The following is a 53,807-nucleotide window of genomic DNA, read 5'->3' as shown; positions in this document are numbered from 1 at the left end:
AGCTCTCGAACTGCTTGATCGAGGCGGCATTGGACAGCGCGAAGCCCGGCGCCACGGAATTCACGGTGATGCCGAAGGGGCCGAATTCGCGCGAGAGCTGCCGCGTCAGGCCCACCAGCGCGTGCTTGGAGGAACAATAGGCCTGGATGCCGGTGAGGCTCGCCTTCAGCCCGGCGCCGCTGCTGATGGTGACGATGCGGCCGGTCTTCGCCTTCTTCATCCCCGGCGCAACGGCCTTGGCCAAGTTGAAGGCGGCGTGGGTGTTGATGTCGAAGATCGCGTGCCAGTCTTCCTCCGGCACGTCCTCGATCGGCCGCATCACCTGGCCGCGTACGCCGCCGGCATTGCAGACCAGCACGCCGATGGGTTGGCCGGTGGCCTGTTCGACATCGCGGATCCAGCCCGCGGCGGCGCCCTTGGCCGTCAGGTCGAAGGCGGCGGTGGTGATGCTGCCCTCGGTTTTCGCGGTTTCCTTCAGTTCCTCGGCCGAGAGATCGCAGGCGAAAACCTTGGCGCCGACCCGGGCGAATTCGCGGGCGATGGCGCGGCCATAGCCGTGGCCGGCGCCTGTCACGGCCACCACGACGCCGTCATATCGAATGTTCATGCCATCAGCTCCGTGAGATTTGCGTCGGACATCGGGCGCTCGCCGCGCTCGCATTGGTGGATCATGGCGATCAGCCGTTCCAGCGTCGGGCAGGCCAGGCCATGGGTGCGGCCGATCGGCGGCACCGCGCCGATCTGGGCATCGGCGGGCGTCGCGCGATGGCGCACCCACAGATCGCGCCAGACGCCGGAATGGGTTTTTGCGTTGGGGCGGTTGAAGGCCTCCATCGCCGCCATCGAGGCGCGCGCGGCGTCCTCCGTACCGCCCGGCCCGAAGGCGTTCGGGTCGAAGCCATTGAAGCCCAGCGGCGTCACACCCTCCGCCCGCGCCACCGCGATCACCTCCCCGCACAGAGCGCGCACCAACGGCAGCAATTCGGTGCGGGCGAGCGTGTCGGCGATGCCCTTCTCCGCCAGGCCCTGCGCGTAGAGCAGGCTGGAATAGGCCAGCTTGCCCCACAGATAGCCCCAGATGTTGGGCGTCAGAACCGCATCCGGCTCGAAGGTCTCGGCCAGCAGCTTGTGCAGCGCCTGCACGCGCGGCGTGGTGGCACCATCCAGCTCGCCCACCACGACGGCGCCGCGATTGCCGTAGAGGATGCGGCCCGGCTCGATCCAGTCGGCGCCGAAATTGACGAAGGCGCCCAGGGTGCGCTGCGCGCCGCAGACCTCCGCGATCACCCGCTCGCACAGCCCGTTCTGCAAGGACAGCACATAGCCGTCCTCGGCCAAATGCGGCAGCAACTGGCGGCAGGCGGCTTCCGTGTCATGCGTCTTCACGGCCAGGAAGATGCGGCGAAACACCCCCTTCACCTGGCCGGGCAGCACCGCCGGCGCGCTGATGCGGGGGCGGGAGACGGGGCCCTCGATCGTCAGGCCGCGCATCGGGTCGACGATGGCGGCGACATGGTCGGCGACGACATCGCAGAACACCACGGCGTGCCGCGCGCGCACCAGATGCGCGCCGATGGTGCCACCGATGGCCCCCGCGCCCCAGATCAGGATCGGACCATGGTCCACCGCCTCCCGCGCCCCATCCCTGCCTGCCAAGCCTCAATCCCCTTCTGCCGATGACGGCCATGCGTGCGGCGCCCTTGCGCGGCGCGGGGCCGCCAGACCACCCTGCGTCCCAGGCTAGACAGGACCAGCGCCGCGTCAATGCGTCCCGAAACACGGCGCCCGGATCGAAGTGGCAATCTGAAGGGCGCGGCGCTGATGTCGGCGGCCGCCGTGCTGTTCGCGGCGGAGGTGCTGATGATCCGCTGGATGACCGCGCGCGGCATCCCGATCGAGGTGCAGCTTTTCGCCCGCGCCCTCGGCCAGCTTCTGTGGGTCTCGCCGCGCATCGCGACCAGCGGGCTGGCCGTGTTCCGCACCAAGCGACTGCCGATGCACCTGCTGCGGGGCATGTCCTCCCTCATCTGCTGGGGGCTTTACTATTACTCCTTTACCCGGCTCGACATGGCGACGGGCACGGTGCTGTCCTTCACCAATGTCATGTTCACCACACTGCTCGCCGCACCGATCCTGGGCGAACGGGTGGATCGCTGGCGCTGGTTCGGCACCATCGCCGGGCTGCTCGGCGTGGCCGTGATGCTGCGGCCGGGGGCGGAGGTGGATGCGCTGGGGGCCGCGGCCGCCATCGCCGCGGCCATCGCCTGGTGCGGCATCACGCTGTCGTCCCGCAGCCTGACGCGCACGGACAGCACGCTGACCGTGCTGGCCTGGGTTGGCGTGTTCACCAGCCTCGGCGTGCTGCCGCTGGCTGTGGCGGCCTGGGTGCCGCCCGGCCTGTTCGAACTGGGCCTGCTGCTGGTGGTCGCCACCGTGATGCCCGGCATCATCTTCCTGGTGACGGAGGCGCTGCGCCATGGCGAGGCCAGCGCCATCGCCCCCTTCCAGTATCTGCGCCTGGTGGTGGTGACCGCCGCCGGCTGGATTTTGTTCAACGAGGTGCCGGATCTGTTCGGCTGGATCGGCGCCGCCATCATCCTGTCCGGCGCCCTGGTCATCACCGTGGCGGAAGCGCGCCGCCGATGAGCCCATTCGCCAAGGCCGCACTGCTCTCCGTTGCCGCGGGCTTCGTCTTCAACCTGGAGACGACGCTGGTGAAGGCCATCGAGGGTGTGCCGCTCGCGACCCTGGTGCTGGCGCGCGCGCTGGGGCAGCTGGGCTGGACGCTGCCGGCGCTGCTGCGCGACCCGACCCTGCCGCGGACCCGCGCGCTGCCGATGCAGATCTTTCGCGGCCTGCTCTCCATCGTGTCCTGGTACACCTACTACCTCGCCTTCACCGGCCTGCCGCTGGCCACCGCCACCGTGCTGTCCTTCACCTCCGTTCTGTTCGTCACGGCGTTGGCCGGGCCGGTGCTGGGGGAGAAGGTGCGCTGGCGGCGCTGGAGCGCGACGCTGGTGGGGTTTGCCGGCGTCATCGCGATCGTGCGGCCCGGCGAGGCCGGGGCGGTGGCGCTGGATTGGCCGCTGGCGGCGGCGCTGGCCTCGGCGCTGATGGGCGCGGTGATCGTGCTGACCACCAAGACCCTGGCGCGGACGGAGCGCACCGGCACCATCATGTTCTGGATCGGCGTGGTGGCGGTTTCCGTCGCGCTGCCGGTGGCGCTGCCGGGGCTGGCCTGGCCGGGCTGGGGAAACTTTTTCCTATTGCTGCTCTGCGCGATCTGCGGGCCGTTTGCCATGCATCTGTGGATCAATGCGCTGCGGATGGTGGATGCCAGCGTGGTGGCGCCGATCTCCTATGTCCGGCTGATCTTCGCCGCGGCGACGGGTGTGCTGTTGTTCGATGAGGTGCCAGATGCCTGGCTCGGCTTCGGCGCCGCGCTGATCGTGGGCTCCGCGCTGTACATCACGCGGCGGGAGGCGCAGGTGACGCGCCGCCGGGCGGCGCCGCTGGCCGCCAATGCGCAGGCGGCCTTGCCGATTCAGTCGCCGAAGCCGCAGGCGGACAGCGCCGCATCCAGCGGCCCGGACTCCAACCCGAACGCCCGGTAGCCGAGGCGCAGATGCCCCACATACCACCCCTCCGGCGGCCCGGCCCGCAGCCGCCGCCCGGCATAGATCCAGGCCTCACCGCCTTCCGGAAGCGCCACCTTCAGGCGTTCATAGATGCCGAGCGCCGTACCCTCGAACTTGTCGAGGCTGCGGAGATGCCTGGGGCGGATGCGCCACAGGCCGATGGGCAGAAGGCTCGCCCCATCCAGCTCGATATCCGCATAGCGCCGCAGCACCAGGCGCCAGCCGGGCAGCAGCGCGGTGCCCGCCGGCTCGGCGCCTTCGCAGCGTTCGCGCATGCGGGCGTGGTCGAGGTTGCTGCCATAGGCGGCGTAGAGAAGCGGCATGGCGCGCAGGATTGGCGTGGCGCCGCCGGGCTGGCAAGGCGTCGCGGCGCCGCGGGGCTGATGCCATGATGCTTGCCCTGCAGGCGGCGCCACTGCTGCTGCTGGTGGCGCTGCTGCTGTCCGGCCGCGCCGGGCCGGTGCCCGCGGTCCTCGCCGCCCTGGTGGCCGCGCTGCCCGCCGTGGTGGCCACGCTGGATGCGCCGACGCTGCCCTTCCTGGTGGAGGAAACGCAGCGCGGCGCCTTCCTGGCCTCCAAGCCGATTGCCGTGGTGGTGGGCGGGCTGCTGTTTCACGCCGCCGTTGCCGGCCCAAGCGCCGCGTCCGCCGACACGCCGCCAGAACCGCGCCGCATCTTCGTCGCCTGCCTGCTGATGGGCGGCTTCATGGAAAGCGTCACCGGCTTCGCCGTCGGCGCCGTCTTTGCGCTCTCCGCACTCCGCGGCATGGGGCTGCGCGGGGCGCCGGCCGGCGCCATGGCATTGCTGTCGCTGACCCTGGTGCCCTGGGGCGGGCTGGGGCCGGGCACCTCGCTGGGTGCGGCGCTGACAGGGCTGCCAGCGCAGGATGTCGCGGCGCTGACCGCCTGGCCGAATGCCGCCTGGCTGCTGCTGATGGGGCCGGTGCTGTGGCGCCTCTGCGCCGCCGCCGGGGTTGCGGTGCCGCGGCGGGAGAAGGCGGCGCAGATGGGCTTTCTGCTGGTGGTGTCGGGCCTCCTGCTCGCCTCCCACGCGCTGTTCCCCTTCGAGGTCGCGGGCATCCTCGCCACCGGCATCCCGCTGCTGTTCGCCCTGTGGCGGCTGGACCCGCCGCGGGGGGCGCAGGGCTGGCAGCGGGCCGGGCGGTCCCTGGCCCCCTACCTGCTGCTGACGGCGGCGCTGCTGCTGGCGCGGTCCTGGTCCGGCGCGCCGGCCTGGACGCCCTATGCCGATCTGCCCGGCTTCCCCATCACCCATGTGTCCATCGTGCTGTGGCTGGTGGCCGGCGCCTTGCTGCTGCGCCGCGCCGAGCCCGGGCCGCGCGCGCAGGCGGCCCTGCTGCGCGCGCTGCGGCCGGCGCAGGCGATGCTGCTGTATGTGGTGCTGGCGCGCTGGATGGCCGGCGCGGGCATTGCCGGTGCGCTCGCCACCGCGGCGGCGGAGGGGCTGGGGCCGGCCGCACCCTATGCCGTGCCGGTTCTGGGGCTGGCCTCGGGCATCGTCACCGGCAGCAATGTCGGGTCCAACGCCGCGCTGATGCCGGTACAGGCCGCACTCGGCGAGGCCTCGGGCCTGGCGCCGCTGCTGGCCCCTGCCCTGCACAACTTCGCCGGCGCGGCCGGGGCGGGCATGTCCTTTGCCGTCTGCGCGATGATCTGCGGCCTGGCGGGCGATGGCGCGCGGCCGGCGCAGGTCTGGCGACTGCTGGCGCCGTCCCTGGCCGGGGTGGTGCTGGTCGGCTGGGCTATGGTGGCGCTGCTGGGCTGAGCGCGGCGCGCCCGGCCGGTGTCGCCTCAACCAGCAGGGCGCCGTCCCGCGCCGTGCAGGTCACCAGCCCGCGCTCCACCGCATCCTCCCAGACTGTCAGCCGCGGGCAGTTGGTGCGCCAGCTTTCCATAACCTCCGCATAGGGGCGCGGCGCGGCGGCGATCCACGCCACCAAGTCGCGGATCAGCGGCTCCTTCGGGTCGGTCATCGACGACTCCTGTCACGGACGCCGGGCCGGGAGTGTAGGATGCGACGGGCTGAAAGCCAGCACCATTCGGCGCGGCCGAGCCACCTTTGCGGCACTGCTTGAAGCTCAGCGGTCGCTTCACTTATACCCGGGGCCACCAAGGGGCGCCGCCAAGGGCGCCCCGATCCCTGGGGAGAGACGCCTTTGATCACCATGTCCCGCCGGCTGGCCCTTGCCGCCGCGCTCGCGCTGCCACTGTCCGCGCCCGCCCTCGCGCAGACCCAGATCACCATCCAGCACCCGCTGCCGCTGAACAGCCATTACGGCGCCGGCGCCACCGCGCTGAAGGAAGCCTTCGAACGCGCCAGCGCCGGCCGCTACAGCGTGGTGATTCAGCGCAACGACAATGAGCGCGAGGCGATCGAGAGCGTGCAGATCGGCACCATCGAATGCGTCATCACCTCCACCGGCCCGGTCGGCAATTTCGTGCCGGAAACCCGCAACCTGGACGTGCCCTTCCTGTTCCGCGACACCGCCCATGCCCGCGGCGTGCTGGACAGTGAAATCGGCCAGACCATGCTCGGCCGCTTCTCCGCCCGCGGCCTGACCGGCGTGGTCTGGATGGAGAACGGCTTCCGCCACCTGACCAATTCGCGGCGCGAAGTGAACAACCCCGCCGATGTGCGCGGCCTGAAGGTCCGCACGATGGAGAACCAGGTGCATATGCGCGCCTTCTCGACGCTCGGCGCGCTGCCGACCCCGATGGCGTTCTCCGAATTGGTGCCGGCCTTGCAGCAGGGCACCGTGGACGGGCAGGAGAACCCGATTCCGGTCATCGTGGCGAACAACCTGAACCAGGTGCAGCGCTTCCTGACGCTGACCGGCCACGTCTATTCCCCGGCCATCCTGATCTGCAACCCGGCGATGCTGGCACGCATGTCGGCGGCCGATCGCGCCGCCTTCATGGAAGCCGCCAAGGCCGGCGCCGCCGCCAACCGCGCGCGCGTCACCTCCGACGAGCAGTCCGGCGTCGAGGAGTTGCGCCGCCGTGGCATGACGGTGGTGACGCAGGTGGATTCCGCCGCCTTCCAGACCGCGCTGGCCCCGGCCTTCGCGGAGTATGAGCGCACGCTGGACGGCGCGCTGCTGCGCCGCATCCGTGAGTGGCGCGCCAACTGAGCCAGGCCTGACCGGGGGCGCGGGCCTGGCCCGCGCCCCGAACCCGGGATTGATGCCCCCACCGCAATGCATCTATACGCATATAGCATGCAGCGCCGATCCAACGGGGCTCATCACAGGGATAGGCCGTCCATGAAAACAACCCGCCGCGTTGCCCTTGCCGCCGCGCTTCTGCTGCCCTTCGCCCTGTCGCCCGTACAGGCGCAGACCCAGCTGACCGTGCAGCACGCCCTGCCGCTGGACAGCCATACCGGCGTCGGCGCCCACACCTTCAAGACGGCGCTGGAGCGGCTGACCGGCGGGCGCTACAGCGTCGCCACCCAGCGCAACGACAATGAGCGCGAGATGGTCGAGAGCGTGCAGATCGGCACCATCGACTGCACCTTCACCTCCACCGGGCCGGTCGGCAATTTCGTGCCGGAAGTCCGCATCTTCGACGTGCCGTTCCTGTTCCGCGACGCCACCCATGCGCGCGGCGTGCTGGACAGCGAGATCGGCCAGCAGGTGCTGAGCCGCTTCAACGCGCGCGGCCTGGTCGGCGTGGTCTGGATCGAGAACGGCTTCCGCAACCTGACCAATTCGCGGCGCGAGGTGAACACCCCCGCCGATCTGCGCGGCCTGAAGATCCGCACCATGGAAAACCAGGTGCATATGCGCGCCTTCACGACGCTCGGCGCGCTGCCGACGCCGATGGCCTTCTCCGAGCTCATCCCCGCCTTGCAGCAGGGCACGGTGGATGGCCAGGAGAACCCGATCTCGGTCATCGTGGCGAACAATATCAACCAGGTGCAGCGCTACATGACGATGACGCGCCACGTCTATTCGCCACAGGTGATGATCTGCAACCCGGCGATGGTGGCACGCTTCAACGCGGCCGACCGCGCGCATTTCCAGCAGGCAGCGCGTGAGGCGCAGACCGCCAACCGCAACCGCGTCACCGCGGATGAGGAAGCCGGCGTGGCCGAGCTGCGTCGCCGGGGCATGACGGTGATCACGGAGGTGGACACCGCGGCCTTCCAGACGGCGCTGGCCCCGGCCTTCGCGGAATGGGAGCGGACGCTTGATTCCGCCACGCTGCGCCGCATCCGTGAGTGGCGCGCCAACTGAGCGGAAACGCTCCGCCCTGCCTGACCCGCATCCGAGAGCAACGCGATGAACATGATGAACGTGGTGCCATTGCAGGTCACGGGGGCGGCCACGCTCATCGTGGTGCTGCTGGCGCTCTGGGCGGGTACCGGCGGCGGAGCCAGGGGGGCGGTGCGCACGGCGGTGCTGCGGCTGGACCGTGTCGCCACCGGCATCGCCGCCATCCTCGCCTGCCTGGCGCTGGCCGTCGCGGTGGCGGCGGGGCTGTGGCAGGTGTTCGCACGCTTCGCCACGGAAACTCCCTCCATCTGGTCGGAGGCGCTGGTGCGAACCGCGTTGATCTGGATGGCCTATCTCGGCGTCGCACTGGCGCTGCGCGCTGGCGCGCTGGTCTCCATCGACGTGGCGCATCGCGTGACCTCCGGCGCCCTGCGGCGATCCGTGGAGGCGGCGGCGCTGGCCTGTTCGCTTTCCTTCACGGGGGTCATGTTCTGGTTCGGCTGGACCATGGCGCAGCGCGTGCAGTTCCAGGAAATGGCCGGGCTCGAGGTCTCGATGTCCTGGGGTTATGCCGCCATTCCCGTCGGTGCGGTCTTCGCCATGATCGGCGCAGTCGCCCATTTCCTCGACCGTCGTGACGCCGAACTGGATTACGCCGCATGAGTGGCCATCATAAGGATGACTCGCCATGAGTGGCGCGATGCTCAAGGATAACGCGCCATGAGTGGCGCGGTGTTCAAGGATAACGCGCCATGAGTGGCGCGGTGTTCAAGGATAACGCGCCATGAGTGGCGCGGTGTTCAAGGATAACGCGCCATGAGTGGCGCGATGCTCACCGTCATGCTGGTGCTGTTCGCCATCAGCGTGCCGGTTGCCGTGGCCATCGGGCTTGCCGCCATCGTCGGCATCCATGGCTTCACCAATTTCCCGCTGATCGTCGCCGCGCAACAGCTGTTCGTGGCGCTCGACAAGTTTCCGCTGGCGGCGATTCCCTTCTTCATTCTGGCCGGCAATCTGATGGATGTGGGTGGCATCTCCCGCCGCCTGGTCGCCTTCGCGCAATCCATCGTCGGCGGCATCCAGGGCGGCTTGCCGGCCACCTGCGTCGTCACCTGCATGATCTTCGCTGCCATCAGCGGCAGTTCCGTCGCCACCACCTTCGCGGTCGGCGCCATCATGATTCCGGCCCTGGTGCGCGCCGGCTATCCGGTGGCCTTCGCCGCCGCCCTGCAGGCCACCGCGGCGGAGCTCGGCGTGGTGATCCCGCCCTCGATTCCGATGATCCTGTATGGCGTGACCACGCAGACCAGCATCCCGGAGCTGTTCATCGCCGGCGTCGTCCCGGGCATCCTGATCGCCGCCGCGCTGGTCGTGACGGTGCTGATCTGGTGCCGCCTCAAGGGCTGGGGCAAGCAGGATGGCGAGGGCCGCCTGCCCTTCCTGACCGCGACGCGCCAGGCGGGCTTCGCGCTGTTCATGCCGGTGGTGGTGCTGGGCGGCATCTATGGCGGCATCACCACGCCGACCGAGGCCAGCGTCGTCGCCGTCGCCTATGCCATCCTGGTCGGCATGTTCCTGCACCGGGAAATCGGCTGGCGGGATCTGTTCCCGATCTTCCGCAAGTCGGTGATCAGCAGCGCGGTGATCCTGTTCATCATCGCCTGCGCGGCGGTGTTCTCCTGGCTGCTGAACCGGCAGGGCGTGCCGGATGCGGCGGCCGCCTGGCTGGTCGCCACCTTCGACAGCCCGGCGCTGTACCTGCTCGGCGTCAACCTGTTCCTGTTCGTGATCGGCATGTTCGTGGAGACCAGCGCCAGCATCATCGTGCTGGCCCCGGTGCTGCAGGAAGCGGCTTCGCGCTTCGGCATCGATGGCGTGCATTTCGGTACGATCATGGTGGTGAACCTGGCGATGGGCATGATCACGCCGCCCTTCGGCGTGAACCTGTTCGCCGCCGCCCAGGTGGCCGGCACCAGCGTGGACAAGATGATGCGCTATCTGCCGGTGTTCATCGGCGTCATCTTCGCCTGCCTGATGCTGATCACCTATGTGCCAGCGATCGCACTCGCGCTGCCGACGCTGGTGTTCCGATGAGGCGCCGGGGATGAATGCGGCACCCCGCCCCTTCGCCGGCCCCTCCGCGCTGCGCCATCTGCGGCGGGACCCGGTGTTGAAGGCGGTGATCCGCCGCATCGGCCCCTGCACCTTGCTGCCCGCTTCGCGCGAGCCTTACGAAGCCCTGGTCCGCGCCATTACCCACCAGCAGGTGCATGGCCGGGCGGCGGAGGCGATTCTCGGCCGCTTCATCGCGCTGTATCCGGGCTACGCCTTCCCCCCCGCCCCGCTGGTGCTGGGCACGACCGCGGAGGCGATGCGCGGCTGCGGCCTTTCCGCCAACAAGGCCGCTGCCATCCGCGACATCGCGGAGAAGGCGGTCGGCGGCCTGGTGCCGACCAGCGCCGTCGCGCAGCGCCTGCCGGACGAAGCGCTGATCGAGCGCCTGGTCGCCATCCGCGGCGTCGGCCGCTGGACGGTGGAGATGTTCCTGATCTTCTCCCTCGGCCGGCGTGACGTCCTGCCGATCGACGATTTCGGCGTGCGGGAGGGGTGGAAGGTCGCCGCCGGGCTGGAAACGCAGCCGAAGCCGAAGGAACTCGCCGTGATCGGAGAGGCCTGGGCGCCCTTCCGCTCCATAGCGGCCTGGTATCTGTGGCGTGCTGCGGATGCGGACAGGGCAGCGCGGATCAAGCCGAAGGCGGCGAAGGTGCCAATTCCCGGAGCCATGCCGGGATCCGCTCTTTGAAGGCGAAGTAGCCCTTGGTGGCGGCGGGCCAGCAGGCCGCATCCCAATCCCGGCGCACCACATGCAGCTCCACGCCGAGCCCCTCCAGCGCCGTTGCCGTCCAGCCCACCGGCGCCTGCGGCGTCACCACCGGCAGCCCATGCGCCTGCGCCCAGCCGGCCACCGCCTCTGGCGCCAGCGCCGAGGCGGGCGATTTGAAATGGGCGCCGGCCCGCACCAGCCCATCCGCCAGCACCTGCCAGGCGTGGCGCTCGGCCATCGGCGCGCAGCCGAGCGGGGACCGCGCGCGGGGTACCGCGAGGCCGGCGATGGCGCCGACCGCCAGGCCGGGCGGCAACAGGCTTTCGGGGTGCAGATCATCCTCATGCAGCAGCAGCGCCACCGGGCCTGCGGGCAGCGGCGCCACGGGCCGAAGCGGTTGCAGCGGGGTGGGTGCCGGGGGCGCAGGCGGCAGCGGATTCTCCTCCAGCCCCACCGGATTGAAGCGGCCGCCGGTGAAGCGGCGGATGTTCTCGGCCCGCGCGACATAGGTCTTGCCGGCGGTGTGCAGCCCGGCCACCCAGCGCCAGGACAGGGTGTTGCTGGCCGCATCCGCGTCCAGCAGATGGCGCAGGAACAGATCAGCGCCCAGCGTCCAGGGCAGGCGCAGCGTGAAGATCCAGATGCTGGCGAACCACATGCGGGCATGGTTGTGCAGCCAGCCGCTGTCGCGCAGCTCCACCGCCCAGGCGTCGAAGGCATCGATCCCGGTGCTGCCCTCCGCCGCGCGAGCATAGGCCGCCTGGAGATCCGGCTCCGCCTCCAGCCGCGCCAGATCCTGCGCGAGTTCGGCGCGGTAGGCGGCCCACAGCGCTGGGCGCAGTTGCAGAAAGCCCTTCCAGTAGCTGCGCCAGAACACCTCCTCGATGAATTTCTGCGCGCGTTCCGGCCCGTGCAGCGCCAGCGCGGTGCCGACCGCCTCGGCCTCCGTCACCAGCCGGTGGCGGATGGCGGGCGAAAGGCGGGAGACGTCGTGGCGCTGCCCTGGCCCGAGGTCGGTGTTGCGGCCGCGCTCGTAATGATGCCCCATGCGGGGGCCGAAGGATTCAAGCCGCTGCAAGGCTGTGGCGCGGTCGGCCGGGAAGTTTTCAATCATTCCATCTAGATCGTCCCACGCGGCGATCGCGCAACCGAGGCTTTCGCATGACCACCCGCCGCGCCCTGCTGACGACCCTGGGTGGGCTTACGCTGGCCGGCGGGGCGGGCGGTCTGTATGGCTTCTGGATCGAGCCGGCCTCGCGGCTGGCGGTCGCCGAATACCGGCTGAACCCGCCGAACTGGCCTGCGCGCCGGCCGCTGACCATCGCCGCACTCGCCGACATTCATGCCAGCGAACCGCATATGCCGCTGCGGCGCGTGGCGGAGATCGTGGCGGCGACCAATGCGTTGCGGCCGGACCTGGTGGTGCTGCTGGGCGATTACCGGGGCTATGGCCGTTATGTGCGGCACGGCATTCCGGTGGCGGAAACGGCGGCGGTGCTGCGTGGGCTGCGCGCGCCGCATGGCGTGCACGCCATCCTCGGCAACCATGATTGGTGGGACGACCCGCAGGTGCAGCGGCTACGGCGCGGCGTGCCGCGGACGGCGCATGTGTTGGCGGAGGCCGGGATTTCGGTGCTGCACAATGCGGCGGTGAAGACCGGCTTCCGTGACCAGGGCTTCTGGTTGGCGGGCAGCGGCAGCCTCTGGGCCTTCAGCCAGGGCCGCGGCCACTTCCTCGGCGCCAACGACCTGTCGCGCACGCTCGGCGCCGTGCAGGACCGGGACCCGGTGATCCTGCTGTGCCATGAGCCGGATATCTTCCCCGATGTGCCGGCGGATCGCGTGGCGCTGACCCTGTGCGGGCATACCCATGGCGGGCAGCTGCGGGTGGCGGGGTTCTCGGCCTATGTGCCCTCCGCCTTCGGCAATCGCTACGCCTATGGGCATGTGGTGGAGGCAGGGAAGCATCTGGTGGTCTCGGGCGGGTTGGGTACCTCGATCCTGCCGGTGCGGGTCGGGGTGCCGCCGGAAATCACGCTGGTGCGGCTGGGCTACGGGGCTGCCTGAGCGGCCAGGAAATCCCGCACCACAGTCAGGAAAGCCTGCGGATTTTCCGCATGCAGCCAGTGCCCGGCGGGGATGCTGGCGTGGCGGGCGGCGGGGAACAGGCTTTGGAACAGCGGGTGATGCGCCGGCTGGATGTAGTCGGACCGGTCGCCGGCCAGCACCAACACGGGGCCATCGTAGCGGCCCGGCAGATCCGGCCAGCCGGCAATCTCCGGCATGCCGGCGCCAATCTCCTCCAGCCCGATGCGCCAGGCGGGCGGCACCTGGGCAAAATCCAGGTTCTGCAACAGGAAGGCGCGCAGCGGCGCCGCGGGTACGGCGGGTGCCAGCGCCGCATCGGCCTCCCGCCGCGCCAGGCCGGGGCGCAGTTCCAGGCCGCGCATGGCGGCGAGATAGGCGTTGAACAGCGGCGCCGGGTAATGCACCGGCGCGATATCCGCCACCAGCAGCCGCGTCACCCCCTCCGGCCGCATCAGCGCCAGCGCCATCGCCACCTTGCCGCCCATGGAATGGCCGATGATGGTGGCGGGCCAGGCGCCCTCCGCCTGCAGCGTCTCCGCCACATCTTCCGCCATGTCGGCATAGGCCATGCCCTCCGCATGGGGCGACCCGCCGTGGTTGCGCAGGTCGAGCGCCAGCACCCGGAACCCCTCCGCCGCCAGCGCCTTCTGCACCGTGCCGAAATTCTGCCCGGCGCCGAACAGCCCGTGCAGCAGCACGACCGGCGGGCCATCGCCCAGGCTGGTGACCACGAGCTTCATCCGCGCGCCGCCATGACAACGGAGGCAAAGATCAGCGCGCCGCCGATGATCACATCCCAGCCCAGCGGCTCCCCCAGCCAAAGTGTCGAGACCAGCACGCCGAAGGCCGGCACCATCAGGAAACCGACGGAGGCGACGGCGCCCGGCAGCTTGCGCCCGGCCTCGATCACGCACCAGGTGCCGATCGGCGCGGCGAACAGCCCGATATACAGAAGATGCGGCCAGGAGCTCAGCCCGACGCCGCCATCCGGCTCCAGCAGCAGCGTCAGCGGCACCAGGACCAGCGCGCCGATGCCGAAGCACCAGGGCAGCAGCTCGAACATCGGCGTGCGTGGCGGCCATTTGCGCGACGCAATGATGGCGATGGTCCAGAGCAGCCCGGCCAGCACCAGCATGAGATGTCCAAGCAGCGAATCCATGTGCGACCAATCGACCGACCACGGCCCGATCAGCACCCCAGCGCCTGCCAGCCCCAGCCCGGCCGCGAACCAGCGCGTCCTGGAAACTTGCTCCCCCAGCACCAGCACCGAAAGCGGGATCAGCCAGTAGGTCACGACATTGGACAGCACCGCCGTGCGCCCGGCCGGCACCAGCGCCACCGCCAGATGCGTCAGCGCGAAAAAGCCGCCGAGCTGGAACAGGCCGAGGAAAAGCACCGCACGGCGATCCTCCGCCACCGGAAAGCGCAGCCGCCCCATCGCCGCGAGCAGGATGGCCGCACCAAGCGCGGCGAGCGCCGACCTCCCGAGGCCGAACCACAGGGGGGACGCATCCGCGAGCGCAGCCTTGGTGATGGGCCAGGCACCGCCAAACAGGATGACGGCTGCGAAAAGCAGCCGGAAAGCGGAAGCCATGGGCATTGGCGGTAACCTAGCCGCGCGCTCCGTGTCGCGAAAAGCCTGGTTTTGTGCAAATGCGCTTACAATTCGACACTGATTGCCGGTTGCAGGTCCAACAGGGCCGCCCGCATCTCCCGCGCCGCCTGCCCGGCGCCGCCCGGCGCCCGCTTCTGCAGATCCGCCTCCGTCACCATCGCGCCCTGCGGCACGGCACGCGCCAGCACGGGCCGGCTCTCCGCTTGGCGCTACAGCAGCATTCGATGCAGGTTCATCGGGCTTCCCTCACGGCGAATACCAGGGCCGCGGGCGCGACCCGGGCAGCGGTAGCGCGCTGCCCGGCCGCCGCGCGAGCAGGATGGTGGCCACCAATGCCAGCAGCACCGCCAGCCCCTGCCCTGCCCGGCGCAGCGTGCGGTCCCGCAGCCGCATCGTCAGCGCCAGCAGCAGCAGCGCGGCGGCGAAGGCCAGCCAGGGCGTCACGGCACGGTCAGCATGATCTTGCCGATATGCGCGCTGCTTTCCATCAGCCGATGCGCCTCCGCCGCCTGGATCAGCGGGAAGGTCTTGAAGATGCGCGGCGCCGCCTTGCCTTCGGCCAGCATCGGCCAGACCTTGGCTTCCAGCGCCTGCGCGATCTCCGCCTTCTGCGCCGTCGTGCGCGGCCGCATGGTGCTGCCGGTGACGGTCAGGCGCTTCACCATGATGGGCCGCAGATCCACCTGCTCCGCCACATGGCCATTCAGGAAGGCGATCATCACCAGGCGGCCATCCAGCTTCAGGCAGCGGATATTCTTGGTGAAATACGGCGCGCCGACCATGTCGAGCACCACATCGACCCCCTTGCCGCCGGTCAGCGCCTTGATGCGCTCCTGGAAATCCTCGGCCTTGTAGTCGATGGCCGCATCGGCGCCGAGTTCCAGGCAGGCCGCCACCTTCTCCGCGCTGCCGGCCGTCGCATAGACCGTGGCGCCGAAGGCTTTTGCCAGTTGGATGGCGGTGACGCCGATGCCGGAAGTCCCGCCATGGATCAGGATGGATTCGCCGGGCGCCAGCCGCCCATGGCCGAAGACATTGGCCCAGACGGTGAAATAGGTCTCCGGCAGCGCCGCGGCGCGCAGCGCGTCGAAACCAGCCGGCCAGGGCAGCGTCTGCGCCTCCGGCGCCGTGCAGTATTCGGCATAGGCGCCGCCATTGGCCAGCGCGCAGACCTTGTCGCCGATCTTCCAGCGGGTGACCGCGGCGCCCACGGCCACCACTTCGCCTGCGCATTCCAGGCCGATGACGGGGCTGGCGCCGGGGGGCGGCGGATAGCTGCCGGTGCGCTGCGCCACATCGGGGCGGTTCACGCCCACCGCCTCCGTCCGGATCAGCACCTCATCCGCCGCGGGGCTGGGCAGCTTGCCGCGCACCGGCACCAGCACCTCCGGCCCACCACCCTTGCCCGTGCCGCCCTGGGTGTGGTCGATCAGGGTCATCTCTGCTGGCAGGTTGGACATGGTGCGCTCCTATCCTCGGTCGGAGGAGGAGGGACCATGCGGCGCCGCGACACGTCAAGGCAGCACGCCGGGACGTGCCGGGCTTGTGCGGCGCCGGCCGGACGTGGAAAACTCCCCCGTCGCCGGGAGGGTTGGAGGGATGCAGGGCTTCAGCCGCCGGAGTCTCGGCGGGCTGGCCGGCGCGGTATGGGGCGCCTTCGCGCCGCCCAGCCACGCGCAGGCCCCCGCCACCAGCAGCGGCGCCGCCCCGGCGCCACCGGCCGGGCCCGTCCTGCGGCTCGGCGCATTGTTCCCGCTCAGCGGGCCCTCCGCGCTGTTCGGCGATGAATGCTATCGCGGCCTGGATCTGGCGGTGGAGGACCGCAACGCGGCCGGCGGCGTCTTCGGCCGCGGCATCGCCCTGGTGCGTGCCGATGCGCCGGACGAGGGCGCCGCGGCGGAGGAGGCGCGTCGCCTTGTGCAGGGCCCGGAGCGGGTCGCCGCCATCTTCGGCAGTTTCAGCACCACCATCGCGCTGCCCGCCTCCCAGGTTGCGGAGCTGGCCAATGTGCCGTTCTTCGAGCTGTGCGCGCTGGGCGATGCCCTGGTCGGGCGCGGCTTTCGATGGGTGTTCCGCGCCTCCCCCCAGGCGACGCATTTCGCCGCTACGGCGCTGAAGGGGGTGAGCATCGTGGCCAACGGCCTCAACCGGCCGGACACCGCCTTGCGCCTGGCCATCGCGCAGGAGGATGCGCTCGGCGCCCAATCCATCGGCGCGTCGCAGGAAGCGCTGATACAGGAACGCGGACTGACCCTGATCGAGCGCGCCAGCTACGCCGCGCGCCCCACCGACCTCACCGGCCTGGTGCAGCGTCTGCGCGGGCTGGAGGCGGAGGTGGTGCTGCATGTCGGCGCGCCGGGGGACGAGGTGCTGCTGTTCCGCGCCATGCGGGATGCGAATTGGCGCCCGCGCATGGTGATCGGCACCGCCGGCGGCTATGGGCTGGCGGAGACGGCGCGCAGCATCGGCGCCGATTTCACCGGCACGATGAGCGCGGATTTCACCCCCTTCGCGGTGCATGAACGCATCGCCCCCGGCGCCCGCGCCTTTGCCGAGCTGTATCTGCGCCGCTACGGGGCGGAGCCGCGTTCCGGCCACGGGCTGGCTTGCTACACCGGGGCGCACATCTTCCTCGATGTGCTGCACCGGGCCGGCAGCGCGGAACGGGACCGCATCCGCGCCGCGCTGATGGCGACCGACATCGCCGAGGGCAGCACCGCCTGCGGCTGGGGCGCGCGCTTCGATGAGCGCGGCCAGAACCTGCGGGCACGCCCGGTGCTGTGCCAGTGGCAGCCCAGCCCGGCCACGCCGGGCAACCAGCCCGGGCTGCGCCAGGTGGCGATCGCCCCGGCGGCGGCTGCGATCGCCCCGGCGCAGACGCGGCTGGGGCCGTGATCGCTCAGTTAGCGCGGATGCCCGCGACTCAGTTGGCGCGGATGCCCGCGACTCAGTTCGCGCGGATGCCCGCGGCGCGCACCAGCGGTTCCCACACCGCCATTTCGCTGCGGAGATAGGCGGCGGCCGATTCGGGCGTGCTGTCGCTGACCACCTGCATCGTGAAGCTCAGCAGCCGTTCCTTTACCGCCGGGACGTTCACCGCCCGGTTCACCGCCTGGTTGACCTGCTGGATGATGGCCGGCGGCGTGCCGCTGCGGGCCAGGACCATGTGCCAGGTGTAGGCCTCATACCCCGCGACACCCTGCTCGATCATGGTCGGGATATTGGGCGCGAGGGGGGAGCGTTCCTTGGTGCTGATCCCCAGAGCCCGCAACTGGCCAGACCGGGCGTAGGGCAGCGCGGAAGCCGCGATGTCGAAGATCATCGGCACGCGGCCGGACAGCACATCCGGCAGCGCGGCGGAGCTGCCGCGATAGGGGATGTGGTTCACCCGCAGCCCGCCGGCCGCATGCAGGAACAGCTCCGTCGCCAGATGCACGGCGCCGCCATTGCCGGAGGAGGCATAGTCGTACTTGCCCGGATTGGCGCGCAGCACGGCGATGAACTCCGCCAGATTCTGCGCCGGGAAATCGTTGTTCACCAGCAGCACGACCGGCACCTGGCCGACCAGCGCGCAGGGCGTGAAATCCGCGATCGGGTCGAAGGGCAGCGTCGGGAACATCGCCCGGGTCACCGCATGGGCCACGGTCGTGTACAGCAGCATGGAGCCATCCTGCGGCCCCTTCGCCACGGCATCCGTGCCGATCACCACGCCCGATCCGGTGCGGTTCTCGACCACGATGCGGTTCGGCAGCCCCTTCGACATCTCCTCCGCAATCAGGCGTCCGGGCACATCGGTCGGGCCGCCGGCGGCAAAGGGAACGACCATGCGGACTGGCTGGGTCGGCCAGTTCCCCTGCGCCGCGGCGCCGCGCGGCAGCAGGAATGGCGTGGCCAGAGCACCGGTGCCGAGCGCCAGCGCGTGGCGACGGCCGAATTTCAGTTCTGTCATGGACATGTTCTCCCCTGGGGCGAAATTACCGCCCCTTCATGCATGGGCGGAACAGTCGGGGAGAGTATGGCCCGGCGTCAACCTTGGATCGCCGGGCCGTCGGGGGGCGGGTGCCCCTCAGTTGATGGTGATGTTGGCCTCGCGCACCACCGCGGACCATTTCTGGGTCTCCGCCCGCAGCCAGGCGGCGGCGGATTCGGGCGTGCTGTCGGTGACCAGGCGCATCGCCAGGTCGGACAGGCGCTGCTGCACCGCAGCCTCCGCCGCCACCTGCATGAAGGCGCGGTTCACCTGCTGCACCACATTGGCCGGCGTGCCCTTGGGCGCCATCACCATGTGCCAGGTATAGGCCTCAAGCCCCGGGAAACCGGCTTCCGCCGTGGTCGGCACGTCGGGAAGCTGCGGCAGGCGGGTGCGGTCCATCACCGCCAGGGCGCGGGTTTCGCCGCCGCGCGCATAGGCGAGCGCGGAGGTCGCGACATCGACGATCAACGGGATGGTGCCGTTCAGCACATCCGGCATGGCCGCCGCGGTGCCGCGATAGGGCACGTGCAGCGCGCGGGCATCCATCGAACGCAGCAACAGCTCCGTCGCCAGATGCAGCGCGCCGCCATTGCCGGAGGAGGCATAGGTCATGCCGCCCGGATCGGCCTTCATCGCCGCCTGCAACCCGGCCAGGTCGCGGATCTGCGAATCCTTGCCAACGGTGATCAGCATCGGGATCACGCCGACCAGCGCCACCGGCACGAAATCCGCCTCCGGGTCGAAGGGCAGGCGCTGGAACAGCGCGCGCAGCACGGCATGCGCCACGGTGGTGTAGAGGAAGCTGTGGCCGTCCGTCGCCTTGGCCACCGCCTCCGTCCCCACCAGCACGCCGGCGCCGGTGCGGTTTTCCACGATGATTCGCTGCGACAGGTTGGCGCCAATACGCTCCGCGAACAGCCGGGCCGGGATGTCGGTCGGGCCGCCGGCGGCGAAAGGGACCACCAGGCGGATCGGCTGGCTCGGCCAATTGCCCTGCGCCTGGGCGGATGTCGTGAAGCTGGGGCCGGCCAGTGTGGCCAGGCCCGCGCCGACTAGATGGCGGCGATTCATGCGGCGGTTCTCCGAAGGATCAGTCGGGCAGCGCCGGGGCGCCGCCTTGGTTCCCGCATGTCGCGCTGCAGCAATTCCGCGTCAATCCGCGGGGTTGATCAACCTTGTGTACAGTTCCGGGTCCGTCGCGCCCTCGGTTCCGAACAGCAGCACGCGGCTATCCGGCCCGAGCCCGAGCAGCATCCGCGTCATCGGCTCCCGCACCGCCAGCAGCAGGGCGGCGAGGCCGGCCACCGCACTCTCCCCGGCGACGATCTTTGGCGTGCGATGGGCCAGCAGCCGCATGCAGTCCACCGCGCTTTCGTCGGAGACGGTCATGAAGGCGAAGGCGCTGCGCTCCAGCTCCTGCCAGGCCAGCAGGCTCGGCTCGCCACAGGCGAGGCCCGCCATCAGCGTATCCAGCTCCCCCGCCACCGTCGAAGGCTCCCCGGCCTCGGCGCTGGCCAGCAGGCAGGCGGCCTTGTCCGGCTCCACCACGATGACCTTCACATCCGGGCCGAAACGCGAACGGAGCTGGATGGCGACCGCCGCGGCCACGCCGCCGACGCCGCCCTGGATGAAGGCATGCGTGGGCGCCTGGCCCTCCATCTGGTCCGCCGCCTCATCTACCATGACGCGGTAGCCCTGCATCACGTCGCGCGGGATTTCGGTATAGCCCTCGTACGACGTGTCGGAGACGACGAACCAGTTCTCCGCCTCCGCCGTGCGCGCCGCTTCCCGCACCGCGTCGTCGTAATTGCCGGGGACCACGCGGATTTCCGCGCCATACTTCGCGATGGCGTCGCGGCGGCCCTGGCTGACCGTCTCATGCACGAAGATCACGCAGCGGCAGCCGAAGCGCTCGGCGCCCCAGGCGACGGAGCGGCCATGATTGCCATCCGTCGCGCAGGTCACGGTAATGCCGCGCAGCGCATCCCGGTGCGCGCCGCCGGCCAGTTCCGCCGTGGTCGCGGCATTGGCGACGCCGCGCCGGGCGAGCTCGGACACCAGCAGCCGCGCCACCGCATAGGCGCCACCCAGCGCCTTGAAGCTGCCGAGGCCGAAGCGCCCGCCCTCATCCTTGTAGAGCACCGCCGCGACGCGCGCTTCGGCCGCCACATCCTCCAGCTTCAGCAGCGGCGTCGGCGCATAGCCGGGCCAGGAGGTGATTTCCGCCTTCGCGCGGCGAAAGCTTGAATCGGGCAGCACCACCACGCCGGGGGTGCCATGGCGGCGATTGAGGAGGAGGCGGGCGGGGCGATCTGGGATCATGCGGCGGAGAGTGGCGCGCCAGCCCCTGTCCCGGCAAGTTGGCACGAGGCGAGTCGCGCCACCGAATGGAAAAGGGGGAGAATTCAGATGCAGGTCACGATCCTGGGCGGCGGCGGTTTCCTGGGCCGCAGGCTGGCGGCGCGGCTGGCCGCGGATGCGGCGGTGGGGGGGAAGCGCATCACCGGCCTTACCTTGTTCGACCTGCACCAGCCGGCGCCGCTGGAGGCCCCCTTCCCCGTCCGCTGCTTGGCCGGCGACGTGGCCGATGCGGCGGTACTGGCGCAGGCGATCCCGCCCGGCACCGGGCTTGTGGTGCACCTGGCGGCCGTGGTCTCCGCCGCGGCGGAGGCGGATTACGACCTTGGCATCCGCGTGAACATCGCCGGCACCCAGGCGCTGATCGATGTCTGCCGCAAGCTTCCGGCGCCGCCGCGCGTGGTCTTTACCTCCTCCGTCGCCTCCTTCGATGGCGGCCAGTCCGCGATGGTGCCGGATGAGGCGCGGCAGCTGCCCACCAACAGCTACGGCGCGCAGAAGGCGATCGGCGAGCTGCTGCTGGCGGATGCGACGCGGCGCGGCTTTCTCGATGTGGTCTCGATCCGGCTGCCGACGGTGATGGTGCGCCCGGGCCGGCCGAACCGCGCGGCCAGTTCCTTCGTCTCCGCCGTGCTGCGCGAACCGCTGCTGGGTCTGCCGGCGCAGTATCCGATGGCGGAGGATTTCCGGGTCTGGGTCTGTTCCCCGCGCCGCGCGGTGGATTGGCTGGCGTATGCGGCGGGGATGGACAGCGCGAAGCTCGGCCGTGACCGCGGCATCAACCCGCCCGGCCTGTCCGCCAGCATCGCCGAGATGCTGGTGGCGCTGGAGGAAGTGGCGGGGCCGGAGGCACGGGCGCTCGCCAGGCATGTGCCGGATGCGGAGGTGGAGGCGATCGTCGCCGGCTGGCCCGCCGCCTTCGCCGCCACCCGCGCCCCCGGCCTCGGCTTCGTCCGGTCAGAGCCCCTGGCGGATATCCTGCGCGCCTTCATCGCGGATGACCTGGAGGCCATGCGCCAGGATCGCGCCACCGGCTGAGGGCGACGCACCACGCGAGACCGGGCTGGGCTCCAGCACCTGGCAGAAGGGGATGGTCATCGCGGCGCGCACCGCCTCCACCGAGGGGGGCGCCATGCGGCCGCGGGACATGTCATGCGGGAACCAGCCGATCAGCACAGGGGCCGCCTGGTGCGGCGGCAGCGTCACCGGCTCGGCGGGGGCTGGCACGATGCCGGGCAGGTCGATCGCGGCCAGCACGGCGGCGGGCCAGGGGTGCGGGTTGTGGACCAGCATCCGGTATTCGGTGCGGCCAGTCCGCTGTGGCCCGGCCAGCACCACCATCTCGACAGGGGCGGCGTGCAGATGCGTGTCCTGGGCATCGGGGCCGAGGCGGCAGGGCAAGGGCGTCTCCGCCACGGCGGGAAGCGCGACCAGAAGCAGCGCGGCGGCCAAGACGGTGGCGAGACGGGACATCGGGGTTCCTCCGGCTTTGGCCGCAGAATGCGGCGCCGGGCGCAGCGCCGCCAGCACGTGCTGCCTGTTGCCGCGATCGGCTGCGCCTTGGGGTGGACGTTGCGTCCTGCAGAACGGATTATGGTTCCGGATCAGGCTGTTGCATGCCGCGCGCGGCCGCGCCATGTTGTCGGAAATCGTCCCCGGGAGGACCCACCATGACCACCCGCCGCACCCTGCTGGGTGTTGCCGCCACATCCGTGGCCACCCTTGCCGCGCCGCGCCTGGCCAAGGCCGCGTGGCCGGCCGACCGTGCGATCGAGGTGATCGTCCCCTTCCCGCCCGGCGGCGGCGTGGACAACATGGTGCGCCCCATCGTGCATTACGTAACGCCGCGCCTGGCCGGCGCGCGCTTCGCCGTGGTCAACCGCCCCGGCGCCGCCGGCCAGCTCGGCTTCGAGGCGTTGTTCAACGCGGCACCGGATGGCTACACGCTCGGCGCCCTGACCAACACGGCCATGCATGCGGTCGCGATCGAGCGCACGCCGCGCTATCGGCCGGAAGACTACACCTACATCGCCAATATCGTGGACGATCCGGGTGGCTTCTGGGTGCGCGCCGACAGCCCCTGGCGCACGTTGGACGACCTCAAGGACGCCGCGAAGAAGGACCCGGAGGGCATCGGCGTCGGCACCGCCGGCATCGGCTCCGACGACCACATGCTGCAGCTGAGCTTCGAGGAAGCGGCGGATGTGCGCCTGCTGCACATCCCCTACAACGGCACCGCGCCGGTGCAGCGGGACGTGCTGGGCGGCAGCCTGCCGGTGGGCAGCTTCAACATGAGCGAGGGCCTGGGCCTGATGCGGGAGGGCCGCATCCGCTGCCTGGCCCAGGGCGGGCCGGTGCGCTGGGCGCCGACCGGTGACGTGCCGACCTTCAAGGACCAGGGCTATGACGTGCTCGGCGGTTCCGCCCGCGGCATCGGCGCGCCGCCCGGCCTGCCGGACGAGATCCGCATCCGGCTGGAGGCGGCGTTCCGGGAGGCGCTGGCCGACCCGGCGCTGATCGCGGATGCGGAACGCACCGGGCTGCCGCTGCGGCCGCTGATCGGCAAGGATTACCGGGACATGATGCGCGCCGACCATGCGGTGCTGCAGGGGCTGTGGCAACGGCGGCCCTGGCGGCGCTGAATTTACGCCGCCTCCGCGCCCTGCGCTTCCAGCAGGGCGCGCCATTCGGGCGTCAGCGGCACCTTCTCGCCGCTATCCTGCCGCGTGATGACGCAGACGGCGCGGGCCGTGCAACAGGCCTCGCCATCCTTCAGCAGCGCGTAGTCCTGCACATAGGAGCTGCGGCGGAAGGAGACGGTGCGGCAGGTCAGCGTCACCGCGTCGTTGAACCGCACGCCGCGCAGGTAACGCACATCGAGCTGCGCCACGACCGGACCCGGCCGGTCCGGCGCCAGCGCTGCGCCGGTCAGCGCCTGCCAATGTGCCACGCGCAGATCCTCGAACAGCACCAGATAGGCCGCATGGTTGACGTGGCCGTAGAGGTCGCATTCGGACCAGCGAATCACATGGTCGCGGATGAGGCTGGAGGGCTGACCCAGCTGTCCGGGCCATTCGGCCCTCCCATCATCGGACCGCGTCATGCGGCGGGCACCGCACGCGGCTTACGGTTCTCGTCGATGGCGACGAAGGTGAAGACGCCCTCCGTCACCAGGCACATCTCCTCCGCCGAGCGTTCCCGTCGCCAGGCTTCGACCTCGATCCGCATGGAGGTACGTCCGACGGAGACGACCTCCGCGAAGATGCTGACCTCGTCGCCGACCAGCACCGGCATGTGGAATTTCATGCCCTCCACCGCGATGGTCGCCACCCGGCCGCGGCCACGGCGCCCGGCGGCATTGCCAGCGGCCAGGTCCATCAGCCCCATCAGCCAGCCACCAAAAATGTCGCCGGAGGGATTGGCATCGGCGGGCATGGCGATGGTGCGTAGCTTGGGTGCATCGCTGGGCGGGGTGCGGGTGGCCGGGTTGGGCAAGCGGATCTCCGTGGTAGGGTCGCGGCGAAACGCATCCTTACGGCAGCCATGGCGCAAGTCCACTTCCTGACGCATCCCGAGGTCGCCATCGACCCCTCCGTGCCGGTCCCCGACTGGCCGCTTTCGCCGCGCGGGCTGGAACGGTCCCGCGCCATGCTGGCGCAGCCTTGGATCCCGGGCATTCGCGCGGTGTTCAGCAGCACGGAGCGCAAGGCGCGCGACATGGCCGAAATCCTGGCCGTGCATCTCGGCCTCGGCTTCACGCCGGTCGAGGCGCTGGGGGAGAATGACCGCAGCGCCACGGGCTACCTGCCGCCAGCGGAATTCGAGGCGACGGCGGATGCCTTCTTCGCCGAACCGGAGCGCAGCGTGCGCGGATGGGAACGGGCGGCGGATGCGCAGGCCCGCATCGTCGGCGCGGTGCGTGCCGTGCTGGCACAGGCGCCGCCCGGCGATGTGGCGATCGTGGCGCATGGCGGGGTGGGCGCGCTGCTGCTGTGCCACATCAAGGGCGTGGAAATCAGCCGGGCGGAAGACCAGCCTGGCGCAGGCGGCGGGAACGTATTCCGGTTTACGCGAGTGGGGTGGGGATTGGTGGAGGGGTGGCGGCCGATCGACCGCTGACCCTCCCCTTCAGGCCGGCCCCCTTCAGGCCGGCCCCTTTCAGGCCGGGCCGAGCTTCAGGATGGCGCGGGCCACCGCCTGCGCCCGCGGCACCAGGCTGCTGAGCTCCAGATATTCCTCCGGCGTATGTGCCTTGCCGCCCACGGGACCGACGGCGCACAGCGTCGGCGCGCCCATCGCCGCGGTGAAGCCGCTATCGGCGCAGCCACCGCTGAACTCGCCGCTCGGGTCGAAGCCGGATTCGGTGGCCGCCGCACGGTAGGTGGCGAACAGCTTCGCGGCCTCCGGCGATTGCGTCAGCGGCAGGAATTCGCCCTTGATGGTCAGCTTCGCGCGGGTGCCCGGCACGAAGGATTTGTCGATGATGGCGTGGATCTTGGCCATCACCTCCTCCCGGTCCGCGGGCTCCACATAGCGCAGGTCGATCTGGCCCTGGGCGTGCGGGGCCACCGTGTTCACGCTCTGCCCGCCGGTCACCAGGCCGACATTCAGCGTGATGCCGCGCGCCAGATCCGTCAGCGCATGGATCGCGGTGATCTTCGCGGCCAATTCGCCGATGGCGCTGATGCCGGCCTCGAAATTACCGCCGGAATGGGCAGCCTTGCCCTCGATATCGAAGACGGAAAACACGCCGCCCTTGCGGCCGGTGACGATGCCGCCGCTCGGCCGCCCGGGTTCGGAGTTGAACACCACGCGCGCCGCCTTGGCCTCCGCCTCGATCACCGGGCGGCCCTCCGGCGAGCCGATTTCCTCATCGCCGGTGAACAGCGCGACCAGCGGGCCGGGGGCGCCGCCGAATTTCTTGAAGGCGGCGAGGACGAACATGTTCATCACCAGCCCCGCCTTCATGTCGGCGACGCCGGGGCCGAAGGCGCGGTCACCCTCGATGGTAAAGGGGCGGCGCTGCGGCTCGCCCTTCGGAAAGACGGTGTCGCGATGGCCCATCAGCAGGATGTTCTCGCGGGCATTGCCGCCGCGTGTGGCATCGCCGCCTTCGACCGTGGCACGGACGCAGTCGCCATGCTTCTGCTGCGGCATCACCTCCACCGGGATGCCCTGCGCTTCCATGAAGCGCGCGACCTGGGCGCCGACGCGGTCGACGCCTTCCTTGTCGTAGCTGCCGCCATCGGTATCGACCATCTCGCGCAGCGCCTCGGTCATGGCGGCCTGCTGGGTGGCGAGCCAGGCGAGTGCGGGATGGTCCATCGGGCGTTGCTCCTTCATGCCGGTGCAGGCTGGCACCGGCAGACGGGCCTGTGAAGCCGTGCGGCGCTACTCCACCTTGCCGATGCGGGCGACGGCGCGCAGCAGGCGGGCACTGTCTTCCTCGAAGAAGGTCTTGAACTCCGGCGCGTCGAGATAGGCCACCGGGGCGCCGGCGGCGGTGTAGGCGTTCACCACCACCGGGTCCTGCACCGCCTGCCGCATGGCATCGCGCAGCCGCTGCACCACCGGCGCCGGCGTCGCGGCGGGGGCGAACAGCCCGGCCCAGATGTAGAACTCCACGTCGGAATACCCCTTCTCGATGAAGGTCGGCACATCCGGGAAGGCGGCCACACGGTCCTTGCCCCAGCAGCCCAGCACCCGCACGCGGCCCTGCGCCACATGCTGCGCCAGCGGGCCGGGGGCGGAGGACAGCGCGTTCACCTGGCCGCCGAGAAGCGCCGTCAGCGCCGGCCCGCCACCGGCGAAGGGCACATGCAGCATGCGGATGCCCGCCGCCGCCGCCAGCATCTCCATCGCCACATGCAACGTGCCGTAGGTGCCGGAGGAGGAATAGGTCAGGTCACCCGGCTTCGCCTTCGCCGCCTCGATGAATTCCTCCATCGTCCGCCAGGGCGCATTGCCGGCGACCGCCAGCATGGTCGGGTCCGCATTCACCCGCGCGATCGGCGTGAACTGGTCCACGGTGTATTGCGGCGTTCGGTCGAACAGGCGCTCCGCCGCCGGGATCACGGCCAGCGAGGACAGCGCCATCAGCGTGGTGTAGCCATCCGGCGCGCTGCGGGCGACATGCGCGTTGCCGATGGCACCCGCCGCACCGCCGCGATTCTGCACCACCACCGGCTGGCTGAAGATTTTCTCGAGTGCCGCGGCAACCGGCCGTGCCGCCAGATCGGCTTGCCCGCCCGGCGGGAAGGCGACCACCATATTGAGCGCACGCGAGGGAAATGGGGCCTGCGCGAGAGCCTGGCTGGCGAAGGGCAGTGCCGCGGCGGCGCCCAGAAGTGTGCGACGATCCATGGTTGTTGTTTCCTCCCGTTGGTTCACGCGTCAGGCGACGGCATTTTCCAGCACGCCGATGCCCGAAATCTCGATCTTCACCACATCGCCGGACTTCAGAAAGACCGGCGGGTTGAAGCCAATGCCAACTCCGGCCGGCGTCCCGGTGGCGATCACATCGCCCGGCTCCAGCGTGATGACGGCGCTGATCGCCTCGATCAGGGTCGGGATGTCGAAGATCAGGTCGGAAACCGGCGCGTGCTGGCGCTGTTCGCCATTCACCCAGGTGGTCAGCACCAGCTTCGTCGGGTCCGGCACCTCATCCGCCGTCAGGATGGCCGGGCCCATCGGGCAGAAGCTGTCGAGGCCCTTGCCCAGAATCCACTGGCTGTGCCGCTTCTGCAGATGGCGCGCGGTGACATCATTGATGATGGTGTAGCCGAAGACGTGGCGGAGCGCGTCCGCCTTGGTGATGCCGCGGCCACCGGCGCCGATCACAACACCCAGCTCGCCCTCATAATCCAGCCCGCCGGTGGTATCGAGATGGCCGAGGATTTTCTCGCCATTGGCGATGATGCTGGTATGCGGCTTGGAGAACACCACAGGGAAGGGCGGCACCACATCCTTGGCGCCCCCATCGAAGCCCGACCCGGCGAACTCCTTGGCGTGCTCATGGTAATTCTTGCCGACGCAGAACACGTTCTTCGGCGGGCGCGGGATGGGCGCGCAGAGCTTGGCGCCCTCCACGACCGGCGCCTTCGCCATGGCGGCGCGCGCCTTGGCCAACAGGGCGGGTTCGGCGGCGGCCAGGTCCAGCATGCTCTGTCCGCGCAGCAGCGGCTCGGCGGCGGCCAGGTCGAGCACCGCATTGCCCGCGCCGAGCGCACCGACTTCCTGCTGCAGCTTGCCCGGACGCGTGAATGTCACCAGCCGCATGAATGAATCCCCCTAGTTCCACTTTGCGGGCCGATTCAGACCTCCGGGCCATGCGGCCCTTCGGCCATCGGGCCGCTAATTCAGCTTCGCCCGCATCTGCCCGGTTTCCGCCGGATTGGCCAGGGGCAAGCTGGCGGCGCGTTCGAGGGCGCGGGCGGCGCGGAAGGCCAGGTCGTCCCGGTACATCGCGGCCGCCACCTGCACGCCGCGCGGCATGCCGGCCTCGTCCAGCCCGATCGGCACGGCGATGGCGGGTTGGCGGGTCAGGTTGAAGGCGAAGGTCCAGGGCGCCCAATCGCGCCAGAGTGATTCCACCGGCTTGATGGTGGGGGCATCGGCGTCGAAGGCGGCGGTCGGCGTGGCCGCCGTCAGGATCAGGTCGTAGCGCTGGTGGAAGCGCGCCATCGCGTGCCCGCATTCCACCCGCAACAGGTCCGCGCCGAGGAAATCGGCGGCGGACATGTCGCCCATCCTGCGCGCAACCTCCTCGATCCCGGAATCGAGCTGGGTGCGTTTTTCCTCGGAAGCCCCGTGCCAGATGCGGGCGATGGCGACGCCCCAGACGCGGGAGAAGATGGCGCGGGTGTCGGGCAGTTCCGGGTCCGCTTCCTCGACGATGGCGCCCTGTTCGGCCAGCAGCTTGGCCGCGACTTGCAAGGCGGCCTCCCCTTCCGCATCCAGCGGCGGCTCAAAGCCCAGGCGGCGCACCACGGCCACCCGCAGCCCGGCCACGCCCTGGTCCATGCCGACCCGCCAGTCGCGCGGGTCATCCGGCAGGCTGACCGGGTCGCGCAGGTCGAAGCGGGCCATGGCGGACATCATCAGCGCGGCATCGCCCACGCTGCGCGTCATCGGCCCGGCGCAGGCGACGTTGGAGAAGGCGCCATGCGGCCATTGCGGGATGCGGCCGTAGCTCGGCTTGACGCCGACCAGCCCGCAATAGGCGGCCGGAATACGGATGGACCCGCCGGCATCGGTACCGATATGCAGCGGCCCGAAGCAGGCCGCCCCCGCGGCACCCGCGCCGGCCGAACTGCCGCCGGCGGAGCGCTGCGGATTCCACGGGTTGCGCGTCACGCCATGCAGCGGGCAGTCGCTCGGCGTTTTCCAGCCGAACTCCGTGGTGGTGGTCTTGCCGATGATGACAGCGCCTTCCGCCAGCAGCCCCACAACGGCCGGCGCGTTTTCGGTGGCCGGCGTCGCATCGGTCGTCAGGCTGCCGCGGCGGGTCGGCAGGCCGGCGATGTTCAGCAGGTCCTTCACCGTGCAGGGCACGCCGTCCAGCATCCCCATCGGCCGGCCCGCCGCCCAGCGCGCCTCCGACTCGCCAGCATGGCGCAGCGCCTGCGGGTTCATGGTGGCGAAGGCGTTCACCCAGGGATTGTAACGCGCCACCCGCTCCATCACCGCCTTCAGCGCCTCCACCGGGGACAGGGCGCGGGCGGCGTAGAGCGCCAGAAGCTGCTCCGCGGTCATCTGCGCGGGGTCGGTCGGCGTGTTCATGCGGGGCTTCCGGATCGGGGCATCGGCGTGCAGCATGGCGTCTCACCAGGGCCAGGGAAACCCCGCAGCATGACCAGCAGCAATCCGTGGGAATGGAGCGAGGCCGAATGGCGCAACATCGTCGGCCGGGCGCGCGCCGGGCGCAGCATGCGGCCGACGCATTGGCCGGATGGCGCGCGCTGCTGCGTGACCCTGAGCTTCGACGCGGATCATGAGACGATCCCGCTGCGCGACAATGACGAAAGCCCGATGCGGATCAGCCAGGGCCAATACGGCAACCGCCAGGGCGTGCCGCGCATCCGCGCCCTGCTGGCCAGGCACGGCATCCCCGCCACCTTCTTCTATCCCGCCGTCTCCGCCCTGCTGCACCCGGAGGAGGTCCGCGCCGTGGCCCAGGAAGGCCATGAGATCGGCGTGCATAGCTGGATTCACGAGGCCAACACCAAGCTGCCCCCCGGCGTTGAGCGCGAACTCACCCTCCGCGCGGCGGAAACACTGGAAAAAGTCAGCGGCCAGCGCCCGGTCGGCATCCGCACCGCATCCTGGGATTTCTCGGTCGATACGCTCTCCATCATCAAGGAGATGGGCCTGCTGTACGACAGCTCCCTCATGGCCGACGACGATGCGTATGAGCTGCTGGATCAGGGCGAGCCCACCGGCATTGTCGAACTGCCGCCGGAGTGGATCCGCGACGACGCCGTCTATTTCAACATGCTGCGCTTCTCCGGCCTGCGCCCCTACACGCCGCCCTCCGCGGTGGAGGAGATTTTCGCCGCCGAATTCGATGGGGCCTATGAGGAAGGCGGCATGTTCCTGCTGACCATGCACCCCCATGTCATCGGCCACCGCAGCCGCATCGCGCTGCTGGACCGGCTGGTGACGCGGATCAAGAAGTTCGAGGGCGTCTGGTTCGCGACCCACGCCCAGGTGGCGCAATGGTGCAAGGACCATGCGGCGCCCTGAGCTGCGCTGGCTGCTGCTGCTGCTGGCGCTGCTGTCGGGGCCGCTTCCGGTCCTGGCGCAGACGCGGCCGGAACAGCCGCTGCGGGCCGGCTGGTATGCCTCCGAGCCGCAGCAATATCTGCGGCAGGGAGAGCTGACCGGCCTCGACATCGAGATGGTGCGCGCCATCGCCCGCCGCGCCGGGCAGGACCTGCGCTGGACGCCGATGGCCTACCTGCCGCTGCTGGAGGAGGTGGCGGCAGGGCGGATGGACCTGATCCCCGGCATCGCCGCCACCGAGGCGCGGGCGGCGCGCTATGCCCTGTCCCGCCCCTATCGCCACGACACCAATGTGCTGATCATGCGACGCGGGGAAGCGGCGGCGCTGCGCTTCACGGATGCGGCGGGGCTTGCCGCCCATCTCACCGGCAGCGCCCGGTTCCGGCTCGGCGTGCGGTCCGGCTACAGCTATTTCGACGCGGCGCTGGATGCCTTCATCGCCAACCCACCCGATCCGGCACGGGTGCGGGCGGCGGGGGATGACGCCACCAATATTCGCCGGCTGTTGGCCGGCGAGATCGACGGCTTCCTGGCCGAACGCCTCTCGGTGGCGCTTGCCATCACCGCCGCCGGCGCGGGCCAGGCGGTGGAGGAACAGGCGATGCGCCACCGCATCCCGCTGCACCTCGCCTTCAGCCGCGCCACCACCTCCGCCGAAACCCTCGCCGCCTTCGATGCGGCCATCGCCTCGCTGCGCGCCGATGGCACGCTGGCGGCGATCGGCACCCATTTCCGCTTCCCGCTGCTGCTGTCGCAGACCATCGACAGCGCCTGGTTCCTGTCCCTCCAGATTATCGGCGTGCTGGCGGCGGCGCTGGCCGGCGCGCTGGCGGCGCGGCAGAGCGGCTGGAGCCTGTTCGGCGCCTTCGTCCTGGCCGGCGTCACCGCCACCGCCGGCGGGGTGCTGCGGGACCTGCTGGTCGGCCGCTTCCCCATCGGCATCGCCCGGGACCCGATGTTCCTGATCCTGATCTTCGGCACGGTGATCGGCTTCTGGGCGGTGGCCCACCTCTGGGCGCTGCTGCGCGGGCGGTTGATCCTGGCCTTCTGGGTGGCGCAGGCGACAGTGGCGATGCGCCGGCGGCAGATCGACCGCTGGCTGTTCGACACGGCCGATGCGCTCGGCCTGGGCGCCAGCACGGTGCTCGGCGTCGCGGTGGCCTTCGGCATGCGGGCGGAGCCGTTCTGGCTATGGGGGCCGCTGCTCGGCACCATCACCGGGGCCGGGGGCGGCATCCTCCGCGACGTGCTGCGCGGCGGCGGCGACATCCCCAACCTTAAAACCGGCTTCTATGGCGAGGTCGCGCTGATCTGGAGCCTGGCACTCTCGGCCTATCTGATGCTGCGCGGGGCGGAGATCGAGATCGATGAGGTAGTGGTGGTGGTGATCGCCGCGGTGGCCGGCGCGGTGGCCACACGTCTGGCCGCGGTGGCGTTCCGGTGGCGGCCGCCGCGGCTGACCTGACGGGCTGTCAATGCATCGCGCCCTGGCGGAGCAGCGCGGCATAGACATCCCGCGTCGCGGCAGACAGGGAGCGGGACAGTTCCTCCAGCCCCGCCACCTGCTCCACCCGCGCCGCGGCCCGCGCATGCTCATCCTCCGACAGCACCAGCGCCACCAGGCCGGTGGATTTCGCCAGGCCAATCAGCAGCGCATCCCGCGGGTCGGGGATGTCATCCTCCAGCAGCACGCCGCGCAGGCGGCGCCGCACCTCCGCCGTTTCGGCGCGGCCGGTGGCCTTTGGGTAGCGGCGTTCGGGGAAGACCCACAGGAACCGATCCTCGATCCGCCGCAGCACCCCGCCATCCACCAGGCGCTCCAGCACCTGCGCCCGCAGCGCCGGGGCGGATTTGGCGATGTCCTGGATCCACCAGCGGCTGGTGCGCTCCACCGCGCCGGCCGCCTCGCCAGCGGCCAGCCGCGCCAGCACGCCATCCAGCAGCGCATCGCCCGTGGGCCGCTTCTGCACCAGCACCAGGCGGTCCAAGTCCGTGTCGATGCGCCCGGCCAGCGCCAGCTCCATCAGGATGGCGCCGGCAAGTGCCAGGTCGCCGGCGGGGCCGGGCAGCCCCACCGGCTTGCCGGTTTCGTCATCGAGGAGAAGCAGCAGGATCTCCTCCGGCATGGTCAGCGACATGGTGGCCCCCAGGGCTTTTGCGGGAGCCTGACACGAAAGGCGGCTGGCCGTCAGGCCGGCCTGCCCCAGGGCTGCTAACCCACCACGATGTTGAACTGCCGTGCCACAGCGGTCCACGCCGTGATCTCCTCGCGGATGACCGACACGAAGGCATCGCCGATGGGCTGGGGGATGCGCGGCAGCGTCTGCAGGTCGGTCAGGCGGGTCATCAGATCCGGCCGCGCCAGGATGGGCGGAACGATCGCCGCCAGCCGTTCCACCACCGGCGCCGGCAGGCCCTTCGGCCCAGACAGGCCGAGCCATTGGGCGGAGGTCAGCTTCGGAAAGCCCAGCTCGGCGAAGGTCGGCAGGTCGGGGAACATCGTCAGCCGCTGCGGCGTGGAGACCGCCAGCGCCCGCAGCGAACCATCCCGCATCTGTGCCGTGTTGGTGGTGATGGGGTCCACCATGCATTCGATGTTGCCGGCCAGCACATCCTGCATGGCCGGCGCGCTGCCGGCATAGGGGATATGGTCCAGGTTGGGCGCCCGCGCCTCCGAGGACAGCATGGCGCCCAGCAGATGCGGGGCGGAGCCGATGCCGGAGGAACCGAAGCGCACCGGCTGCGTGCGCGCCGTGGCCAGCAGTTGCTCCAGCGACTGGAACGGCGAATTTGCGCGCACCAGGATGATGTTGGGCGCCTCCACCATATGCATGATGTGGGTAAAGTCGTTGATCGGGTGGAAGGGCAGCGCCGGCCGCGTGGCGGTGGAGAAGACATGCACGGAGGCATGGCTGACCAGCAGCGTGTGGCCATCCGCCGGCGCCTTCGCCACAACGTCGGTGCCGATGATGCCACCCGCGCCGGCGCGGTTTTCCACCACCACGGATTGGCCCAGCGCCTGCGCCATGACCGGCGCCATCAGCCGCGCCACCGTATCCACCAGCCCACCTGGTGGGAATTGCGCGACCAGGCGGATCGAACGGTTCGGCCAGGCCGGCTGCGCCTGGACGATGGAGGGGGCGGCGAGGCCCCCGAGGCTCGCGGCGGTCAGCCCGAGCAGAGTACGACGCGTCTGCATTGATTGCGCTCCCAGCGATCAGAAACCGAGGGGTGGCGCTCATCCCTTGGGCATCCGCCCAGGGCCGTGGCACGCCTTGCACCCTCTGCCGGGGTACAGGGCAAATTGTATGCCGCGCTTCAGCCTTCGCGCTGGCTGGTGCCGAGACCGGCGCCGCGCAGATCGGCCACGGCCACGGCAAGCGACCGATTCAGGCTCTCGATCCGCGTCACCACACCGAGCCAGGGCTGCACGGCCTCCAGCTCCGTCTGCGTGAAGATCAGCGGCAGCAGCCCGGCGGCACGCGCCAGGCCGAGCAGCAGCGCGTCATGCGGCGCCGGGATCTCGCCCTCCAGCAGCAGGGCGCGCAGCCGGGCGCGGGCTTCCGTCACCTCCGGCCGGCCGGGAGTTTTCGGGTGGCGACGGTCGGGCAAAATCCACAGCACCCGGTCCTCCACCCGCCGCAGGATGCCGCGCGCCACCAGCCGGTCCAGGATGGCGGCGCGGGCGGCGGGCGCGTCGCGCGCCAGCAGCGGGATGGCGCCGCGCGCATCGGCGGGGGCGCCGGGGGCGGCCAGCCGTGCCAGCGCGGCGTCCAGCGCCGCATCGCCCAGCGGCGTGGCGTCCAGTACGAACAGCCGGTCCCGGTCCGTGTCCACGCGCCCGGCGAGGGCCAATTGCATTAGCAGCGCGCCGGCCAGCGCCCGGTCCGGCGCCATGCCGCCACGGCCGACCGGGCGCCCCGTTTCGTCATCCAGGGCGAGGAGGACGATTTCCTCCGCCAGGGTCAGCGCTTCCGTCATGCCTCGGCGAGGGCAGCCGACCAGGGGGACATGACATCGGTGATACCCACCCGTTCGCCACCCGCCCGGATCTGGATCAGGTTCGGACAAGCAAAATTCACCGGCAGCACGGCGTGTTCCACCACCTCCAGCGGGCCGGCAGCGGCCAGGCCGTCCAGGGTGGCCTGCGGCAGGCTGCGATCGGCGGTGGCGCCTTCGGGGCCGCTGACATCGATGCGCGGGAAATGCGCCGCCGCCTCCGGGTCCATGCCGAAGCCGTTGACCAGCGCCAGGGTCTGGAACACCGCGGCCAGGATGCGCCGGCCACCGGAGGCCCCCAGGGCCATCGAGGGGTTGCCAGATTCATCGGCCACGATGACCGGGGACATGTTGGTCAGCGGCCGCTTGTTCGGCCCGATCTCATTGGCGCTGCCCGGGCGCGGGTCGAACCACATGACGCCATTGTTCATCAGCACGCCCGATCGGGGCAGCACGACGCGGGAGCCCATGGAGGACAGCAGCGTGGTTGTCATGGACACCATCATGCCATCCGCGTCGCAGACGTTGAGGTGGGTGGTGCAGGTCTCAGCGCCCTTCGGTTCGGCATCGCCGAGGCCCGCCAGACGCTCGGCATAGGCGGCCTGCATGGCCTTCGCGAAGGCCAAATGCCAGGCGGTGCCGGGCGCGCTGCCGGTCCAGTCCGCGGCTTCCATCAATTCCATCACGCGCCGGAAGGTCGGCGTCGCGGTCAGGCCGTTGGACAGATGCAGCGTATGGCCGCGCCAGGGCACGGAGACCGCGGGCAGCACCCGCGCCTGGCAGCCGGCGAGGTCGGTGGCGGAGAGGATGCCGCCCGCCTCCTTCACGTCGGCCGCGATGGCAGCCGCCACATCACCCTCATAGAAGTCGCGGAAGCCGGCCTGCTGCAGGCGCTCCAGCGTCTCCGGCAGGCGGCCGAGGCGGAAGAAGCCGGGCTTGCCCTGGTAGGGCGTGACCGGTGGCAGGCCGTTCGGCAGATAGATGCGCGCCGATTCCGGGTAGAGCTTCAGTGTGGAAGCCGCATTGGCGATCTTCAGTGTGGTGAACCAATCCTGCGGCAGCCCGCGCTGCGCCAGCGCCACGGCAGGGGCCAGCACATCCCTGGCCGGCATCCGGCCGCGGCGTTCATGCAGCAGCGCATAGCCGGCGACGGAGGACGGGATGCAGAAGCTCATCGCGCCATGGATGTTGCGATCGCCCTCCACCTCCGGCCAGGAGAACAGATCCTGCTTCATCCGGCCGGTGGTCGGGAAATCCCGGGCATTCAGCGCGGCGGGGGAGACGGGGCCGAAATCGAAGGTCTCGGCCTTGCCGCCCGGCGCGGCCACCTGGGCATAGCCGATGCCACCGAGGCCGCTGTTCCAGGGCTCCATCGCGGCCAGGGCGAAGGCCATGCCGACCGCCGCATCCGCCGCATTGCCGCCGGCTTCCAGGATGGCGATGCCGGCCTCGGCGGCGGCGCGGGACTGGCTGGCCACCATGCCGCGGCGGCCGCGGGCGGCGGGCTTGGTGACCTGCCAATGCTGGCTGGTATGGGCTGGCGGCTGGTATTGCATGCGGGGTCCTCCGATCGGGGGAGGATCAACCCGCACAGGGCCTTCGGCAACCCCGCCGGGGGGATTTCAGCGCCGCTTGGCCTGCCGCCGGCGTTCCACCGCCTGTTCGAAATCCAGGTCCTCATGCCAGCTCAGATGCCGGTCGAGCGCCGCCTGCGCCCCTTCGAGATCGCCCTTTTCCAACAGGTCCAGCATAGCGACGTGTTCGGCGGAGACGCGCGGCTTCGGCCGGACGTCGTGGCCCAGGCCCCAGACCACGGAAAGCTGCCGCGCCACGCTCAGCCAGATGCCATGCAGCACGCCATTGCCGGAAAGACGGCAGATTTCGCCGTGGAAGGCTTCATCGGCCGCGACCCGCAGGGCCATGTCCTGCGCCTCCGCCGCGCTGTCATAGCGCTCCGCCGCGCGCCGTGCCGGGGCCAGACGCTCCGGTGTTGCCAGGCCGGTGGCCAGGATCTCGCGCAGCGCCAGCGCCTCCAGCGCCGTCCGCACGCGCATCAGTTCGGCCACCGCGCGGTTGGTCACCTGCATCAGCCTCATGCCCTTGTAGGGCGTTGAGACAACGATGCCCTGGCTTTCCAGCAGGCGCAGCGCCTCCCTCACCGGGACGCGGCTGATGCCCAGTTCGCGGGCGATCTCCGCCTCGACCAGCCGGTCACCGGGCAGGAAGACACCGCGCGCGGCGGCGGCCACCACCGCCTCCGCCGCCTGCTCGACCATGGTTCGCGGGTGCACAGGAGCCAGGCGGCGCGCCTCGCCCGGGGCGTCTTCGGGCAGGGGCGTGTTGGAAGCCTCATTGGGCAATGCATTCACCGGCGGCGGCCTTCGGGAAGCGTTCTAATTGTCATGTCATTTCACCACAGGCACGGGCGCTTGTCTCGCGCCGATGGCAGCATGAGACACTTCTTTGGGGGCGCAGGGCGTCGAAAACCATCCGAGCATTGGACGCTTTCCGCACATGACCAGACAATTGACCTTGTTGCCCACCCCCTTGGAGAGCCAAGGTTTTGCGCCTAAGCACGCGGCCCAAATGCCCCGTGGGGCAAGCGGCCGCCGCATGCCGGCAGCGCAGACAAGATGGAGACGGATCGTGGCAGCATCGGAGCGGATTGGCGGCCTTGGTGTGGACAAGGCCTTTCGGCAATTCATCGAAGCCGAGGCGCTGCCGGGCACCGGCATCGAAGCGGCTCGCTTCTGGTCCAGCTTCGAGGCGCTGCTGCGCGATTTCGCGCCGCGCAACGCCGCCCTGCTGGCCAAGCGGGACGCGCTGCAGGCGCAGATCGATGCCTGGCACCGCGCCAACCCGGCCCGTCCGGTGGACCTGGCGGCCTACAAGGCGCACCTGGCCGAGATCGGCTACCTGCTGCCGGAGCCGGAGGATTTCAGCGTTGGCACCACCGATGTGGACGCCGAGATCGGCCACATGGCCGGCCCGCAGCTGGTGGTTCCCGTCTCCAACGCCCGCTACGCGCTGAACGCCGCGAATGCGCGCTGGGGCAGCCTGTATGATGCGCTGTACGGCACGGATGCGATCCCGGACGCCGATGGCGCCGAGCGCGGCCGTGGCTACAACCCGAAGCGCGGCGCCAAGGTGATCGCCGTCGCCCGCAACGTGCTGGACCAGGCCGCGCCCCTGGCCGGCGACGCCAGCCATGCCGGCAGCAAGGGCTACGTGATCGAGGGCGGCGCGCTGGTGGTGACGCTAGCGGATGACCGCAAGGTGGGCCTCGCCCGGCCCGGCCAATGCGTCGGCTTCCAGGGCGAGCCCTGGGCGCCCACCGCCATCCTGCTGGTGAATAACGGGCTGCACCTGGAAATCCACATCGACCGGACCAGCGCCATCGGCCAGACCGATGCCGCCGGCGTTTCCGACCTGGTGATGGAAGCCGCACTCACCACCATCATGGATTGCGAGGACAGCGTCGCCGCGGTGGATGCTGCCGACAAGATCGAGGTCTATCGCTGCTGGCTCGGCCTGATGAAGGGCGACCTGACGGCCGACCTGGAGAAGGGCGGCAAGACCATCACCCGCCGGCTGAACCCGGACCGCGTCTGGAAGACGCCTTCCGGGTCCGGCGTGAGCCTGCATGGCCGCTCCGTCATGCTGGTGCGCAATGTCGGGCACCACATGATGACGGATGTGGTCACCCTGGACGGCGCCGAAATTCCGGAAACCGCGCTGGATGCGATGGTGACCGTGGCGATCGCGCTGCATGACATCCAGCCGCCCGGCCGCGGCAAGCGCATGAATTCCCGCACCGGCAGCACCTATATCGTCAAGCCGAAGATGCATGGGCCGGAGGAAGTGGCGCTGGCCGACAGCCTGTTCGCCCGCATTGAGGATGCGCTCGCTTTGCCGCGCGCCACCATCAAGATGGGCATCATGGATGAGGAACGCCGCACCACGGTGAACCTCAAGGCCTGCATCAAGGCGGCACGGGACCGGGTGGTGTTCATCAACACCGGCTTCCTCGACCGCACCGGCGACGAAATCCACACGGCGATGGAAGCCGGCGCCGTGGTCCGCAAGAACGAGATGAAGGCGCTGCCCTGGATCGGTGCCTATGAGGCCTGGAACGTCGATGTCGGCCTGCTGTGCGGGCTGCGCGGCCGGGCGCAGATCGGCAAGGGCATGTGGGCGATGCCGGACATGATGGCGGCGATGCTGGAGCAGAAGGTCGGCCACCCCAAGGCTGGCGCCAACACCGCCTGGGTCCCCTCCCCCACCGCGGCCACGCTGCATGCGCTGCACTACCACCAGGTGGATGTGGCCGCGCGCCAGGTGGAACTCGCCGCCGGCGGCCGCCGTGGCAAGCTGGACGACATCCTGACCATCCCCCTCGCCCAGGACACGAACTGGGAGCCGAAGGATGTGCAGGCGGAGCTCGACAACAACGCGCAGGGCATTCTGGGATACGTCGTGCGCTGGGTGGACCAGGGGGTCGGCTGCTCCAAGGTGCCGGACATCAACAATGTCGGGCTGATGGAGGACCGCGCCACGCTGCGCATTTCCGCCCAGCACATCGCCAACTGGCTGCGCCACGGCATCGTCTCCCGCGACGAGGTGGAGGAGACGCTGAAGCGGATGGCGGCCGTCGTGGACGGGCAGAATGCCGGCGATGCGGCGTATACCCCGATGGCACCCAGCTTCACCGGCCCCGCCTTCCAGGCCGCCTGCGACCTGGTGTTCGAGGGTGCGGCGCAGCCCAATGGCTACACCGAATTCGTCCTGCACCGCCGGCGTCGGGAGGCGAAGGCGGCGGGCTGAGGCGCCGGGCCGAGGCAAGTGCGGGCGCGGGTGATTCCCCTCGCGCCCGAGCTGTTCTAGGCTGGCGTAACGATACGTGGAGCCTGCGCCCTGACTCGCCTCCTCGCCCTGATGCCCGTGCTGGCGCTGATCGCCTGCTCCTCCTCCAGTGAGGTGGCGGAGCTTTCGCCCGAGGTCTTCGGGTTGACCGCGCATGGCAATTCGCCGGCGCAGGCGGCAAGGCTGGGCGTGGAACGCGCACGGGCGCATTGCGCGGCGATGGACCGGGCTTTCGAGGTGACGCGCAGCCATATCGGCGGGCAGGACTACACCATCGCCTTCCGCTGCCCCCGTCCGGATGCGGCGGCGCTCAGCCAGGCGGTGGGGGGCCAGGCGGCGCCGGGCCTGGTGGAGCCGCCGCGCGGCTGGGAACCCGGCCCCCCGGCGGCGCAATCCGGCATCGGGACCGGCGCGGCCCAGGCCCTGTACTGAAACGCCCGGTGCTGAAACGCCCGGTGCTGAAACGCCCGGTGCTGAAACGCCCGGTACTGAAACGCCCGGTACTGAAACGCCCGGCAATTTGGCGGGGCTGGCGAATGCGGTAGACTAGCGCCTTTGGCATGGTTGGATTGATGGCGGACGAGGACTGGATCATCCCCGAGGACCTGCGGCCCGACCCGGCCGACTACAGCTTCGACCTGCAGCGCGCCCTGGCCTCCGTGGTCAGCCTGAAGACCCGCGTGCCGGCGGATGCGTTTTCCGCCCGCACCCTGGGCACCGAACGCGAAGGCAGCGGCGTGGTGATCCGGGAGGATGGGCTGGTGCTGACCATCGGCTACCTGATCGGCGAATCCGACAGCATCTGGATCAAGACCGCCGCCGGCCGCGTCGTGCCGGGCCATGCGCTGGCCTATGATTTCGAGTCCGGCTTCGGCCTGGTGCAGGCGCTCGGGCGGCTGGAGGCACCGGCCATGCCGCTCGGCCCCGCCGCGCTGCCGGAGGCCGGGGTGCAGACCATTCTCGCCGCGGCGCCGCAATCCGGGCGGGGCGCGGGGGGCGGCGGGGCGCTGGCGTGTTCCGTCGTCGCGCGCGAACCCTTTGCCGGCTACTGGGAATACCTGCTGGAGGAGGCGCTGTTCACGGCGCCGGCGCATCCTTCCTGGGGCGGGGCGGGGCTGATCGGGCCGGACGGGTCGCTGCTCGGCATCGGGTCCCTCGTGCTGCAGCATGCGGATTCGAAGGGGCGCAAGCTGGATTTGAACCTGGTGGTGCCGATCGGGCTGCTGCACCCGATCCTGGACGATCTTTTGGCCTATGGCCGCGTGAACAAGCCGCCGCGGCCCTGGCTCGGGCTGTATTGTGCGGACCAGGAGGAAGGGGTGGTCGTGGCCTCCGTCGCCGCCAAGGGGCCGGCGGAGAAGGCGGGCATCCGGCCGGGCGACCGGATTTTGGGGCTGGATGACAGCGAGGCGCCGGATCTGGCGGGGCTGTGGCGCAGCCTGTGGTCGCGCGGGGCTGCGGGCGTGGCGGTAAATGTGGCGGCGGAGCGGGACGGGCGAAGGCTGGTGCTGCCGGTGGTGAGCGGGGACCGGAGCAAGTTTTTGAAGGCGCCAAGGCTGCATTGAGGGGGGCGGTCCAAGGCTGCTTTGGGTCGAACGCGGCGTGAGCCAGCCATTTGCTCCGGAAGACGGTGGTTGGCGGCGGGTCGGTAGCTCTGGCCGTCGCGGCGAGCTTCGGGCAGTGCGCTGCGGCGGTGACGCTGCTCGCCTGCCTCCCTTCGAGCGAGGCGCCTAGGATGCCCTGATGATCCAGGGAGGCCAGGCGGGCACAGCTTGCCGCCCGGTGCCTTCGGCGCGGGGGCCTTCCCACAACAACTCGTGCAACGATTTCGGTTTAGCTCGGCCGCTGCGGAGCCTAGGCTCCACGCGGGTCGGCGGCTTCGCCAAGCCGGAGCGACCGGCTCGTCCAAAAAATTAACAAGAACGATAAGGAGGCGAATCATGCCGCTCTACCTGTATCAAGGGGCTTACACGCCCGCCGCCCTGGCGGCGCAGATGAAGAACCCGCAGAACCGAGTCGAAGCCGTCGCCCGCGCTTCCAGCGAGGCAGTAGGCGGCAAGTTGATCGGCTGCTGGTACAGCTTCGGAGATCACGACTTCAGCATCGTCGTGGACTTGCCCGACAAGGAGAGCATGGCGGCCATAGCGCTGGCGGTCGGCGCCGGCGGGGCGCTCAAGACGGCGAAGACCACGGCGCTGCTGTCGGGCACAGAGTTCATCGCCGCAATGACGAAGGCGCAGGCCGTCGCTAAGGTCTACAAACCTCCGAGCTAGATACGATCCCTGCCGCATGGGATCCGCCTCGGATCCCGCGGTCCGGTCCATGATTCGTCCCGACGCAGGCGCGGGTCCTGGGCTGCTTTACGGCGCCAGGACGATGATCGCCGCTCGGGTTGCGGCCTTCGGAGAGGTTTGCAACTCGAACGACCGCTTTGGGTCGAAAGCGGACATAGTGAGGCTCTCTCCTCGCTCAAAACCGCCCCACCCCAAACACCCCCGGCGCCCCCTTCCCCCCACGCACCCCCTCCGCCACCAACCGCCCGCAAACCGGCCCCAGCGTCCACCCGTTGAACGTCACCGCATGGTGCAGCCCCTGCACCCGAGGGTCCGCCCCCAGGATCGGCCCCGGCACCTGCACGTTCAGCCCGGTCCAGGCCCGTATCACCTGAAGCCCCGCCAGCGCCGGCAGCACCGTGCCCGCGACGAACAGGTTGCCCTCGATCGACTCCCGCAGGTTGCGCGGCCGCCCCGCCGCATCCAGCACGCCGGGCCAGGCGCCGCCGAGCACTAGGTGGCCGGCATCGCCCTGCTTGGCCGAAAGGTGCCGGCTGCCATGCAGCACCAAATGGCGCATCACCTCGCCGCCCGCCGCCTCCGTCACCATCACCTGCTGCACCGCCGCCCGCACCGGAATCGGCGCCCCCATCATCGCGGCGAATTCGCCCGCCCAGGGACCGCAGGCATTCACCACCTGCCCGGCGCGGATCACGCCGCCCCCGCCTGTCTCCGCCCGGAACCCCGCCCCATCCTGCACCATCGCCGCGATGGTGGTGCCACCCCGCACCGAAACGCCCGCGCGCCGCACCAGCGACAGCAGCGCCGAAAGCCCGCGCAGCGGGTCCATCTGGCCCTCCGGCGCGCAGAAGGCCGCACCGGCAAAACCCGGGGCGAGGTAGGGCGCGACGGACATCAGCTCATTCGCGCCGAGCACCCGGCTATCCACGCCGAAGGCCCGCTCCATCGCCACCTTCGCCCGCAGGCTTTCCAACTGTGCCGGCGTCTCCACCAGCATGATCCCGCCCTCGGTGCGGATGCCGAGGCTCTCGCCCGCCTCCGCCGCAATCTCCCGCCACAGCGCCACGGATTGCGGGCCGATGGACAGCACCTGCGCCGCCGCGCTGTCCGGCCCTTCCTCCGCCCCCGCGCTGTCATAGGCGTGGAGCTGGATGTGCAGGCTGCCGGCATTGCCGGTGGTGGCGCCCTGCCCCGGCTCGCCGCGTTCCGCGAGGATCACCGAAAGCCCCTCCCGCGCACAATACAGCGCGGTGGACAGGCCGAGCGCGCCGCCGCCGACCACCAGCACGTCGCAAGTCTCGGCAGGGCCGGTGGCGGGGGCGCGGTGGGCCGGCAGGATGGGGGCGGGCTGCACGGCGGGGCCTTCGAGCCATTCCGGCTTCTCCATGGCCAGCGCGATGGCCGGCACCGGCTTCAGCGGCGCGCGGGGGGCGGCGAAACCGGCTTCCTCGGAGGCGCCGACGATGCGCGCCACCGTCGCGCCGCACATGCGGCCCTGGCAGCGGCCCATGCCGGCGCGCGTCGCCTTCTTCACCGCGCCGAGGGAGGCCGCGCCCTCGGCCATCGCGGCGCGCAGGGTGCCGGCGGAGACTTCCTCGCAGCGGCAGACCAGCGTGGTGTCAGCCAGGCTGCGCGCATCGAATTCCGGCACGGCGAAGAAGCGCCACAGCGCGTCCTGGAAACCGATGGCGCGGGACAGGGCGCGGCGGCTGGCGGTGTCGTCGGCCAGGCCCGGCCGCAGATCCCGCGCCGCCGCCAGCCCGGCCAGGCGGCCGCGCGCGAAGGCGATGCGCGCGCCGCCCACCTGCGCGCCGTCACCCACGGCGAATATTGCCGCAATGCTGGTGCGGCCATCCGCATCCGTCACCGTCTCCAGCCGGCCGAGGCCGCTATCGATGAAGCGATGCGCGCAGCCCAGCGCGCGGGCCAGGCCGGTTTCAGGCTGGAAGCCGAGGTTCAGCGCCAGCGCATCGGCGGCGATGCGGATTGTCCCCGATGGGGTGGTGGCGTGCAGTGCGACGAAGCGGGTGTCGCCCTCCGCCGCTTCCGGGCGTGCGCCCCAGATCACCGGCACGCCGGCGCGCTTCAGCCCGGTCAGGTAACGCGCGCCGTCCCAGGCGAGGTCCGGTGCGCCGGCGGCCAGCCGCAGGGCCTGCCGCACGCCCCGAAAACCGGGAAAGGGCGCGGCCTCCAGCACGGCCGCCACCTGCACGCCGCCCTCCACCAATTCGCAGGCCAGTTGCAGGTTCAGCGGGCCGTTGCCGGCGATCACCACACGTTCGCCCGGCGAGACGCGATTCGCGCGGGCCAGGGTTTGCAGGCAGCCGGTGGTCATCACGCCCGGCAGGGTCCAGCCGGGAATCGGCACCGGGCGCTCGTGGGACCCGGCCGCAATCACCAGGCGCCGGGGCCGGAACACCACATTGCGGCCCTCGACCAGTGCCGCGATCTCATCCGGCCCAAAACCGCCCCAGACGGTGGCGCCGAATCGGAACTCCACGCCGGCCGCGATGGCGCGCGCGCGCAGCTCGGCGCCCTGGCGGAACTGGCGGTCCGGTGCCGCATGGTCGTGGCTGGCGGCGAGTGGCTTCAGGTACTGCCCGCCCGGTGCGTCGCGTTCATCCAATGCGATCACATGGCAGCCGGCCTCCGCCGCGGCGATCGCCGCCGAAAGGCCCGCGGGGCCGGCGCCCACCACCAGCAGGTCGCAGGCCAGTTCCTCGGCCTGTGCATGTGGCGGCGGCGCGAGGCGCGCGGGCTGCGCGGGGGCGGCGCGCTCCACCACCATCCCCGGCGCGACCTTCGCGAGGCAGGCGCGCTGGTTGGCGCGGCCGTCGATGGTGACCAGGCAATCGAAACAGGCGCCCATGCCGCAATGCAGCCCGCGCGGCGCGCCGGACTGCGTATACCGCAGCGTCAACTCCCCGGCGGCCGACAGCGCCGCGGCCACCGTCTCCCCATACAGCGCGGGAATCGGGCGACCATCGAAGGTGATGCCCACCGCTTCGGCAGAGGGGCGGATCGCGGCGTGAGTAAGTCGCATGGGATGGGCTTGATGCTTTCGCGGAAAGGCGCATGGATGATGGCCGTTCGCGCAGTGGGAGCAAGCCAATGGCCGTCAAGAAATTTCGCGGCTGCTACACGGTCCTGATCACGCCCTTCACCGAGGGCGGTGAAGCGGTTGATCTGAAGGCGTTGGAGCGCCTGGTGGAATTCCAGATCCGCGAGGGTATACGCGGACTGATCCCGCTCGGCTCGACCGGGGAGTTCCTGTCCGTGTCGCCGGAGGAACGCACCGCGATCGTCGAGACGGTGGTGAAGACCGCCGCCGGCCGCGTGCCCGTGCTGATCGGCACCGGCGCGGAGGATACGCGGGAGGTGGTGCGCACGTCGCGGGAGGCGGAGGCACTCGGCGCGGATGGCGTGATGATCATCCCGCCCTTCTATTCCGTGCCGACGGAGGATGAGCTGTATGTCCACTACAAGAAGGTGGCGGATTCCATCGGCATCCCGATCATGGTCTACAACAACCCGGCCACGGCGAATGTGGATCTGACGCCCAAGATCCTCGCGCGGCTGGCGACCATCGAAAGCTGCCTCTACGTGAAGGAGAGCACGCTGGAGGTGACGCGCGTGCGCGACATCGTCGATCTCTGCGGCGACCGCATGGAAGTGTTTGCGGGCGTGCTGGGGTATGAAAGTGCCTGGCTCGGCGCCATCGGCTGGGTCGCGGTGTGTTCGAACCTGGCGCCGAAGCTGAGCACGGAGATGTTCCACGCGGCGGCCTTCGACAAGGACATGGACAAGGCGCTGCCGCTGTACCGCCAATTGATGCCGCTGCTGCCCTTCGTCGGCGGGCCGCGCTACGTCTCCGGCACGAAGGCCGGCTTCCGGTTGATGGGCATGCCGATGGGCGATCCGCGCCCGCCGCGCCTGCCGCTGCCGGGGGCGGATGTACCGCAACTGGCGGCCGTGTTGCAGGGGCTGGGTCTACTCGCCGAGGGTGCGCGCCAGGCGGCCTGAGTTCGTTTCAAACAAACAGGGAGTTTCAAATCATGCGTCGTCTTCTTCTCGCCGCCGCGCTGGCGGCTTTCGCCTCGCCGGCTTTCGCGCAAGCGCCTGCCGGCTGCACGCCGCGCGTGGCGAATTCCGAACTGGTGAAGCCGGGCACGCTGATCATGTCGATCAACCCGACCCTGCCGCCGCTGCAATTCGTCAACGCGCAGGGCCAGCTGCAGGGGCTGCGCTTCGATCTCGGCCAGGAGATCGCAAAGCGCCTGTGCCTGACGCCGGAATGGGTGCGGATCGAGTTCAGCGCGATGATCCCGGGCCTCGCGGCGCGGCGCTGGGACGTGATCAACAGCGGCACTTTCTTCACCCCGGCGCGCGCCGAGATCATGCAAATGCTGCGCTATGAGAATGCGGCCGTCGCCTTCTCCGCCGCGCGCGGCAACCCGCTGAACATCAGCACCGTTGATGACCTGGCCGGCAAGACCGTGGGCGTCGAGATCGGCGGCTTCGAGGAAGCGCGCACCCGGGCGCTGAGCGCGGACCTGGTCGCGCGCGGCAAACCCGCCATCACCATCCGCACCTTCGACAATTTCGCCATCGCCTTCCAGGCGCTGCGCGTCGGCCAGGTGCAGGCTGTGACGAGCGTGGATGCGGTGGCCGCCGAATACGACCAGCGCGGCGATTTCCCCCGCGTGCTGCACGGCCTGTTCCCCACCCCCGCCAGCCTCGCCATGCGGTCCCGCCCCCTGGCGCAGGAAATCGCCAAGGTGCTGACGGAGATGAAGGCGGATGGCAGCTATGACCGGCTGTTCGACCGCTACGGCGTCAGCAAGTACGAGGCGGGCTTCGAAGTCGTCGGCCCGCAATAACCGCCCGACATTTCTGGCGGCCCGCGCAATTCGCGCGGGCCTAGGCCGCGAATGCGGACCGCGCCCAAACCATCACACCTGCCAGGCACGACCGTGCACGGCGCGAAGCCAAGCGGCCGCAGGCCGCGCCCGGCGTTTGAAGGCATGTAGATGCACATCTGGTCCTGGCAGGGGTTCTTCGACTACCTGTTCAATCCCTTCCTGCTGGAGGGCGCGGTCACCACGCTGTGGCTGACCGCGGCCTCCCTGTTCTTCGGCCTGATCCTCGGCATTGTCGTCGCGCTGCTGCGGCTTTCCGGCAACCGGTGGCTGGCCGCGCTCGCCAGCTTCTACTGCTGGATCTTCCGCGGCACGCCGCTGCTGGTGCAGCTGCTGATCATCTATACCGGCCTGCCGCTGTTCGGCATCCGCTTCAGCGTGACGCAGGCGGCGCTGCTGGGCCTCGCGTTGAACGAGGCCGCCTATCTCAGCGAGATCGTGCGCTCCGGCATTTCCGCCGTGGGGCCAGGGCAGCGCGAGGCCGGGCTGGCGCTGGGGCTGAAGAAGATCCAGGTGTTCCGCACCATCACCTGGCCGCAGGCCTTCCGCATCATCATTCCGCCGCTGGGCAATTCGGTGAACGGGCTGCTGAAGACCACCTCGGTTGCCAGCGTGATCTCGATGGAGGAGTTGCTGCGGCGCACGCAGATCCTGATCCAGGAACGGTTCCTGGTGCTGGAATTGTTCATGGCCGCGGCCTTCTGGTACCTGGTGATGACCACGGTGTGGGACCTGGTGCAGCGCCAGTTGGAAAAGCGCTACGGTCGCGCCTACGTCACCACCGCCGCCGACCGGCGCTGAGCCTCAGCCGGCGGCCAGCGCCCGAAGCAGCGCCGCCAGTTCCGGCTCCGCCACCAGCCCTGCGGCGGTGGCCGGCGTGACGAGGCGGCGTTCCCGCTGGCGGCGTTCCGGCCAGTCATGCAGCAGGCGGGCCACGCGCAGGCGATAGACCAGCACCTCACAGGGCAGCAGCACACCGCCGGGCTGGCGCTTCTGGTAGCCGAACCGGCCGATCGGCTCCGGCTCAGCCTCGCCGACGATGCCGGCTTCCTCGAAGGCTTCCCGCGCCGCGCTGCGATGCGGCTGTTCGCCCGGCTCAATCCAGCCCTTGGGAATCACCCAGCGCCGCGTCTCGCGGCTGGTCACCAGCACCACGCGCAGCGCCGGGCCCAGGCCGGTCAGCGGCAGGGCGGCGCATTGACGGCGGAGGTCGACCACCGCATCAGCGGGCATCTTTCCCTTGGCTCCCCGGATCATGGAAAGGCGGCCCATCCGCCTGCGAAATCGCATCAAATCCAAATGGACAATTCGTGGCCCTATGTGAAGTGCTTGTGAATCAAGCTGTGCATTTCATACGGATGACCAGATTTGTCATCGAGTTGTCACAGGCCCAGCAGCGCCAGCGCATGCGCCCGCAGCTTCACCTTCTGCACCTTGCCGCTGGCCGTCATACCGATCGACTCGAATCCGTCGACGATCGCCAGGTGCCGCGGCATGCGGAAATTGGCCAGGCGCGGCTTCAGCCAGGCGAGCAGTTCGGCCTCCGTCACCGCCGCACCGTCGCGCAGTTGCACGAAGGCGGCCACCGCCTCCGTCAGCCGCGCATCCGGCACGCCGACCACCTGGGCGAGCGCCACGGCAGGGTGCGCCGACAGCACTTCCTCCACCTCGGCGGGTGCGACATTCTCGCCACCGACGCGGATCACATCCTTGATGCGGCCGACCATCCGCAGCCGGCCATCTTCGTCCAGCGTGCCGAGGTCGCCGGTGCGCAGGAAGCCATCCGGCGTGAAGGTCCGTGCCGTCGTCTCCGGGTCGTTCAGGTAGCCGCGCATGATCGACCAGCCCTTCACCTGAATCTCCCCAGCGGTGCCGAAAGGAAGCGGCGCGTTCGTCGCGGGATCGGCGATGCGGACCTCCAGCCCGGTATGCGGCACGGCGCCGCCGGCGATGCGGGCGCAGGCGGGCTCGCGATGGTCGGATAGCGCGACATTGGGGGACGCCTCGCTCAGCCCATAGGCCCAGCACAAATCCGTGATGCCCATCTCCTCGACGATCCGGCGCATCGTTTCCGGCCCCGCCGCGGCCCAACCGCCGCGCAGATGCAGCCGGGCGCGGTCGAATCGGGGGTGGGACATCAGAAGCTGGAAGATCGCGTCATTGCCCGAGGTCAGCGTGCAGCACTCGCGTTCCAGCAGGTCCAGCGCGGCGCCCGCCTCGAAGGTCGGCGGCGTCACCATCACGGCACCGGTCGCGAGGCACACCAGCAGCGAGAGCGTCGATCCCGCGACATGGAAGAAGGGCCGGCAGTTCAGGTAGCGATCATCCGGCCGCACTCCGAGCTTCGCCGCGCAGGCGGTGGCGTTGCGCAGCATGTTGTGGTGCGTCAGCAGCACGCCCTTCGGATGCGCCGTGGTGCCGGAGGTGTATTGCACCAGCAGCACATCCTCCGCCGTGACGGCGGCCATCGCGGCCTCCAGCGCGGCTTCGTCCACGGCCTGCGCGCGAAATGCGTCCCAGCCCGGCGTGCCGGCCACGACCACATGGCGCAGCTCGGGCAGTTCGCCGCGCACTTCCGCCACGGCCGCGGCAAAATCGATGTTGAGGAAGCGGCCGGCCAGCAGCACCGCCTTGCAGCGCGCGCGGCTCAACGCGAAGGCGATCTCGGGCGGTTTGAAGCGGGTGTTGACCGGCACAGTCACCGCGCCGATCAGCGCGGCGCCGTAGAAGCTGGCGACCCAGTTCGCGTCGTTGCCCATCAGCAGCGCGACGAAATCGCCGCGCCTGATGCCAAGCGCCAGCAGGCTGCGCGCCACGCCGCGCGCCTCCGCGCGCAGTTCCGCATGCGTCAGCCGCACGCCATCCGCCACCAGCGCCTCCGCATTGCCGCGCCGCGCGGCGTTGACGTCGAGCAGGTCGGCCAGGCGCGTCGTCCAGCTCATCGCCCAAAACCCGACATGGCGCTGCGCCATTCGGCGGCGGCCAGGCTGTCCTCGATCGCCAGCAATTCGGTGGCCAGCGCGCCGCGCGGGTCGCGTTCCAGCCCCTCATCGATGCAGCGCTTTGCCAGCGCCAGGGCGGAGGCCGGTGCCTTCAGGATGGTGGCGGTGATCGCCGCCAGCGTGTCCGCCACCGCATCCGGCGCCACCAACCGCGCGACCAGCCCGGCGGCTACTGCTTCCTCCGCGCCGAGCACGCGCCCCGTAAACATCATGTCCTTCGCCAGCCGCTTGCCGAGGATGCGCGGCAGGCGCTGCGTCGCCCCCACCGTACCCCATAGCGCCTCCGGCGTCTTGAAACTGGCTGCGGGTGTGGCAAGGATCAAATCGCAGGCTGCGGCGATCTCCACGCCCGAACCCACGGCCGGGCCTTCGACCACGGCGATGGAGGGCATCGGCAGCCGCTCGATGGACTCGTAGGCCCAAAATCCCTTCACCCGGCGCGCGCGCACCGCGTTGTCGTCCATGCCCTGGCGTTCCTTGAGGTCTGCGCCGGCGCAGAAGACCGGGCCGTTGGCGCGGATCACCACGCACTTCGCCCGGGCTTCCGTGGCGCGGCGGCAGGCGGAGGCAAGCGCCTCGGCGAGCGCCAGGTTCAGCGCATTGCGCGCCTGCGGCCGGTCCAGCGCCAGCGTGACCAGGCCATCAGCCTCCGTGTACAGCAGCGGCTCCGTCATATCGCGCCTTCCTCCCGCAACGCGGCGATCCTCGCCGGGTCGTAGCCAAGTTCACGCAGAACCTCGTCGGTGTCGGCACCCAACGCCGGCGCCGGCAGCGGTGCCGGGTCGGCGAAGCCATCGAAGCGGAACGGCAGGCGCAGCGCCGGGTGGCTGGCCGCGCCATGCGCCACCTGCGCCACGCTGCCGCGCGCCTGCACATGCGGGTCCGCCACCACCTCATCGAGCGCCAGCACCGGGCCATTCGGCACATTCGCCGCATCCAGTACCGCGACGGCCTGCGCGCGCGTCATCGCGCTGAGGGCGGCGGACATCGCCGCCATGATGTGCTCGCGCTGTTCCAGCCGCTGCGCGTTGGTCGCCAGCCCCGCCAGTTCGGGCAGGTCCAGCGCGGCGCAGAGCGGCGCCCAATGCTGGTCGCTGGCGGTGATGTGCAGGAAGCGGCCATCCTGGCAGCGAAAGCTCGCGGTCGGCACGCGGCCGGGATGTTCCGTGCCGAGCCGCGGCGGCACCTCGCCCAGCGCGAACAACCGCGCGGCGGCGATGGTCAGCAGCGCCACCTGCCCGTCCAGCATGCCGAAGTCCACATGCGCGCCTTTGCCCCCCCCTGGGCCGCCCGCATCCCGCCCGCGCAGCGCCGCCAGCAGCGCGATCGCCACCCACAATCCGGTGGTGAGGTCCGCCACCGGAAGCCCCGGCTTCACCGGCCCGCCGCCCTTCTCCCCGGTCAGGCCCATCAGCCCGCCCATGGCCTGGAACACCGTGTCGTAGCCCTTGCGCTGCGCATAAGGCCCGGTCTGCCCGAAGCCGGTGCAGGACAGATAGACCAGACGCGGATTCACCTCGCGCAGCGCGGCGTAGTCGAGTTGGCGCCGCGCCAGCGTGCCGGTCGGGAAGTTCTCCACCAGCGCATCCGCGCCTGCCGCCAGGTCGCGGATCACCTGCCGCCCGCCGGCTTTCCGCATATCCACGGTGATGCTGCGCTTGCCGCGATTGCAGGCCAGGAAATAGCCGCTGGTGCCGAAATCGAAGAAGGGCTCGAAGCCGCGCGTCTCATCCCCGGTTCCGGGCTGCTCCACCTTGATCACGCTGGCGCCGAGCTCCGCCAGCAGCATGGTCGCGAAGGGGCAGGCCAGCACCCGCGACAGGTCCAAAATGCGAAGCCCCTCAAGCGGCCGCATGCCGCCACCCCCCGCCTGACCCATGCCACCCCCCGTTCCGTGCTTGCAGGAATGGGGCGGCTTGGTTGAGGATGTCAACGGTAAGGGCCAGCAGAGCCCCAGGGATGGAGACCAAGAAAAATGCACATCACCCGCCGCCACGCGCTGGCTGGGCTTGGCTTGGCGCCGCTCGGCCTGGCCCCGGCTGGCGCGCAGGCGCAGGCCGCCTGGCCGAACCGGACCGTCCGCTTCATCGTGCCTTTCGCCGCCGGCGGCCCGGTGGAAGTTCCGGCCCGCTTCATCGCCGAATCGCTGGGCAGCAAGATCGGCCAGCCGGTGCTAGTGGAAACGCGGCCTGGCGCGGGCGGGTCGCTCGGCGTGCAGGCGGTGGTGCAGGCGAATGACCCGCACACGCTGCTGTTCACCACGTCATCGGTCGCCATCGTGCCGGCGCTGATGGCCAACCCTGGCTACGATCCGTTCCGCGACCTGGTGCCGATCACAATGGTCAGCGAGGCGCCGATGGTGATCCTGGCGCGGCCGGAGAATCCGATCCGGGACCTGGCGGATCTGATCGCGCGCGCCAAGGCGGCGCCGGGCGCGATCACCTACGGCACCTCCGGCGTCGGCTCCACCACGCATCTCGGCGGCGCGCTGCTGGGCGTGCGGGCCGGGATCGACCTGCTGCACGTGCCCTATCGCGGCGCCGGGCAGGCGGTGACGGCGCTGTATGCGGGCGATACGGATCTGCTGGTGACCGGCACGATCGAGGCGCTGACCCATCTGCGCGACCGCCGCCTGAAGGCCATCGCCGTGACCAGCGCCGAACGCGCCACCAGCCTGCCGGACGTGCCGGCGATCAGCGAGGCGGTGCCGGGCTACGCCATGACCATCTGGTACGCCATGTTCGGCCCGCGCAACACGCCGCAGGAGGTGGTGGACCGCCTGGCGCGGGAGGTGGCGCCGATGGCCCGGGGCAACATGCTGGCCACCCGCATGGAGGAAAGCGGCGCCACCCTGCTGCTCGACGGCCCGGCCCGCCTGGCGGAACGCCTGCGCGTCGAGGTGCCACAGTGGCGGGATGTGGTGGCCCGCGCGGGCATCCAGGCCGGGTGAAGCTACAGCCCCGCCAGGGCGGCAACGGCCTGTTCGGGCCGTTCCACAGCCATCGCGCCGGCCCGCGCCAGCGCGGCGAGCTTGGCCGCCGCCGTCTCCCGCTCCGCCCCCGCCAGGGCGCCGGCATGGCCCATGCGGGTGCCGGGCGGGGCGTGGCGGCCCATCACCAGCGCGACCAGCGGCTTGCCGAGCGCGGGCAGCGCCTCGGCCAAGGCGTATTCCTTGTCGCCGCCCAGCTCACCGCAACACAGCACGGCGCGGGTGCCGGGGTCGGCGGCCAGCATCGGCAGGTATTCATGCGGGTTGCGGCCGATCACCAGGTCGCCGCCCATGTGGATGACGGCGCTCTGGCCGATCCCGGCCTCGGTCAGCAGTCGGGCCAGCGCCAGCGTCAGCGTGCCGCTACGGCAGAGCAGCGCGACCGATCCGGGCCGGCAGAATTCCGGCGCGATGGAGCCGAGCAGGGTGCGGCCCGGAATGCACAGGCCGAGCGTGTTCGGCCCGACCAGCCAGCACCCCGCCGCCCGCGCTTCCTGCGCCGCCTTAAGGCTATCCTGCACCGGTACGTATTCGGCCGCCGCGACGATCAGTGGAATGCGCGCGGCGATGGCGGCCCGCACCGCATCCAGCACGCCGTCGGGTGGCGTGTAGAGCACCGCGGCATCGGCCGGTTCATCGAGCTGCCCGAAATCATCCAGCAGCGGCAGCCCATCCTGGCTGGTGCCGCCGCGGCCGGGCGCGATGCCGGCCACCAGGCTGGTGCCGGCGGCGCGCATGGCGGCGACCTGGGCGCTGGCATAGCGTCCGGTCGGATTGACCACGACCACGCGGCGGGGCGCATCCTGCAGCAGATTTGTTGGCATCATTCTCGGACAGGGACAGGGATCGCGGCACGATGCGTCTGACGGAGTGGGACGGCAAGACGGCGCTGCGGCGCCACGGCATCGCGGTGCCGCCGGGTGTGCTGCTGACAGGCGCCGCGGAGGGTGGCTGGGAGGGCGCGGTTGTGAAGGCGCAGCTCCTGGAGGGTGGCCGCGGCAAGCGCGGGCTGGTGCAGCGCGGCGAAGCGGCGAGGCTGGTGCCGGAGATTCGCGCGCTGCTCGGCGATGCCGGCGCGCCGCTGCTGCTGGAACGGCCGGTGGATATCGCGCAGGAGATCTTCCTGGCGCTGCGCGTGGACGGCACGGTGCAGGCGCTGGAGGTGCTCTGCGCGCCCGAGGGCGGGGTCGAGGTGGAAGCCAGCGCGCCGCCGCTGCGCTGGCA

The 53,807-nt window shown here is 70.4% G+C and carries 55 protein-coding genes (2 of these 55 cut by a window edge); 24 read left to right on the top strand and 31 right to left on the bottom strand.

From position 1 onward, the window contains the following. Together ACFHNC_RS13225 and ACFHNC_RS13220 are read right to left on the bottom strand one after the other, a co-directional pair. Positions 1–607, bottom strand: the 5' portion of a protein-coding gene (locus ACFHNC_RS13225; protein ID WP_437169682.1) for an SDR family NAD(P)-dependent oxidoreductase. It extends 152 nt beyond the left edge of the window; only the first 607 of its 759 coding nucleotides appear in the window; the start codon lies at positions 605–607; its stop codon lies off the left edge, out of view. Then, positions 604–1,656 carry a ketopantoate reductase family protein gene (locus ACFHNC_RS13220; protein ID WP_437169681.1) on the bottom strand — a complete coding sequence of 351 codons (1,053 nt, stop codon included), beginning with the start codon at positions 1,654–1,656 and terminating at the stop codon, positions 604–606. Before ACFHNC_RS13220 ends, ACFHNC_RS13225 begins: the two co-directional genes overlap by 4 nt. Before the next feature lie 108 nt (positions 1,657–1,764). Between ACFHNC_RS13220 and ACFHNC_RS13215 the strand changes: the two genes are divergently transcribed. Together ACFHNC_RS13215 and ACFHNC_RS13210 are read left to right on the top strand one after the other, a co-directional pair. Further along, entirely contained in the window at positions 1,765–2,646 is an 882-nt protein-coding gene (locus tag ACFHNC_RS13215) for a DMT family transporter (protein WP_437169680.1), read from the top strand. After that, positions 2,643–3,614: a DMT family transporter gene (locus tag ACFHNC_RS13210; protein ID WP_437169679.1), complete on the top strand. Its 972-nt coding sequence runs from the start codon at positions 2,643–2,645 to the stop codon at positions 3,612–3,614. Before ACFHNC_RS13215 ends, ACFHNC_RS13210 begins: the two co-directional genes overlap by 4 nt. On the opposite strand, the gene ACFHNC_RS13205 is transcribed toward ACFHNC_RS13210, so the two are convergent. After that, positions 3,545–3,961, bottom strand: a complete 417-nt coding sequence (locus ACFHNC_RS13205) for a gamma-glutamylcyclotransferase family protein (RefSeq protein ID WP_437169678.1) — start codon at positions 3,959–3,961, stop codon at positions 3,545–3,547. The two genes, ACFHNC_RS13210 and ACFHNC_RS13205, sit on opposite strands and share 70 nt — an antisense overlap. A gap of 65 nt (positions 3,962–4,026) precedes the next feature. Between ACFHNC_RS13205 and ACFHNC_RS13200 the strand changes: the two genes are divergently transcribed. Next, positions 4,027–5,424: an L-lactate permease gene (locus tag ACFHNC_RS13200; protein ID WP_437169677.1), complete on the top strand. Its 1,398-nt coding sequence runs from the start codon at positions 4,027–4,029 to the stop codon at positions 5,422–5,424. On the opposite strand, the gene ACFHNC_RS13195 is transcribed toward ACFHNC_RS13200, so the two are convergent. Then, positions 5,402–5,632: a hypothetical protein gene (locus ACFHNC_RS13195; RefSeq protein WP_437169676.1), complete on the bottom strand. Its 231-nt coding sequence runs from the start codon at positions 5,630–5,632 to the stop codon at positions 5,402–5,404. The genes ACFHNC_RS13200 and ACFHNC_RS13195 overlap by 23 nt on opposite strands. Positions 5,633–5,824: 192 nt before the next feature. Here ACFHNC_RS13195 and dctP point away from each other — a divergent pair, with 192 nt between their 5' ends. The 5 genes from dctP (at position 5,825) to ACFHNC_RS13170 (ending at position 10,679) form a co-directional block, all read left to right on the top strand. Further along, entirely contained in the window at positions 5,825–6,790 is a 966-nt protein-coding gene (dctP, locus tag ACFHNC_RS13190; protein WP_437169713.1) for a TRAP transporter substrate-binding protein DctP, read from the top strand. Positions 6,791–6,922: 132 nt separating this feature from the next. Beyond that, entirely contained in the window at positions 6,923–7,897 is a 975-nt protein-coding gene (locus ACFHNC_RS13185) for a DctP family TRAP transporter solute-binding subunit (RefSeq protein ID WP_437169675.1), read from the top strand. Positions 7,898–7,942: 45 nt separating this feature from the next. Further along, on the top strand, positions 7,943–8,539 hold the full coding sequence (locus ACFHNC_RS13180) for a TRAP transporter small permease (RefSeq protein ID WP_437169674.1): 597 nt from the start codon (positions 7,943–7,945) through the stop codon (positions 8,537–8,539). Between the two features lie 153 nt (positions 8,540–8,692). After that, positions 8,693–9,970 (top strand): TRAP transporter large permease, encoded by a 1,278-nt coding sequence (locus ACFHNC_RS13175; RefSeq protein WP_437169673.1) that lies wholly within the window; start codon positions 8,693–8,695, stop codon positions 9,968–9,970. Positions 9,971–9,980: 10 nt separating this feature from the next. Then, positions 9,981–10,679 carry a DNA-3-methyladenine glycosylase family protein gene (locus ACFHNC_RS13170; RefSeq protein WP_437169672.1) on the top strand — a complete coding sequence of 233 codons (699 nt, stop codon included), beginning with the start codon at positions 9,981–9,983 and terminating at the stop codon, positions 10,677–10,679. Here ACFHNC_RS13170 and ACFHNC_RS13165 read toward each other — a convergent pair. After that, entirely contained in the window at positions 10,621–11,814 is a 1,194-nt protein-coding gene (locus ACFHNC_RS13165) for an FAD-binding domain-containing protein (RefSeq protein ID WP_437169671.1), read from the bottom strand. The genes ACFHNC_RS13170 and ACFHNC_RS13165 overlap by 59 nt on opposite strands. A 47-nt stretch (positions 11,815–11,861) precedes the next feature. Between ACFHNC_RS13165 and ACFHNC_RS13160 the strand changes: the two genes are divergently transcribed. Next, positions 11,862–12,767 (top strand): metallophosphoesterase, encoded by a 906-nt coding sequence (locus tag ACFHNC_RS13160; protein WP_437169670.1) that lies wholly within the window; start codon positions 11,862–11,864, stop codon positions 12,765–12,767. On the opposite strand, the gene ACFHNC_RS13155 is transcribed toward ACFHNC_RS13160, so the two are convergent. The 5 genes from ACFHNC_RS13155 to ACFHNC_RS13135 are packed head-to-tail and all read right to left on the bottom strand — an operon-like array spanning position 12,752 to position 15,842. Next, a complete protein-coding gene (locus ACFHNC_RS13155) occupies positions 12,752–13,528 on the bottom strand; it encodes an alpha/beta fold hydrolase (RefSeq protein WP_437169669.1) in 777 nt (258 codons plus the stop codon). The two genes, ACFHNC_RS13160 and ACFHNC_RS13155, sit on opposite strands and share 16 nt — an antisense overlap. Next, complete coding sequence (locus ACFHNC_RS13150) at positions 13,525–14,388, bottom strand: DMT family transporter (RefSeq protein WP_437169668.1); 864 nt, start codon at positions 14,386–14,388, stop codon at positions 13,525–13,527. Before ACFHNC_RS13150 ends, ACFHNC_RS13155 begins: the two co-directional genes overlap by 4 nt. Before the next feature lie 59 nt (positions 14,389–14,447). Continuing rightward, positions 14,448–14,591 carry a hypothetical protein gene (locus ACFHNC_RS13145; RefSeq protein WP_437169667.1) on the bottom strand — a complete coding sequence of 48 codons (144 nt, stop codon included), beginning with the start codon at positions 14,589–14,591 and terminating at the stop codon, positions 14,448–14,450. A 58-nt stretch (positions 14,592–14,649) separates the two neighbouring features. Continuing rightward, complete coding sequence (locus tag ACFHNC_RS13140) at positions 14,650–14,847, bottom strand: hypothetical protein (RefSeq protein WP_437169666.1); 198 nt, start codon at positions 14,845–14,847, stop codon at positions 14,650–14,652. Next, on the bottom strand, positions 14,844–15,842 hold the full coding sequence (locus ACFHNC_RS13135) for an NAD(P)H-quinone oxidoreductase (protein WP_437169712.1): 999 nt from the start codon (positions 15,840–15,842) through the stop codon (positions 14,844–14,846). Before ACFHNC_RS13135 ends, ACFHNC_RS13140 begins: the two co-directional genes overlap by 4 nt. A 160-nt stretch (positions 15,843–16,002) precedes the next feature. On the opposite strand from ACFHNC_RS13135, the gene ACFHNC_RS13130 reads away from it, so the two are divergent. Then, a complete protein-coding gene (locus tag ACFHNC_RS13130) occupies positions 16,003–17,298 on the top strand; it encodes an ABC transporter substrate-binding protein (protein WP_437169665.1) in 1,296 nt (431 codons plus the stop codon). Positions 17,299–17,350: 52 nt separating this feature from the next. Here the strand turns inward: ACFHNC_RS13130 and ACFHNC_RS13125 are convergent, their stop codons facing one another. The 3 genes from ACFHNC_RS13125 to ACFHNC_RS13115 all read right to left on the bottom strand — a co-directional run bounded on the left by ACFHNC_RS13125 (position 17,351) and on the right by ACFHNC_RS13115 (position 20,698). Then, positions 17,351–18,352 carry a Bug family tripartite tricarboxylate transporter substrate binding protein gene (locus ACFHNC_RS13125; RefSeq protein WP_437169664.1) on the bottom strand — a complete coding sequence of 334 codons (1,002 nt, stop codon included), beginning with the start codon at positions 18,350–18,352 and terminating at the stop codon, positions 17,351–17,353. A gap of 117 nt (positions 18,353–18,469) precedes the next feature. Further along, a complete protein-coding gene (locus ACFHNC_RS13120; protein ID WP_437169663.1) occupies positions 18,470–19,447 on the bottom strand; it encodes a Bug family tripartite tricarboxylate transporter substrate binding protein in 978 nt (325 codons plus the stop codon). Positions 19,448–19,528: 81 nt separating this feature from the next. Next, positions 19,529–20,698, bottom strand: a complete 1,170-nt coding sequence (locus ACFHNC_RS13115) for a diaminopropionate ammonia-lyase (protein WP_437169662.1) — start codon at positions 20,696–20,698, stop codon at positions 19,529–19,531. Positions 20,699–20,785: 87 nt separating this feature from the next. Here ACFHNC_RS13115 and denD point away from each other — a divergent pair, with 87 nt between their 5' ends. After that, on the top strand, positions 20,786–21,772 hold the full coding sequence (gene denD, locus ACFHNC_RS13110) for a D-erythronate dehydrogenase (RefSeq protein WP_437169661.1): 987 nt from the start codon (positions 20,786–20,788) through the stop codon (positions 21,770–21,772). Here denD and ACFHNC_RS13105 read toward each other — a convergent pair. Beyond that, a complete protein-coding gene (locus ACFHNC_RS13105) occupies positions 21,692–22,207 on the bottom strand; it encodes a hypothetical protein (RefSeq protein WP_437169660.1) in 516 nt (171 codons plus the stop codon). The two genes, denD and ACFHNC_RS13105, sit on opposite strands and share 81 nt — an antisense overlap. Before the next feature lie 197 nt (positions 22,208–22,404). Between ACFHNC_RS13105 and ACFHNC_RS13100 the strand changes: the two genes are divergently transcribed. Beyond that, positions 22,405–23,376, top strand: a complete 972-nt coding sequence (locus ACFHNC_RS13100) for a Bug family tripartite tricarboxylate transporter substrate binding protein (RefSeq protein WP_437169659.1) — start codon at positions 22,405–22,407, stop codon at positions 23,374–23,376. A gap of 2 nt (positions 23,377–23,378) precedes the next feature. Here ACFHNC_RS13100 and ACFHNC_RS13095 read toward each other — a convergent pair whose 3' ends face one another. Continuing rightward, complete coding sequence (locus ACFHNC_RS13095) at positions 23,379–23,837, bottom strand: acyl-CoA thioesterase (RefSeq protein WP_437169658.1); 459 nt, start codon at positions 23,835–23,837, stop codon at positions 23,379–23,381. Further along, positions 23,834–24,169, bottom strand: coding sequence for an acyl-CoA thioesterase (locus ACFHNC_RS13090; RefSeq protein ID WP_437169711.1), 336 nt, complete (start codon positions 24,167–24,169; stop codon positions 23,834–23,836). The genes ACFHNC_RS13095 and ACFHNC_RS13090 overlap by 4 nt, the downstream gene beginning before the upstream one ends. A 108-nt stretch (positions 24,170–24,277) precedes the next feature. On the opposite strand from ACFHNC_RS13090, the gene ACFHNC_RS13085 reads away from it, so the two are divergent. Beyond that, positions 24,278–24,853 carry a histidine phosphatase family protein gene (locus ACFHNC_RS13085; RefSeq protein ID WP_437169657.1) on the top strand — a complete coding sequence of 192 codons (576 nt, stop codon included), beginning with the start codon at positions 24,278–24,280 and terminating at the stop codon, positions 24,851–24,853. Positions 24,854–24,892: 39 nt separating this feature from the next. Here ACFHNC_RS13085 and ACFHNC_RS13080 read toward each other — a convergent pair whose 3' ends face one another. From ACFHNC_RS13080 to ACFHNC_RS13065, 4 genes are all read right to left on the bottom strand, one after another. Then, positions 24,893–26,059: a M20 family metallopeptidase gene (locus tag ACFHNC_RS13080; protein WP_437169656.1), complete on the bottom strand. Its 1,167-nt coding sequence runs from the start codon at positions 26,057–26,059 to the stop codon at positions 24,893–24,895. Positions 26,060–26,125: 66 nt separating this feature from the next. Then, positions 26,126–27,097, bottom strand: a complete 972-nt coding sequence (locus ACFHNC_RS13075) for a Bug family tripartite tricarboxylate transporter substrate binding protein (RefSeq protein WP_437169655.1) — start codon at positions 27,095–27,097, stop codon at positions 26,126–26,128. Between the two features lie 30 nt (positions 27,098–27,127). Then, positions 27,128–28,012 (bottom strand): fumarylacetoacetate hydrolase family protein, encoded by an 885-nt coding sequence (locus ACFHNC_RS13070; protein WP_437169654.1) that lies wholly within the window; start codon positions 28,010–28,012, stop codon positions 27,128–27,130. Between the two features lie 75 nt (positions 28,013–28,087). Then, the gene (locus ACFHNC_RS13065; RefSeq protein WP_437169653.1) at positions 28,088–29,515 is read right to left on the bottom strand and encodes an amidase; all 1,428 of its coding nucleotides are present in this window, start codon (positions 29,513–29,515) and stop codon (positions 28,088–28,090) included. Between the two features lie 69 nt (positions 29,516–29,584). Between ACFHNC_RS13065 and ACFHNC_RS13060 the strand changes: the two genes are divergently transcribed. Together ACFHNC_RS13060 and ACFHNC_RS13055 are read left to right on the top strand one after the other, a co-directional pair. Continuing rightward, positions 29,585–30,478, top strand: a complete 894-nt coding sequence (locus ACFHNC_RS13060; RefSeq protein ID WP_437169652.1) for a polysaccharide deacetylase family protein — start codon at positions 29,585–29,587, stop codon at positions 30,476–30,478. After that, the gene (locus ACFHNC_RS13055; protein ID WP_437169651.1) at positions 30,465–31,982 is read left to right on the top strand and encodes a transporter substrate-binding domain-containing protein; all 1,518 of its coding nucleotides are present in this window, start codon (positions 30,465–30,467) and stop codon (positions 31,980–31,982) included. Before ACFHNC_RS13060 ends, ACFHNC_RS13055 begins: the two co-directional genes overlap by 14 nt. A gap of 7 nt (positions 31,983–31,989) precedes the next feature. Here the strand turns inward: ACFHNC_RS13055 and ACFHNC_RS13050 are convergent, their stop codons facing one another. The 5 genes from ACFHNC_RS13050 to ACFHNC_RS13030 form a co-directional block, all read right to left on the bottom strand. After that, positions 31,990–32,655, bottom strand: coding sequence for a GOLPH3/VPS74 family protein (locus ACFHNC_RS13050; protein ID WP_437169650.1), 666 nt, complete (start codon positions 32,653–32,655; stop codon positions 31,990–31,992). A gap of 74 nt (positions 32,656–32,729) precedes the next feature. Next, a complete protein-coding gene (locus tag ACFHNC_RS13045; protein ID WP_437169649.1) occupies positions 32,730–33,716 on the bottom strand; it encodes a Bug family tripartite tricarboxylate transporter substrate binding protein in 987 nt (328 codons plus the stop codon). Positions 33,717–33,835: 119 nt separating this feature from the next. Next, a complete protein-coding gene (locus ACFHNC_RS13040; RefSeq protein ID WP_437169648.1) occupies positions 33,836–34,498 on the bottom strand; it encodes a GOLPH3/VPS74 family protein in 663 nt (220 codons plus the stop codon). Next, positions 34,495–36,072, bottom strand: a complete 1,578-nt coding sequence (locus ACFHNC_RS13035; protein ID WP_437169647.1) for a gamma-glutamyltransferase — start codon at positions 36,070–36,072, stop codon at positions 34,495–34,497. The genes ACFHNC_RS13040 and ACFHNC_RS13035 overlap by 4 nt, the downstream gene beginning before the upstream one ends. Before the next feature lie 66 nt (positions 36,073–36,138). Then, positions 36,139–36,885, bottom strand: coding sequence for a GntR family transcriptional regulator (locus ACFHNC_RS13030; protein ID WP_437169646.1), 747 nt, complete (start codon positions 36,883–36,885; stop codon positions 36,139–36,141). 244 nt (positions 36,886–37,129) lie between these two features. Here ACFHNC_RS13030 and ACFHNC_RS13025 point away from each other — a divergent pair, with 244 nt between their 5' ends. From ACFHNC_RS13025 to ACFHNC_RS13010, 4 genes are all read left to right on the top strand, one after another. After that, the gene (locus ACFHNC_RS13025; RefSeq protein ID WP_437169645.1) at positions 37,130–39,340 is read left to right on the top strand and encodes a malate synthase G; all 2,211 of its coding nucleotides are present in this window, start codon (positions 37,130–37,132) and stop codon (positions 39,338–39,340) included. Between the two features lie 111 nt (positions 39,341–39,451). Then, positions 39,452–39,811 carry a hypothetical protein gene (locus ACFHNC_RS13020; protein ID WP_437169644.1) on the top strand — a complete coding sequence of 120 codons (360 nt, stop codon included), beginning with the start codon at positions 39,452–39,454 and terminating at the stop codon, positions 39,809–39,811. A 140-nt stretch (positions 39,812–39,951) separates the two neighbouring features. Further along, positions 39,952–40,944 carry a S1C family serine protease gene (locus ACFHNC_RS13015; RefSeq protein ID WP_437169643.1) on the top strand — a complete coding sequence of 331 codons (993 nt, stop codon included), beginning with the start codon at positions 39,952–39,954 and terminating at the stop codon, positions 40,942–40,944. A gap of 375 nt (positions 40,945–41,319) precedes the next feature. Beyond that, complete coding sequence (locus tag ACFHNC_RS13010; RefSeq protein ID WP_437169642.1) at positions 41,320–41,652, top strand: GYD domain-containing protein; 333 nt, start codon at positions 41,320–41,322, stop codon at positions 41,650–41,652. A gap of 196 nt (positions 41,653–41,848) precedes the next feature. Here the strand turns inward: ACFHNC_RS13010 and ACFHNC_RS13005 are convergent, their stop codons facing one another. Beyond that, on the bottom strand, positions 41,849–44,716 hold the full coding sequence (locus ACFHNC_RS13005; RefSeq protein ID WP_437169641.1) for an FAD-dependent oxidoreductase: 2,868 nt from the start codon (positions 44,714–44,716) through the stop codon (positions 41,849–41,851). Between the two features lie 68 nt (positions 44,717–44,784). Here ACFHNC_RS13005 and ACFHNC_RS13000 point away from each other — a divergent pair, with 68 nt between their 5' ends. The 3 genes from ACFHNC_RS13000 (at position 44,785) to ACFHNC_RS12990 (ending at position 47,393) form a co-directional block, all read left to right on the top strand. Beyond that, complete coding sequence (locus ACFHNC_RS13000; RefSeq protein ID WP_437169640.1) at positions 44,785–45,696, top strand: dihydrodipicolinate synthase family protein; 912 nt, start codon at positions 44,785–44,787, stop codon at positions 45,694–45,696. A 32-nt stretch (positions 45,697–45,728) separates the two neighbouring features. Next, complete coding sequence (locus ACFHNC_RS12995; RefSeq protein ID WP_437169639.1) at positions 45,729–46,553, top strand: ABC transporter substrate-binding protein; 825 nt, start codon at positions 45,729–45,731, stop codon at positions 46,551–46,553. 150 nt (positions 46,554–46,703) lie between these two features. Beyond that, positions 46,704–47,393, top strand: coding sequence for an amino acid ABC transporter permease (locus ACFHNC_RS12990; protein ID WP_437169638.1), 690 nt, complete (start codon positions 46,704–46,706; stop codon positions 47,391–47,393). 3 nt (positions 47,394–47,396) lie between these two features. On the opposite strand, the gene ACFHNC_RS12985 is transcribed toward ACFHNC_RS12990, so the two are convergent. From ACFHNC_RS12985 to ACFHNC_RS12970, 4 genes are all read right to left on the bottom strand, one after another. Then, on the bottom strand, positions 47,397–47,825 hold the full coding sequence (locus ACFHNC_RS12985) for an NUDIX hydrolase (RefSeq protein ID WP_437169637.1): 429 nt from the start codon (positions 47,823–47,825) through the stop codon (positions 47,397–47,399). Between the two features lie 149 nt (positions 47,826–47,974). Next, entirely contained in the window at positions 47,975–49,534 is a 1,560-nt protein-coding gene (locus tag ACFHNC_RS12980) for a class I adenylate-forming enzyme family protein (protein WP_437169636.1), read from the bottom strand. Continuing rightward, complete coding sequence (locus ACFHNC_RS12975; RefSeq protein WP_437169635.1) at positions 49,531–50,268, bottom strand: enoyl-CoA hydratase/isomerase family protein; 738 nt, start codon at positions 50,266–50,268, stop codon at positions 49,531–49,533. The genes ACFHNC_RS12980 and ACFHNC_RS12975 overlap by 4 nt, the downstream gene beginning before the upstream one ends. Then, a complete protein-coding gene (locus tag ACFHNC_RS12970; RefSeq protein ID WP_437169634.1) occupies positions 50,265–51,449 on the bottom strand; it encodes a CaiB/BaiF CoA transferase family protein in 1,185 nt (394 codons plus the stop codon). Before ACFHNC_RS12970 ends, ACFHNC_RS12975 begins: the two co-directional genes overlap by 4 nt. 120 nt (positions 51,450–51,569) lie before the next feature. Here ACFHNC_RS12970 and ACFHNC_RS12965 point away from each other — a divergent pair, with 120 nt between their 5' ends. Beyond that, positions 51,570–52,544 (top strand): Bug family tripartite tricarboxylate transporter substrate binding protein, encoded by a 975-nt coding sequence (locus tag ACFHNC_RS12965; protein WP_437169633.1) that lies wholly within the window; start codon positions 51,570–51,572, stop codon positions 52,542–52,544. A 2-nt stretch (positions 52,545–52,546) separates the two neighbouring features. On the opposite strand, the gene ACFHNC_RS12960 is transcribed toward ACFHNC_RS12965, so the two are convergent. Beyond that, positions 52,547–53,410, bottom strand: coding sequence for a CoA-binding protein (locus ACFHNC_RS12960; protein ID WP_437169632.1), 864 nt, complete (start codon positions 53,408–53,410; stop codon positions 52,547–52,549). Positions 53,411–53,439: 29 nt separating this feature from the next. On the opposite strand from ACFHNC_RS12960, the gene ACFHNC_RS12955 reads away from it, so the two are divergent. Then, on the top strand, positions 53,440–53,807 hold the 5' end (the start) of the coding sequence (locus tag ACFHNC_RS12955) for an ATP-grasp domain-containing protein (protein WP_437169631.1). 772 nt of this gene lie beyond the right edge of the window; only the first 368 of its 1,140 coding nucleotides appear in the window; the start codon lies at positions 53,440–53,442; the stop codon falls past the right edge of the window.

Source organism: Falsiroseomonas sp. E2-1-a4 (assembly GCF_051433165.1).
In the GTDB taxonomy this organism is placed as follows: domain Bacteria; phylum Pseudomonadota; class Alphaproteobacteria; order Acetobacterales; family Acetobacteraceae; genus Falsiroseomonas.
The sequence above is the reverse complement of the archived record's forward strand: the minus strand, read 5'-3'. Positions and strand labels throughout refer to the sequence as shown.

Coding starts and splice junctions, on each gene's coding strand:
- ACFHNC_RS13010 (WP_437169642.1), top strand. CDS start 41,320: ATGCCGCTCTACCTGTATCAAGGGGCTTACACGCCCGCCGCCCTGGCG.
- ACFHNC_RS12960 (WP_437169632.1), bottom strand. CDS start 53,410: ATGATGCCAACAAATCTGCTGCAGGATGCGCCCCGCCGCGTGGTCGTG.
- ACFHNC_RS13180 (WP_437169674.1), top strand. CDS start 7,943: ATGAACATGATGAACGTGGTGCCATTGCAGGTCACGGGGGCGGCCACG.
- ACFHNC_RS13165 (WP_437169671.1), bottom strand. CDS start 11,814: ATGATTGAAAACTTCCCGGCCGACCGCGCCACAGCCTTGCAGCGGCTT.
- ACFHNC_RS13080 (WP_437169656.1), bottom strand. CDS start 26,059: ATGGACCATCCCGCACTCGCCTGGCTCGCCACCCAGCAGGCCGCCATG.
- ACFHNC_RS13175 (WP_437169673.1), top strand. CDS start 8,693: ATGAGTGGCGCGATGCTCACCGTCATGCTGGTGCTGTTCGCCATCAGC.
- ACFHNC_RS13000 (WP_437169640.1), top strand. CDS start 44,785: ATGGCCGTCAAGAAATTTCGCGGCTGCTACACGGTCCTGATCACGCCC.
- ACFHNC_RS13210 (WP_437169679.1), top strand. CDS start 2,643: ATGAGCCCATTCGCCAAGGCCGCACTGCTCTCCGTTGCCGCGGGCTTC.
- ACFHNC_RS13065 (WP_437169653.1), bottom strand. CDS start 29,515: ATGAACACGCCGACCGACCCCGCGCAGATGACCGCGGAGCAGCTTCTG.
- ACFHNC_RS13125 (WP_437169664.1), bottom strand. CDS start 18,352: ATGACAGAACTGAAATTCGGCCGTCGCCACGCGCTGGCGCTCGGCACC.
- ACFHNC_RS13015 (WP_437169643.1), top strand. CDS start 39,952: ATGGCGGACGAGGACTGGATCATCCCCGAGGACCTGCGGCCCGACCCG.
- ACFHNC_RS13105 (WP_437169660.1), bottom strand. CDS start 22,207: ATGTCCCGTCTCGCCACCGTCTTGGCCGCCGCGCTGCTTCTGGTCGCG.
- ACFHNC_RS13155 (WP_437169669.1), bottom strand. CDS start 13,528: ATGAAGCTCGTGGTCACCAGCCTGGGCGATGGCCCGCCGGTCGTGCTG.
- ACFHNC_RS13205 (WP_437169678.1), bottom strand. CDS start 3,961: ATGCCGCTTCTCTACGCCGCCTATGGCAGCAACCTCGACCACGCCCGC.
- ACFHNC_RS13075 (WP_437169655.1), bottom strand. CDS start 27,097: ATGGATCGTCGCACACTTCTGGGCGCCGCCGCGGCACTGCCCTTCGCC.
- ACFHNC_RS13115 (WP_437169662.1), bottom strand. CDS start 20,698: ATGATCCCAGATCGCCCCGCCCGCCTCCTCCTCAATCGCCGCCATGGC.
- ACFHNC_RS13050 (WP_437169650.1), bottom strand. CDS start 32,655: ATGTCGCTGACCATGCCGGAGGAGATCCTGCTGCTTCTCCTCGATGAC.
- ACFHNC_RS13060 (WP_437169652.1), top strand. CDS start 29,585: ATGACCAGCAGCAATCCGTGGGAATGGAGCGAGGCCGAATGGCGCAAC.
- denD (WP_437169661.1), top strand. CDS start 20,786: ATGCAGGTCACGATCCTGGGCGGCGGCGGTTTCCTGGGCCGCAGGCTG.
- ACFHNC_RS13130 (WP_437169665.1), top strand. CDS start 16,003: ATGCAGGGCTTCAGCCGCCGGAGTCTCGGCGGGCTGGCCGGCGCGGTA.
- ACFHNC_RS13055 (WP_437169651.1), top strand. CDS start 30,465: ATGCGGCGCCCTGAGCTGCGCTGGCTGCTGCTGCTGCTGGCGCTGCTG.
- ACFHNC_RS13160 (WP_437169670.1), top strand. CDS start 11,862: ATGACCACCCGCCGCGCCCTGCTGACGACCCTGGGTGGGCTTACGCTG.
- ACFHNC_RS12985 (WP_437169637.1), bottom strand. CDS start 47,825: ATGCCCGCTGATGCGGTGGTCGACCTCCGCCGTCAATGCGCCGCCCTG.
- ACFHNC_RS13020 (WP_437169644.1), top strand. CDS start 39,452: ATGCCCGTGCTGGCGCTGATCGCCTGCTCCTCCTCCAGTGAGGTGGCG.
- dctP (WP_437169713.1), top strand. CDS start 5,825: ATGTCCCGCCGGCTGGCCCTTGCCGCCGCGCTCGCGCTGCCACTGTCC.
- ACFHNC_RS13195 (WP_437169676.1), bottom strand. CDS start 5,632: ATGACCGACCCGAAGGAGCCGCTGATCCGCGACTTGGTGGCGTGGATC.
- ACFHNC_RS13040 (WP_437169648.1), bottom strand. CDS start 34,498: ATGACGGAAGCGCTGACCCTGGCGGAGGAAATCGTCCTCCTCGCCCTG.
- ACFHNC_RS13095 (WP_437169658.1), bottom strand. CDS start 23,837: ATGACGCGGTCCGATGATGGGAGGGCCGAATGGCCCGGACAGCTGGGT.
- ACFHNC_RS13135 (WP_437169712.1), bottom strand. CDS start 15,842: ATGACCCTGATCGACCACACCCAGGGCGGCACGGGCAAGGGTGGTGGG.
- ACFHNC_RS12995 (WP_437169639.1), top strand. CDS start 45,729: ATGCGTCGTCTTCTTCTCGCCGCCGCGCTGGCGGCTTTCGCCTCGCCG.
- ACFHNC_RS13100 (WP_437169659.1), top strand. CDS start 22,405: ATGACCACCCGCCGCACCCTGCTGGGTGTTGCCGCCACATCCGTGGCC.
- ACFHNC_RS12965 (WP_437169633.1), top strand. CDS start 51,570: ATGCACATCACCCGCCGCCACGCGCTGGCTGGGCTTGGCTTGGCGCCG.
- ACFHNC_RS13090 (WP_437169711.1), bottom strand. CDS start 24,169: ATGCCCGCCGATGCCAATCCCTCCGGCGACATTTTTGGTGGCTGGCTG.
- ACFHNC_RS12980 (WP_437169636.1), bottom strand. CDS start 49,534: ATGAGCTGGACGACGCGCCTGGCCGACCTGCTCGACGTCAACGCCGCG.
- ACFHNC_RS12970 (WP_437169634.1), bottom strand. CDS start 51,449: ATGCGGCCGCTTGAGGGGCTTCGCATTTTGGACCTGTCGCGGGTGCTG.
- ACFHNC_RS13035 (WP_437169647.1), bottom strand. CDS start 36,072: ATGCAATACCAGCCGCCAGCCCATACCAGCCAGCATTGGCAGGTCACC.
- ACFHNC_RS13185 (WP_437169675.1), top strand. CDS start 6,923: ATGAAAACAACCCGCCGCGTTGCCCTTGCCGCCGCGCTTCTGCTGCCC.
- ACFHNC_RS13200 (WP_437169677.1), top strand. CDS start 4,027: ATGATGCTTGCCCTGCAGGCGGCGCCACTGCTGCTGCTGGTGGCGCTG.
- ACFHNC_RS13045 (WP_437169649.1), bottom strand. CDS start 33,716: ATGCAGACGCGTCGTACTCTGCTCGGGCTGACCGCCGCGAGCCTCGGG.
- ACFHNC_RS12975 (WP_437169635.1), bottom strand. CDS start 50,268: ATGACGGAGCCGCTGCTGTACACGGAGGCTGATGGCCTGGTCACGCTG.
- ACFHNC_RS13085 (WP_437169657.1), top strand. CDS start 24,278: ATGGCGCAAGTCCACTTCCTGACGCATCCCGAGGTCGCCATCGACCCC.
- ACFHNC_RS13215 (WP_437169680.1), top strand. CDS start 1,765: ATGCGTCCCGAAACACGGCGCCCGGATCGAAGTGGCAATCTGAAGGGC.
- ACFHNC_RS13120 (WP_437169663.1), bottom strand. CDS start 19,447: ATGAATCGCCGCCATCTAGTCGGCGCGGGCCTGGCCACACTGGCCGGC.
- ACFHNC_RS13150 (WP_437169668.1), bottom strand. CDS start 14,388: ATGCCCATGGCTTCCGCTTTCCGGCTGCTTTTCGCAGCCGTCATCCTG.
- ACFHNC_RS13025 (WP_437169645.1), top strand. CDS start 37,130: ATGCCGGCAGCGCAGACAAGATGGAGACGGATCGTGGCAGCATCGGAG.
- ACFHNC_RS13170 (WP_437169672.1), top strand. CDS start 9,981: ATGAATGCGGCACCCCGCCCCTTCGCCGGCCCCTCCGCGCTGCGCCAT.
- ACFHNC_RS13070 (WP_437169654.1), bottom strand. CDS start 28,012: ATGCGGCTGGTGACATTCACGCGTCCGGGCAAGCTGCAGCAGGAAGTC.
- ACFHNC_RS12990 (WP_437169638.1), top strand. CDS start 46,704: ATGCACATCTGGTCCTGGCAGGGGTTCTTCGACTACCTGTTCAATCCC.
- ACFHNC_RS13005 (WP_437169641.1), bottom strand. CDS start 44,716: ATGCGACTTACTCACGCCGCGATCCGCCCCTCTGCCGAAGCGGTGGGC.